Annotated in this window: 53 protein-coding genes; 27 read left to right on the top strand and 26 right to left on the bottom strand. The window is 70.7% G+C overall.

Annotated elements, in window-relative coordinates; translation table 11 throughout:
• The first annotated feature begins 50 nt into the window (after positions 1 to 50).
• Positions 51 to 1,064: a hypothetical protein gene (locus DJ81_RS12360; RefSeq protein ID WP_094589947.1), complete on the top strand. Its 1,014-nt coding sequence runs from the start codon at positions 51 to 53 to the stop codon at positions 1,062 to 1,064.
• Between the two features lie 37 nt (positions 1,065 to 1,101).
• Here DJ81_RS12360 and DJ81_RS12355 read toward each other — a convergent pair whose 3' ends face one another.
• Both DJ81_RS12355 and DJ81_RS12350 read right to left on the bottom strand, forming a co-directional pair.
• Entirely contained in the window at positions 1,102 to 2,229 is a 1,128-nt protein-coding gene (locus DJ81_RS12355) for a DUF373 family protein (protein WP_094521862.1), read from the bottom strand.
• A gap of 110 nt (positions 2,230 to 2,339) precedes the next feature.
• A complete protein-coding gene (locus tag DJ81_RS12350) occupies positions 2,340 to 3,080 on the bottom strand; it encodes a DUF6517 family protein (RefSeq protein ID WP_094589945.1) in 741 nt (246 codons plus the stop codon).
• Positions 3,081 to 3,249: 169 nt separating this feature from the next.
• Between DJ81_RS12350 and DJ81_RS12345 the strand changes: the two genes are divergently transcribed.
• Together DJ81_RS12345 and DJ81_RS12340 are read left to right on the top strand one after the other, a co-directional pair.
• Positions 3,250 to 4,248: a radical SAM protein gene (locus DJ81_RS12345; protein ID WP_094521864.1), complete on the top strand. Its 999-nt coding sequence runs from the start codon at positions 3,250 to 3,252 to the stop codon at positions 4,246 to 4,248.
• A gap of 111 nt (positions 4,249 to 4,359) precedes the next feature.
• Positions 4,360 to 4,656, top strand: a complete 297-nt coding sequence (locus DJ81_RS12340; protein ID WP_094521865.1) for a PRC-barrel domain-containing protein — start codon at positions 4,360 to 4,362, stop codon at positions 4,654 to 4,656.
• A 200-nt stretch (positions 4,657 to 4,856) separates the two neighbouring features.
• Here DJ81_RS12340 and DJ81_RS12335 read toward each other — a convergent pair whose 3' ends face one another.
• The 4 genes from DJ81_RS12335 to DJ81_RS12320 form a co-directional block, all read right to left on the bottom strand.
• On the bottom strand, positions 4,857 to 5,111 hold the full coding sequence (locus DJ81_RS12335) for a preprotein translocase subunit TatA (RefSeq protein WP_094589943.1): 255 nt from the start codon (positions 5,109 to 5,111) through the stop codon (positions 4,857 to 4,859).
• Between the two features lie 66 nt (positions 5,112 to 5,177).
• A complete protein-coding gene (locus DJ81_RS12330) occupies positions 5,178 to 6,521 on the bottom strand; it encodes an Nre family DNA repair protein (protein ID WP_094526996.1) in 1,344 nt (447 codons plus the stop codon).
• Positions 6,522 to 6,577: 56 nt separating this feature from the next.
• Complete coding sequence (locus DJ81_RS12325; protein ID WP_094589941.1) at positions 6,578 to 7,510, bottom strand: hypothetical protein; 933 nt, start codon at positions 7,508 to 7,510, stop codon at positions 6,578 to 6,580.
• 84 nt (positions 7,511 to 7,594) lie between these two features.
• Positions 7,595 to 8,587: a transcription initiation factor IIB family protein gene (locus tag DJ81_RS12320; protein WP_094521869.1), complete on the bottom strand. Its 993-nt coding sequence runs from the start codon at positions 8,585 to 8,587 to the stop codon at positions 7,595 to 7,597.
• 199 nt (positions 8,588 to 8,786) lie between these two features.
• Here DJ81_RS12320 and rnhA point away from each other — a divergent pair, with 199 nt between their 5' ends.
• Both rnhA and DJ81_RS12310 read left to right on the top strand, forming a co-directional pair.
• Positions 8,787 to 9,383: a ribonuclease HI gene (rnhA, locus tag DJ81_RS12315; protein ID WP_094526999.1), complete on the top strand. Its 597-nt coding sequence runs from the start codon at positions 8,787 to 8,789 to the stop codon at positions 9,381 to 9,383.
• On the top strand, positions 9,370 to 10,047 hold the full coding sequence (locus tag DJ81_RS12310; protein ID WP_094589939.1) for a hypothetical protein: 678 nt from the start codon (positions 9,370 to 9,372) through the stop codon (positions 10,045 to 10,047). Before rnhA ends, DJ81_RS12310 begins: the two co-directional genes overlap by 14 nt.
• Positions 10,048 to 10,189: 142 nt before the next feature.
• Here the strand turns inward: DJ81_RS12310 and DJ81_RS12305 are convergent, their stop codons facing one another.
• Positions 10,190 to 10,549 carry a PadR family transcriptional regulator gene (locus tag DJ81_RS12305; protein WP_094521872.1) on the bottom strand — a complete coding sequence of 120 codons (360 nt, stop codon included), beginning with the start codon at positions 10,547 to 10,549 and terminating at the stop codon, positions 10,190 to 10,192.
• Between the two features lie 398 nt (positions 10,550 to 10,947).
• On the opposite strand from DJ81_RS12305, the gene DJ81_RS12300 reads away from it, so the two are divergent.
• Both DJ81_RS12300 and DJ81_RS19810 read left to right on the top strand, forming a co-directional pair.
• Positions 10,948 to 11,484: an inorganic diphosphatase gene (locus DJ81_RS12300; RefSeq protein ID WP_094521873.1), complete on the top strand. Its 537-nt coding sequence runs from the start codon at positions 10,948 to 10,950 to the stop codon at positions 11,482 to 11,484.
• Positions 11,485 to 11,594: 110 nt separating this feature from the next.
• Entirely contained in the window at positions 11,595 to 11,720 is a 126-nt protein-coding gene (locus DJ81_RS19810; RefSeq protein WP_254921631.1) for a hypothetical protein, read from the top strand.
• Positions 11,721 to 11,730: 10 nt separating this feature from the next.
• Here the strand turns inward: DJ81_RS19810 and DJ81_RS12295 are convergent, their stop codons facing one another.
• The 3 genes from DJ81_RS12295 to DJ81_RS12285 all read right to left on the bottom strand — a co-directional run bounded on the left by DJ81_RS12295 (position 11,731) and on the right by DJ81_RS12285 (position 14,247).
• Positions 11,731 to 12,528, bottom strand: a complete 798-nt coding sequence (locus DJ81_RS12295) for a winged helix-turn-helix domain-containing protein (protein WP_094521874.1) — start codon at positions 12,526 to 12,528, stop codon at positions 11,731 to 11,733.
• A gap of 45 nt (positions 12,529 to 12,573) precedes the next feature.
• Entirely contained in the window at positions 12,574 to 12,822 is a 249-nt protein-coding gene (locus tag DJ81_RS12290) for a hypothetical protein (protein ID WP_094589937.1), read from the bottom strand.
• Positions 12,823 to 12,900: 78 nt separating this feature from the next.
• A complete protein-coding gene (locus DJ81_RS12285) occupies positions 12,901 to 14,247 on the bottom strand; it encodes an MFS transporter (protein ID WP_094589935.1) in 1,347 nt (448 codons plus the stop codon).
• Positions 14,248 to 14,425: 178 nt separating this feature from the next.
• Here DJ81_RS12285 and DJ81_RS19805 point away from each other — a divergent pair, with 178 nt between their 5' ends.
• On the top strand, positions 14,426 to 14,557 hold the full coding sequence (locus DJ81_RS19805) for a hypothetical protein (protein WP_254921630.1): 132 nt from the start codon (positions 14,426 to 14,428) through the stop codon (positions 14,555 to 14,557).
• On the opposite strand, the gene DJ81_RS12280 is transcribed toward DJ81_RS19805, so the two are convergent.
• Positions 14,558 to 16,726: a caspase family protein gene (locus DJ81_RS12280; RefSeq protein WP_094589933.1), complete on the bottom strand. Its 2,169-nt coding sequence runs from the start codon at positions 16,724 to 16,726 to the stop codon at positions 14,558 to 14,560.
• Between the two features lie 202 nt (positions 16,727 to 16,928).
• Between DJ81_RS12280 and DJ81_RS12275 the strand changes: the two genes are divergently transcribed.
• The 3 genes from DJ81_RS12275 (at position 16,929) to DJ81_RS12265 (ending at position 20,179) form a co-directional block, all read left to right on the top strand.
• Entirely contained in the window at positions 16,929 to 17,885 is a 957-nt protein-coding gene (locus DJ81_RS12275; RefSeq protein WP_094521878.1) for a succinylglutamate desuccinylase/aspartoacylase family protein, read from the top strand.
• Complete coding sequence (locus DJ81_RS12270; protein WP_094589931.1) at positions 17,885 to 19,183, top strand: pyridoxal-phosphate dependent enzyme; 1,299 nt, start codon at positions 17,885 to 17,887, stop codon at positions 19,181 to 19,183. The genes DJ81_RS12275 and DJ81_RS12270 overlap by 1 nt, the downstream gene beginning before the upstream one ends.
• 90 nt (positions 19,184 to 19,273) lie before the next feature.
• Positions 19,274 to 20,179, top strand: coding sequence for a ketopantoate reductase family protein (locus tag DJ81_RS12265; RefSeq protein ID WP_094557858.1), 906 nt, complete (start codon positions 19,274 to 19,276; stop codon positions 20,177 to 20,179).
• Positions 20,180 to 20,280: 101 nt separating this feature from the next.
• Here the strand turns inward: DJ81_RS12265 and DJ81_RS12260 are convergent, their stop codons facing one another.
• Entirely contained in the window at positions 20,281 to 20,502 is a 222-nt protein-coding gene (locus DJ81_RS12260) for a hypothetical protein (RefSeq protein WP_094521881.1), read from the bottom strand.
• A gap of 264 nt (positions 20,503 to 20,766) precedes the next feature.
• Here DJ81_RS12260 and DJ81_RS12255 point away from each other — a divergent pair, with 264 nt between their 5' ends.
• Genes DJ81_RS12255 through DJ81_RS12245 form a run of 3 tightly spaced genes read left to right on the top strand, consistent with a single transcriptional unit; the run spans position 20,767 to position 24,021 of the window.
• On the top strand, positions 20,767 to 21,615 hold the full coding sequence (locus DJ81_RS12255) for a CBS domain-containing protein (protein ID WP_094521882.1): 849 nt from the start codon (positions 20,767 to 20,769) through the stop codon (positions 21,613 to 21,615).
• A complete protein-coding gene (glyS, locus tag DJ81_RS12250) occupies positions 21,616 to 23,400 on the top strand; it encodes a glycine--tRNA ligase (protein ID WP_094589929.1) in 1,785 nt (594 codons plus the stop codon).
• Positions 23,401 to 23,403: 3 nt separating this feature from the next.
• Positions 23,404 to 24,021 (top strand): dolichol kinase, encoded by a 618-nt coding sequence (locus DJ81_RS12245; protein ID WP_094521884.1) that lies wholly within the window; start codon positions 23,404 to 23,406, stop codon positions 24,019 to 24,021.
• 559 nt (positions 24,022 to 24,580) lie between these two features.
• On the opposite strand, the gene DJ81_RS12240 is transcribed toward DJ81_RS12245, so the two are convergent.
• Both DJ81_RS12240 and DJ81_RS12235 read right to left on the bottom strand, forming a co-directional pair.
• Positions 24,581 to 24,730 (bottom strand): 50S ribosomal protein L40e, encoded by a 150-nt coding sequence (locus DJ81_RS12240; RefSeq protein ID WP_094521885.1) that lies wholly within the window; start codon positions 24,728 to 24,730, stop codon positions 24,581 to 24,583.
• A gap of 96 nt (positions 24,731 to 24,826) precedes the next feature.
• A complete protein-coding gene (locus DJ81_RS12235) occupies positions 24,827 to 25,096 on the bottom strand; it encodes a co-chaperone YbbN (protein WP_008002506.1) in 270 nt (89 codons plus the stop codon).
• Positions 25,097 to 25,243: 147 nt separating this feature from the next.
• Between DJ81_RS12235 and DJ81_RS12230 the strand changes: the two genes are divergently transcribed.
• From DJ81_RS12230 to hisE, 3 genes are all read left to right on the top strand, one after another.
• Positions 25,244 to 25,408 carry a preprotein translocase subunit Sec61beta gene (locus DJ81_RS12230; protein WP_094521886.1) on the top strand — a complete coding sequence of 55 codons (165 nt, stop codon included), beginning with the start codon at positions 25,244 to 25,246 and terminating at the stop codon, positions 25,406 to 25,408.
• 83 nt (positions 25,409 to 25,491) lie between these two features.
• Positions 25,492 to 26,085, top strand: coding sequence for a pyridoxal 5'-phosphate synthase glutaminase subunit PdxT (gene pdxT / locus DJ81_RS12225; protein ID WP_094527007.1), 594 nt, complete (start codon positions 25,492 to 25,494; stop codon positions 26,083 to 26,085).
• Positions 26,082 to 26,411, top strand: a complete 330-nt coding sequence (gene hisE / locus DJ81_RS12220) for a phosphoribosyl-ATP diphosphatase (RefSeq protein ID WP_094521888.1) — start codon at positions 26,082 to 26,084, stop codon at positions 26,409 to 26,411. Before pdxT ends, hisE begins: the two co-directional genes overlap by 4 nt.
• An 18-nt stretch (positions 26,412 to 26,429) precedes the next feature.
• Here hisE and DJ81_RS12215 read toward each other — a convergent pair whose 3' ends face one another.
• On the bottom strand, positions 26,430 to 26,822 hold the full coding sequence (locus DJ81_RS12215; protein ID WP_094527008.1) for a hypothetical protein: 393 nt from the start codon (positions 26,820 to 26,822) through the stop codon (positions 26,430 to 26,432).
• A 171-nt stretch (positions 26,823 to 26,993) separates the two neighbouring features.
• Between DJ81_RS12215 and DJ81_RS12210 the strand changes: the two genes are divergently transcribed.
• From DJ81_RS12210 to DJ81_RS12185, 6 genes are all read left to right on the top strand, one after another.
• On the top strand, positions 26,994 to 29,252 hold the full coding sequence (locus DJ81_RS12210; protein ID WP_094589927.1) for a hypothetical protein: 2,259 nt from the start codon (positions 26,994 to 26,996) through the stop codon (positions 29,250 to 29,252).
• Between the two features lie 119 nt (positions 29,253 to 29,371).
• Positions 29,372 to 32,092: a leucine--tRNA ligase gene (leuS, locus tag DJ81_RS12205; protein WP_094589925.1), complete on the top strand. Its 2,721-nt coding sequence runs from the start codon at positions 29,372 to 29,374 to the stop codon at positions 32,090 to 32,092.
• A gap of 151 nt (positions 32,093 to 32,243) precedes the next feature.
• Entirely contained in the window at positions 32,244 to 32,978 is a 735-nt protein-coding gene (locus DJ81_RS12200) for a TIGR00266 family protein (RefSeq protein ID WP_141212584.1), read from the top strand.
• A gap of 108 nt (positions 32,979 to 33,086) precedes the next feature.
• Positions 33,087 to 34,523 (top strand): kynureninase, encoded by a 1,437-nt coding sequence (gene kynU / locus DJ81_RS12195; protein WP_094589923.1) that lies wholly within the window; start codon positions 33,087 to 33,089, stop codon positions 34,521 to 34,523.
• Positions 34,524 to 34,732: 209 nt separating this feature from the next.
• Positions 34,733 to 37,372, top strand: coding sequence for a PAS domain-containing protein (locus tag DJ81_RS12190; RefSeq protein ID WP_094589921.1), 2,640 nt, complete (start codon positions 34,733 to 34,735; stop codon positions 37,370 to 37,372).
• A 108-nt stretch (positions 37,373 to 37,480) separates the two neighbouring features.
• Complete coding sequence (locus tag DJ81_RS12185) at positions 37,481 to 40,420, top strand: DEAD/DEAH box helicase (protein ID WP_170938313.1); 2,940 nt, start codon at positions 37,481 to 37,483, stop codon at positions 40,418 to 40,420.
• Positions 40,421 to 40,890: 470 nt separating this feature from the next.
• On the opposite strand, the gene DJ81_RS12180 is transcribed toward DJ81_RS12185, so the two are convergent.
• Positions 40,891 to 41,532, bottom strand: coding sequence for an MBL fold metallo-hydrolase (locus DJ81_RS12180; RefSeq protein WP_094527014.1), 642 nt, complete (start codon positions 41,530 to 41,532; stop codon positions 40,891 to 40,893).
• A 98-nt stretch (positions 41,533 to 41,630) separates the two neighbouring features.
• Between DJ81_RS12180 and DJ81_RS12175 the strand changes: the two genes are divergently transcribed.
• From DJ81_RS12175 to DJ81_RS12160, 4 genes are all read left to right on the top strand, one after another.
• Positions 41,631 to 41,813 (top strand): DUF5786 family protein, encoded by a 183-nt coding sequence (locus DJ81_RS12175; protein ID WP_094522147.1) that lies wholly within the window; start codon positions 41,631 to 41,633, stop codon positions 41,811 to 41,813.
• Between the two features lie 4 nt (positions 41,814 to 41,817).
• Positions 41,818 to 42,402: a DUF99 family protein gene (locus DJ81_RS12170; RefSeq protein ID WP_094589919.1), complete on the top strand. Its 585-nt coding sequence runs from the start codon at positions 41,818 to 41,820 to the stop codon at positions 42,400 to 42,402.
• Positions 42,403 to 42,513: 111 nt separating this feature from the next.
• Positions 42,514 to 44,013: a glycerate kinase gene (locus DJ81_RS12165; RefSeq protein ID WP_094589917.1), complete on the top strand. Its 1,500-nt coding sequence runs from the start codon at positions 42,514 to 42,516 to the stop codon at positions 44,011 to 44,013.
• Between the two features lie 90 nt (positions 44,014 to 44,103).
• Complete coding sequence (locus tag DJ81_RS12160) at positions 44,104 to 45,117, top strand: aldo/keto reductase (RefSeq protein ID WP_094522150.1); 1,014 nt, start codon at positions 44,104 to 44,106, stop codon at positions 45,115 to 45,117.
• Positions 45,118 to 45,126: 9 nt separating this feature from the next.
• Here the strand turns inward: DJ81_RS12160 and DJ81_RS12155 are convergent, their stop codons facing one another.
• From DJ81_RS12155 to DJ81_RS12115, 10 genes are all read right to left on the bottom strand, one after another.
• On the bottom strand, positions 45,127 to 46,845 hold the full coding sequence (locus DJ81_RS12155) for a hydantoinase B/oxoprolinase family protein (RefSeq protein ID WP_094589915.1): 1,719 nt from the start codon (positions 46,843 to 46,845) through the stop codon (positions 45,127 to 45,129).
• Entirely contained in the window at positions 46,842 to 48,983 is a 2,142-nt protein-coding gene (locus tag DJ81_RS12150) for a hydantoinase/oxoprolinase family protein (protein WP_094589913.1), read from the bottom strand. The genes DJ81_RS12155 and DJ81_RS12150 overlap by 4 nt, the downstream gene beginning before the upstream one ends.
• Positions 48,984 to 48,991: 8 nt before the next feature.
• Complete coding sequence (hisH, locus tag DJ81_RS12145; protein ID WP_094589911.1) at positions 48,992 to 49,705, bottom strand: imidazole glycerol phosphate synthase subunit HisH; 714 nt, start codon at positions 49,703 to 49,705, stop codon at positions 48,992 to 48,994.
• Positions 49,706 to 49,799: 94 nt separating this feature from the next.
• A complete protein-coding gene (locus DJ81_RS19265; protein ID WP_170938312.1) occupies positions 49,800 to 49,940 on the bottom strand; it encodes a hypothetical protein in 141 nt (46 codons plus the stop codon).
• A complete protein-coding gene (phnE, locus tag DJ81_RS12140) occupies positions 49,937 to 50,905 on the bottom strand; it encodes a phosphonate ABC transporter, permease protein PhnE (RefSeq protein ID WP_094589909.1) in 969 nt (322 codons plus the stop codon). Before phnE ends, DJ81_RS19265 begins: the two co-directional genes overlap by 4 nt.
• Positions 50,902 to 51,720: a phosphonate ABC transporter ATP-binding protein gene (locus DJ81_RS12135; protein ID WP_094522156.1), complete on the bottom strand. Its 819-nt coding sequence runs from the start codon at positions 51,718 to 51,720 to the stop codon at positions 50,902 to 50,904. The genes phnE and DJ81_RS12135 overlap by 4 nt, the downstream gene beginning before the upstream one ends.
• Before the next feature lie 27 nt (positions 51,721 to 51,747).
• Positions 51,748 to 52,827 (bottom strand): PhnD/SsuA/transferrin family substrate-binding protein, encoded by a 1,080-nt coding sequence (locus tag DJ81_RS12130; protein WP_094527019.1) that lies wholly within the window; start codon positions 52,825 to 52,827, stop codon positions 51,748 to 51,750.
• Between the two features lie 197 nt (positions 52,828 to 53,024).
• Positions 53,025 to 53,642 carry a uracil-DNA glycosylase family protein gene (locus tag DJ81_RS12125; protein WP_094527020.1) on the bottom strand — a complete coding sequence of 206 codons (618 nt, stop codon included), beginning with the start codon at positions 53,640 to 53,642 and terminating at the stop codon, positions 53,025 to 53,027.
• A gap of 92 nt (positions 53,643 to 53,734) precedes the next feature.
• Positions 53,735 to 54,493: a bacteriorhodopsin gene (locus DJ81_RS12120; RefSeq protein ID WP_094522159.1), complete on the bottom strand. Its 759-nt coding sequence runs from the start codon at positions 54,491 to 54,493 to the stop codon at positions 53,735 to 53,737.
• Positions 54,486 to 56,057, bottom strand: a complete 1,572-nt coding sequence (locus DJ81_RS12115; protein WP_094589907.1) for a methyl-accepting chemotaxis protein — start codon at positions 56,055 to 56,057, stop codon at positions 54,486 to 54,488. Before DJ81_RS12115 ends, DJ81_RS12120 begins: the two co-directional genes overlap by 8 nt.
• Positions 56,058 to 56,152 lie beyond the last annotated feature (95 nt).

Below are 56,152 nucleotides of genomic sequence, written 5' to 3'. Positions count from 1 at the left end.
CGGGCGAACGTCTGACATACTGTTTTCAGGGAGGACGACGTAGGCGGCGTATGACCAGTCTCTCGGAGGCGTACGGCGGACGGGGACGCTCCGAGGTCGACCCGCGTCGGCTCTACCTCGGCGTGGGCTCGTTCGTCGCCGGAACACTGCTCCTCGTCGTCGGGCTCCTCGTCGCCGCGGAGGTCACTCTCCCGAGCGGCTACAGCTCCGGCGAGGCGCGGCGGCTCGGCGGCGTGCTCGGCGGCGTGGGCGTCCCACTGGTGTTGCTCGGCGTGATGGCCGTCCTCCCCGCGGACCGCAACACGCGGGTCGCCGCCGTCGTCGGGGCGAGCGTGATGTGCCTCGGCGTCGCGCTGTTCGCGTACGCCTACCCCTACCACTGGGTCAGCGGACCGCGACCGGAGCTGACCGACCTCACGCTGCCGACGGCGGGGCTGTACTTCGTCGGCGCCGCGACGGCGCTGTGGAGCGTCTTCGTCGGCGTCGCCAACTTCAAGACGCGCAACGACCCCGGGGGCACCGTCACGATGGAGGTGACCCACAAGGGCGAGACGAAGATTATCGAGGTCGAGCGCGACCAGATCGACGGGATGGGCGGCGTCGGCCTCCTCGGCGGGACCCCCGACGGCGACGTGGAGACGCAGACGAACCGACCGGACCGGGCGGGACGGACGGACGCGACGACCGGGAACGGGGCGACGACGAGTTCGGGAACCGGTCTCGGCACGGGCTCGTCCGGAGGCGTCTCGGGCGAGCGACGGGGGGGCTCCGCCGGCGTGAGCGACGGCGGCGAGGCCGACACCGACATCCGGTCGCCCCTCGGCGACGCGGGACCCGCCGACGGGCCGAACGGACCCGCGGGGCCGGGCTCAGACGGGCGGGCCGGCGCCGACGTCTCGCCCGGCGTCGACGCCGCCGCGCGGGACGGCCCCGGCGACACCTACTGCGGGAACTGCACGCACTTCGACTACGTCCGGACCGATCAGGGGATGCAGCCGTACTGCGACCATCACGACGAACTGATGGACGACATGGACGCCTGCGAGGAGTGGACGCCCCGGTAACGGACCCGGCCGCTCCGCCGCCGTACCGCCCCGCAACCTACCCGCTCTTCCGCTCGCCGACGCCCGTCGCCGACGGGAGCTGCGACTCCGCGACGGCGAACGCGAGCGTGCTCAACACGGCCGTGAGCGTCCCGGCCGCGAGCGCCATCGCGAGGTCCGGGAGGCCGAGCGACGTGACCCCCCGCGCGTCCGGGAGGAAGAAGCCGGAGACGGCGTACAGCACGACCGCGATGGAGAGCACGTAGAAGGGGGCGTTGAGGTACCGCCACCGGAACCGGCCGCCGAGGTACTCGTCGGTGATCTGACCGAGGCTGGAGGTGACGCCGGCGACCGCGAGCCACTGGACGAACCCGTGGACGAACGCGGCCAGCGTCACGCCGGCGGTGATCGACCCGCCGCGGACAGCGCTGACCGTCTCGACCGTCTCGACGCCCTGCACGCCGCCGACGACGATCAGCGCGAGCGCGACGACGTACGTGACGAGGGTCACGCGCCCCGTGTAGAGGACGTTCCGCACCGTCGAGGCCGCCCCGTCGACGGTCTCCTCCAGCCCGAGCCCGCGGAACAGCGAGTAGAGTCCGACGAGCCCGGAGAGGATCCCCAAGACCGCCGCGCCGGCGACGTCGAAGAGGTTCGCGACGACGACCAGCGGATAGATGAGGAGGAGGACGCCGAGGGGGACGAGAATCGTGCCGCGGGTCTCCGGGTCCGCGAGCACCTGCTTGATCGTGTAGTAGAGCGATTCGAGGTCCTGCGCCTGCCGGACGACGACGCGTCGCATCCCGTCGATCGGCATCCGCGAGCGGATCACCGGGAGGACGGATTCGTCCTGCGCGCCGTCGGTGATGACCACCGCGGAGACCTCCTCGCCGGTCGACAGCTCGGCGAGGACGCGGTCGACCTCCTTCCCGACCGCGCGGTTCGCCTTCACGTCGGACCCGTCAACGCCGGTGACGGCGGCGACCTCGACCGCCTCGCCGCCGGCCGCGAGTTCGTCGTGGACGTTCACGCCCTGGAAGAGGACGTTCACGTCCGAGTCCTCCGGGTCGGCCGTCGCGAGTGCGACGGCGGCCTCCGTGACGTCGTCGGCGCCGATCACCGGGGTCGGGATCCCGGTCTTGCGGCCGAGGTCGTCGTCGAGGTCGACGCAGAGGACCAACAGCATTACGCGACGCTATGCGAGGGGCCGGCATATGTTTTCGGCTCGGAGCGGCGGCGCACGGGGGCGGGAGTTTCCGGCCCGTGTGCCGGTCGCGTCTCCTCGGTCGGGTCGGCTCAGTCCCCGCCCGACGCCGGCTCGTGTTCGATCCCGTTCATCATCTGGCGGACGTTCTCGCCGTCGCTGAATGCGGCCGGGTACGCGGCGAGCGGGAGGACGAAGTCGTCGCCGGCCGCGACCGGCTCGCCGATGTGAAGCTCCAGTTCCGTGCTCGTCCCCGTCCCCTCGATCTCTCCCTCGGCCGTGTACACGACGACCTCGGCGTCGGCGCCGAGGACCGTCGTCGTGTACTCCGAGCCGCGCTCCAAGTCGCCGACGTTCTCGTAGCGGTTCAGGATGAGCTCGGCTCGATCGCGGGTGCTCATCTCGGCGATCGGGTTGAGCGCCTGCCCGAGCACCTGCACCTGCGGCGTCGTCACCGCGGCGAAGACGGCGGCCTGGTAGCGCTGGCCGAACAGCTCGACTGCCTTGTCGTACTCGGCGACGGTGTTCGTCACGCGGACCTCTCGGGTTTGTCCGCCGACCTCGAACTCGCGCGAGACGGTCCGGTCGGTCACCTCGTTGAGCTCGTACCCGCTCTCCGACAGCGTCGCGTCCGCGACCGTCGCGGTCCCCGCGGTGAACTCGGCGGGCTCGCCGGTGGCGACGTCGAGCGCGGTGCAGCCGGCGAGGCCGGCGAGCGCGACTGCACCGCCGGCGGCGAGCGCGCGACGGCGAGTGTACGGCCCGGCGTCGGCCGACTCGGACCCGGCGTCGGCTGACTCGGCTCTCTCGTCTGCGGTCGGCTCTCGGGTCATGGCCTCCGGTCGCGTCGGGGGCGGTACATACTTTGTGTTCGCCCGGTCCGAGCGGTCGGGTCGCCGGCGCGTCACGCTCGCGGCGCCCGCGACACCGGCGTGATAACGCCTCTCCCGGGAACGCGGAGTTCGCACGCTTTTTCACGCCGCGGCCGGTAGGAGGGGACAGATGATCTCCAAGGGCTGTGAACAGTGCGCCAAGGGCGGTAAGATGGTGCTGTTCGTCTACGGCTACTGCGACCAGCGGGACTGTTTCTACTGCCCCCTCGGAGAGAACCGGAAGAACGTCACGGACGTGTACGCAAACGAGCGGAAGGTGGAGTCCGACGAGGACGTGATCGAAGAGGCCAAGCGCATGAGCGCGCTCGGCACCTCGATCACCGGCGGCGAACCGCAGGAGGCGATGGCGAAGACGACCCGCTACCTCGAACTGCTGAAAGACGAGTTCGGCGAAGACCACCACACGCACCTGTACACCGGGATCACGGGGGGCCGCGAGAACATGCGCCGCCTCTCGGAGGCGGGGCTCGACGAGATCCGCTTCCACCCGCCGGTGGAGCTGTGGGGCGACATGCACGGGACCGAATGGGAGGAGATCCTGTACATCGCCCGGGAGGAGGGGCTCACGCCCGCCTTCGAGATCCCCGGCATCCGCGCGGAGCCGGAGTTCCTGGAGTTCTTAGACGAGGGCGCCGCTGAGTTCTGTAACATCAACGAGTTCGAGATGTCCGACGGTAACTACCGCCGGATGCAGGAGGAGGGGTTCGAGCTACAGGAGGGCCACATGTCCGCCGTCGAGGGGTCGAAGGACGACGCGATCGTCTCCGAGATGGCGAGCCACGAGAAGGTGTACTTCTGTACGTCGGTGTTCAAAGACGCCGCCCAACACCGGAACCGGCTCAAGCGGATGGCGAAGAACATCCGCCGCGAGTTCGACGAGGTGACCGACGACGGCACCCTCGTCTACGGAAAGGCGTTCGCCGACCCCGAGCGGTTCGAGTCGCTCGGCGTCCCCGAAGACTTCTACACCGTCAAGTCGGACCACGTCGAGATCGCGTGGTGGCTCTTAGAGGAGATGATCGAGGACGGCGACCTCGACGAGGGGGAGATCGTCGAGCAGTACCCGACCGTCGACGGGACCGTCGTCGAGCGGACGCCGGTCGCCTGACGGCGTCTCAGTCCTCGCCTCCGCGTCGCATCGGTACGATATCGATCTTCCTTCTTCTGTGGGACGCGACCACATACCACACTTATGAGGGACCGGTGCGTACCCCCGCGCATGGCCTCCGAAGAACCCGTATTCGCCGACGTGAGCATCGGACAACCGGTGTACGACGAGGACGGCGAGGAACTCGGGACGGTCCGAGGAGTCGACGACGACGGCTTCTACGTCACGTCGCCGTCGGAGTCACGGCAACTGGGGCTCACCGACGCCCGCGACGTGTTCGGCACCGCCTACGTGATGTGGCGCTGTTGGGAGTGCGGCGAGATGGGCGAGATCGGGACGGAGCTTCCCGATAGCTGCCCGAACTGCGACGCGCCGCGCGAGGACCTGTACTACTGGGCGGAGGACTGATACGGAGTGTTAACGACGACGGGAGCGAGCGACGCGGGCAGAGAGTCTGGGGATTCTACCCAAACGTGAGCTGTCGCTGATCGGGATTTATCATCGAATCACGTCGCGGTGAATCCCTCCGTAGCAGCCGCTCGCGGGGCGAGAGCGAAGCTCTCGCTCACAGCCGGCGCTACGCACCGGCGACGCCACCGCATCGGGGTTTATAAGCCATCGTCGTCGCCGTCGCGGCTGTCCGGCTCGTCGTCCACCTCCTCGCGGAGGCGTTCGACCTCCGCCTCCAGGTCCGCGATGCGGTCGGCGTCCGCCTCCTCGCTATCAGAGCGCAGTTTGAGGAACACCACGCCTGCCGCGATGAGAACGATTGGAACGCCGAAGAGGAGGACGAGGATGATCAGGATGATCACGAGCTCGGGACCGGCTGGAACGCCGCCGAACGCGGGGACGGTGGGAACCATGAGGCCACACACTCGGTGACGCGACTAAAGCGATCGGGGCGGGGACCCGCGGTCGCCTCCGCGACCTCACCCGACGTCGGCGAAGTCACTGAGATTCGCCTGCAGCCCGGCCGCGAGCGTCGACTTCCGCCGCAGGCGACCGAGCGACACCGGGAGGTGCTCGGCGACGCCGCGGACCGCCTCGCCGAACGTCTCGGCGGTCCCGCGCTCCCCGTCGAACGCGTTCCTGACGGCCTCGCGCACCTGCCAGACGCCGACGGGGCCCCAGTAGTCGTCGGAGACGTGCCGCAAGACGAGCGCCTTCGCCTGTCGCCCGCGGTCGTCGAGGTGTTCGAGGACGCCCAGCCGGGCCGCGTAGTAGGCGCCGGCCGTCTCCTCGACGTACCCGGTCCGGCCCTCGCGGCCCTCGCTGGCGGCCGCGAGGGAGACGCCCGCCTCGGGGTCCGGGTTCCAGATCGAACCGGGCGACTTCATCTCGACGAGCTCGTACTCCCACCGCCCCGGCGCCAGAACGACCCAGAACGCGTTGCCGAGGTACTCGTTGCGGTGGACCTCGATCCGGTCGACGGTCGGGTTATCGCGGATCGAGCCGCGAAGGAACTGCCCGACCGTGTCGTCGACCGCCGTGATCGACCAGCGCGTCGGGACGAGCCGGCGGTTCTCTCCGCGCCCCAGCGCGCCCGCGGAGAGGATCGTGTTGATCTCGTACACGTCGAACCCGCGGCGGTAGAGGTACGTCATCGCGCCCTCGGCGCGCCAGTCGTCGTCCTCCAGGGTCTTCTGTATCGGGCGGGGGACGTGCGGGTTCTCGCCGAGCTCCGCGGTGCGGGCGGCCGCGCGGGGTCCGGTCGGCGTCTTGATGTCCTGCGTGCCGACGTCGAAGTCGAGGTCGGGCGCCCCGTCGAGCCCGATCTCCACGTCGACCGGGCGGTCGGCGATGGCGACCTCCCGCTGGACGCCGACCCAGCCGTTCCACGCGTCGTGGACGCTCGCGGCCGCGTCGGCGCCCGCGGTGACGGAGGCGGAGACGCCCCCCACGGCGTCGGCGCTCGCACCGACGTCCCTGACGTCGACGCCGCGCGCCGAGTTGAGCAGGCTGGTCCGGCGGTCGAACACGTCCGAGATGGAGACCCCTTCGTCGTACCACGACGCGGAGGTCTCGAACGCGGCCGCGCGCTCCTCGCGGCCGACCGGCGACAGCAGCCCGGTCGAGACGTTCGGGTAGTCCGAGCGACCGACGAAGATGGAGGGGGAGACGCTGCCGACCACGGCGTCGTCGGAGACGTGCTCCTCGAAGCGCCGCTCGAAGGAGTCCAGGCGGTCCAAGATGCCGTAGTCCTTCTCGGCGGCGAGGCGCCGCCGCTCGGCGCGCTCGTTCGCCTCGAACTCGATGAACTCGTCGAGACGCATTCGCCGGTGCTAGGGGCGAGTCGGACTTGACGATGTCGCCGTCGGCCGGGCGGCGGTCAGGTCGCGAGCGACGTGACGCCGGCCGGCAGCGTCGCGCCGGTGCTCCACGCGCCGTCCTCGCGCACGACCAGCGGCGCCGGCTCCTCGGCGGCGAACCCGTCGTCGTCGACGCGCAGCGTCCCGCCGACGAGGGCGTCCCCGGTGACAGCCCACGAGACCACGAACGCCGGGTCGGCGGCGGGCACGGGGTCGGCATCGGCGTCGAACTCCCCGTCGTCCGCGGGCGCCGAGAGTGTCACGCCCGAGGGCGCGTCCGGCCCCCAGCGGTTCGCCCCGGCGTAGAGCCGCCCGCCGTGGACGATCGCCTCGCGGAAGTAGTTCGCCCAGAAGTCGCGGAAGTCGGTGTCGAGCCGGTGCCACCGGTCGCCGTCGTCGGTCCGGTAGAGCCCGTTCCCGGTGGCGGCGACGACGCCGCCGTCGCCGAGCACGCGCAGGTCGTGGACGTCGTCGTGGACGCCGCGGCCGTACCGCCGCCAGAACTCCCCGCCGAAGGCGTAGACGCCGCCCGGTTCGAGCCCCGCGAGGACCCCGTCGTCCGGGTGCATGGCGAGCGTCCTGACGCTCGGCTCGCCGTCCGGCGCCCGGTCGCGCCACCGTTCCCCGTGCGGATGCGCGGCGAGGTCGCCGACGGGGTCGAACCGCCAGTCCCCGGTCTCCGGGTCCGGGCCCGCCCGCTGTACGCCGACCGGCCGGGTGCCGACGAGGACCGTCTCCGGACCGGCGAGGACGGAAAACGGGTCCTCGGAGAGCTCGAAGCGGTCCCACTCGGTCCCGTCGGTCGAGCGGAGCAGCCCCTCCTCGGTCGCGGCGATTCGGGCGTCGCCGCTGCGGACGACCTCGCGGACCCGCCCGCACGCGGCGACCCGAGTCGGGTCGTCCAGCGGATCGTCGAGCCGATACAGCCCTCGGTGCGTCCCGCAGACGAGCATGCGTTACGGTACGTGCGCGCGAGCCGAAAAACACCGCGCCGCTCTCCCGCGCCGGCGCCTAGTCGTGGATCCCCGTCGCTTCGTTCAGCTGTGGATCCCCATCGCCTCGATCTGCTCCTGGTACCGGTTGCGGATGGTGACCTCCGTCACCTGCGCGACGTCGGCGACCTCGCGTTGGGTCTTCTTCTCGTTACACAGCAGCGAGGCCGCGTAGATCGCGGCGGCGGCGTACCCGGTCGGGGACTTCCCGGAGAGGAGCCCCTTCTCGGCGGTCGTCTCGATGATCTCGTTGGCCTTCGACTGGACCTCCTCGCTCAGTTCGAGCTCGGAGGAGAAGCGGGGGACGTACTTCTTCGGGTCGACCGGACGCATCTCTAAGCCGAGCTCCTGGGAGATGTAGCGGTACGTCCGGCCGATCTCCTTGCGGTCGACTCGGGAGACGTCGGAGATCTCCTCCAGCGACCGGGGAATGCCCTCCTTACGACAGGCGGCGTAAAGGGCGGCGGTGGAGACGCCCTCGATCGACCGACCGCGGATGAGGTCCTCGTTGAGCGCGCGTCGGTAGATGACCGAGGCGACCTCCCTGACGGATCGGGGGACGCCGAGCGCGCTCGCCATCCGGTCGATCTCCGAGAGCGCGAACTGGAGGTTGCGCTCGCCCGCGTCTTTCGTCCGGATGCGCTCCTGCCACTTCCGAAGCCGATGCATCTGCGAGCGCTTCTTCGAGGAGATGGATCGTCCGTACGCGTCCTTGTCCTTCCAGTCGATCGTCGTCGTCAGCCCCTTGTCGTGCATCGTCTTCGTCGTCGGGGCGCCGACGCGCGACTTCGACTGCCGCTCCGAGTGATTGAACGCGCGCCACTCCGGGCCGGGATCGATCTGTTCCTCTTCGACTATCAGGCCGGTCTCCTCGTGAATCAGTTCGCCGTCCGCCGTCCGCGTCAGGTCCGCGGGGTCGAAGTCCTCCGGGTCTAACTCCTCCGGGTCCAGCTCTTCCGGGTCAATTTCGTTTTCGTCGACGTCCTCGTCCCGCACACGCTGCCGGTCGTGATCCCGTTGCCGGGTGGGCCGTGTCATCGCATTTATATACTATCTTAACGGATTAACTTAAAAGTTCGTGAGAGACGGGGATCGCCCGACCGCGCGGTGAGGCGCCGGCGAGGGACGGTCTTCACCACACCGGCGACGGACCCGACTTCACCGCACCGACGAGGGACGGTCTTCACCGCACCGGCGACGGACAGGCCTTTGACGCGCCGGCGACGACTGCGAACGAATGCCGACGATCGACTGCGATCCGGTGACCGCGCGGACCCGTCTGGAGGACGCCGGCGTCCGGATCGAGCCGGGAAACACCGCCCACGAGCGGTGGCGCGCCGAGCGCGAGGGCGCCGTCGCCGTCGCGTACGACGACAAGGTCGTGGTACAGGGGAGCGACCCGACGCGGCTGACGAACCTCATCCGCGAGGGGGGCGGCCGCGCGCACGTCTACTTCGACGGCGCCTCCCGCGGGAACCCCGGGCCCGGCGCGGTCGGCTGGTGTCTCGTCACGTCCGACGGCGTCGTCGCCGAGGGCGGCGAGCGGATCGGGACGGTCACAAACAACCAGGCCGAGTACGCCGCGCTGATCCGGGCGCTGGAGGCGGCCGACGAGTACGGCTTCGAGGCGATCGACGTCCGCGGCGACTCGGAGCTGATCGTCAAGCAGGTGCGCGGCGAGTGGGACGCCAACGACCCCGAACTGCGCGAGAAGCGGGTGCGCGCCAGAGAGCTGTTAGCGCGGTTCGACCGGTGGTCGATCGGCCACGTTCCGCGGGAGATAAACGCGCGCGCCGACGATCTAGCGAACGAGGCACTCGATGACGCGAACTAACGACGAACCCCCGGAGTGGGCGAAGGAACGAGCGCGAGAGGTGATGGCGGCCGAAGAGCCCGAGGGTGACGGGGACGCGGCCGAGGACGGCGCGAGCGACGACGATCGGGTCCCGGACGTGCCGGTCGAGGTCGTCGACGAGGCGGAGCGGCTCACGCGGCTCGCCCGGCGGACCGAGGACGACGCCGCCGCCGCGTTCTACCGCGAGCGCCGCGACGAACTCGTCGCGGGTCACGACTACGTCCCGCGGCTCCGCGAGGACGACGACACCCTCGTGTTGTACCCCGACGAGTGGATGGCCGACGGGACGGTGCAGCTCGACCGGATCGAGACCACCGACCGGGCCGTCGAGGTGTCGCTGTCCGGGCCGGGCGACGCCGACCGCTACGACGAGATCGCCGCCTACAACGAGGCGGTCGCCGACGCGGTCGCCGACGCGCACGGCGAGCCGCACGCCGACACCGCCCGCAGCTTCGCGGCGTTCATGAGCAATCACTACGTCCGCGCGGTCGACGACGCCGCGCCCGCGGTGCGCGAGGAGTTCCGGGAGGAGTACCTACCGCGGAACGGCTGGCCGACGGACGAGCAGCTCGCCGCCGTCGAGGAGTCGCTGACGGTGATCGAGTCGGTCGCCGCCGAGGTCGACGGGCCGGACTCGCCGTAGTCGAGCCCCGGATCGGCGGTCGCGGCGTCAGCGACGACGGCGCCGTCGCTCGGGAAGTCGGAAGCGCGCGGTTTTCACCGCGCGTGCGTGTGCCAGAATTGCGTCGGTCTCTCGCCGGTGCGTCCCGCGGGGCCTTCGGGCGTTACTCGCCGAGGAGCGCGCGAATCTCGTCGCCGCGCGCCTCGTCGGTAACGAACCGGTCGAGGACCCACTCCAGCTGTCCGAGGACCGCGTCGTGGCCGGCCTCGGTCAGCTCGTACTGGTTCGTCCGCTTGTCGAGCTCGCTCTTTTCGACGAGCCCGTCCTCGACCAAGTCGTCGAGGTTGGGGTAGAGCCGCCCGTGGTTGACCTCGGAGCCGTAGTACGCCTCCAGCTCGCGCTTGATGGCGAGCCCGTACATGGGTTCCTCCGACAGAATCGCGAGGATGTTCTGTTGGAACGCCGTTAGGTCCGATGCCGGTCGCGCTGCCTCCGTGTCAGTAACTGCTTGTGCCTCTGACATAGTTGACTGAAGGGAAGCCGAACTTATAACCTTTCTCAAGGTTCGTCGGTGTTTAAATACCTAGCTGCGGAAGAAACCCCTGATACCCCCGATATCGGAGCTATCGGATGCGACGCCGCCGATACGGACCGACCGCCGCATCCGAGTGATCGCCGGTCAACGAGACGCATCCGTGACGATCTATCAGACGAATCGGAAGGTTCGGGTGGAAATTGACAGTTGATCAACTGGTAAACCGGCCGGATGTCGGTCGAGGAACGGGGCTCCGAAACGGCCGGATCGACGAGACGATCGATCAAAAGCGGGGGTCACGTCGACGGGGCTCCGGCCTCGCCGAGGTCGCGACGGCGAGGGGAACCCGAAAGGACTTTGCGACCCTTGGACCGAATATCTGGCACATGGTCAACCTCTGGGAAGAACTCGAGACGGGTCCGGACGCGCCCGACGAGATCTACGCGGTCGTGGAGTGTCTCAAGGGCGAGCGGAACAAGTACGAGTACGACAAGGACATCCCCGGCGTCGTCCTCGACCGCGTGCTCCACTCGAACGTCCACTACCCGTACGACTACGGCTTCATCCCGCAGTCGTACTACGACGACGAGGACCCGTTCGACGTGATGGTGCTCGTCGAGGACCAGACGTTCCCCGGCTGCGTCGTCGAGGCCCGCCCCGTCGCGCTCATGAAGATGGACGACGACGGCGAGCAGGACGACAAGGTGATCGCGGTGCCCACCGAGGACCCCCGTTTCGACCACATCGAGGACCTCGCGGACATCCCCCAGCAGATCCGCGACGAGATAGACGAGTTCTTCTCGACGTACAAGAACCTCGAGGCCGGGAAAGAGGTCGAGACCCTCGGCTGGGAGGACAAGGCGGCCGCGAAAGCGGCGATCGAACACGCGCAGGACCTGTACGCCGACGAGTTCGGCGAGTAGCCCCGAAATAGGAGAATCGGATAACCACTGAACATACCCTCCCGCGGGCGGGATGCGTTATGCCCATGAGTAATTTTTAGTCGGTGCGTCGCGTACGCCCAGACAGAGCTATGAGCGCGAGCACCCCGTCCGTCGGCATCGACCACCCGACGGTCGTCCCCGCCAACTTCGATCCCGACCGCCGCGACGACGACCGCGAGTCCCCGGGGGACTCCGACGGCGACACCGAGGCGTAATCGCCTCAGATCAGGCGTTCTCGACGACGGCTGACAGCCGGCTGGCGTCGGCGACGAACGACTCGAACCGGTCGTCGACCCACTCGACCACCGCCGGGTCCGTGGACTCCAGCACGCATCGGGGGTTGTTCCGGCGGTCGTACGCCGTCACGCAGGCGACGTCGTCGCACCTGAACACGCCGTACTCGATCGGCTCCGGCGAGACGTAGACCGTCGCGTCGTCGTCGTCGAGCGCTCGGTCGGTCGCCGGCCCGAAGTCGGCGATCGACGCCTCGACGACGTCGCGGTCGATGACGAGCTCGACCTCCGCGCCGGCGTCGAGCGCGGTCGCGGCCGCCCGGTTGAACTGCTGGATAACGATCGGCGAGACCGCGCGGATCTCGGCGCCGCAGCCCTCGCGGAGGAGCTCGGTGATCCGGTCGACCGCGGCGAGCGGGTTCCCGTCCGTCGCGACGGTCAGTTCGCCGGCGTCGAGCGCTTCCGGAGGGAACTCGGCGCCCACGCGTTCGAGGTCGGCGGCGAACCCCCCGTACCGGTCGGCGAGCTCAACCTCGTCCAACAGGGCCTCGTACGCGTCGTGGACGCGCTCCCCCGTCGGCGTCACGCGGTAGGTCGCGTCGCGTTTGACGACCCAGTCGCGCTCGCGGAATCCCCCGAGGATCCGCTGGACCGTCGTCCGGGTCGCGTCGACCGCGTCCGTCAGCGCGGCCGGGCGACGCGGCTCCCGCCGGAGCGTCCGGAGGACCGCGACACGGACCGGCGACCCGGCGAGGTACTGTGCGCCGTCGTGTCCGTGGTCGGCCGTCATCGTATACGCGGTGGCTACGGGTACCGCACGCTTAATCGTACCGCGTCACGGCCGGTGCTGGAACGAGACCACCGTCCCGATGGTGTCCTCGCCGTCGATCGTCTCCGTGCTCACGGTGACGCCGACGACCGCGTCCGCGCCGAGCGCCTCCTCGATCACCGCGCGGAGCGCGTCGGGGTCGGCCCCCTCTTGGAGCACCGGGACTCGCACCTGCTGCCGGTTGACCGCGACGTCGCCGAGGTCGTAGTCGGTGTGCTCGAACGCCTCCCGTATCGCGGCGGCGGTGTCCGTCATACCCGCTCTCGGTCGCGGGAGGTGAAAAACGGCGGGGCGACCGGGGCGCGCCGTCTCGAACCACCGCTCCGCCGACGGTCAGGCGTACGCGTCGTACTCCTCGCCGAACAGCGCGAAGTAGGCCACGCCGACGAGCCCGATCGCGCTCGCGAGCCCGAACGCGACGACGGGATCCCCCGCGACGGAGAGCCCGGTTCCCGGCACCGAGAACCCGCCGTAGATCAGGCCGCCGAGCGCCGCGCTCGGGATGACGACCGCGTTGCGGAGGAGGTAGTACGACCCCGAGACGCGACCGCCGGTGTCGCGCTCTGCGGGGCCGACGATCAGCGCCTTGTGCGCGGGGAGCCCGGCGAACCGGAGGCCGGAGAACGCGAACAGCGCGACGACGAGCGGCGCGGTCAGGGGCGCGTCGGCGGGGACGTTGATGAGGAGCACCGGGAAGACCGCGTACACGAGGAAGCCGAGCGCGACGACCGGCTTGAGCCCCACCCGCTCCGCGGCGCGCGCCGCGGGCGGCATAGAGACGAGCGCGACCGACATCTCGATCGCCAGCAGCACGCCGAAGAAGGCCGCGGGCGACAGGGAGAGGGGGCCGACGTCGAGGCCGACCTCGAGGAACTGCGTGATCACGATGACGAAGAACACGTACACCATTCCGTTCGCGAACCGCACGAGCGTGTCGCCGACGAGCAGCGGGCGGAGTTCGGGCGGGAGGCTCCGGAGGTCCTCGACCACCTCGCTTACCCCCTCGAACTCCTTGCCGAGCGTGTCCTCGCTCGCGTCGTAGAGCGTGTGTTGGAGCGCGGTGGCGACAACGCCGAACAGGAGCGCCACCGCGAGCACGTACTGGAAGCTCACGGTGAAGTCGGCCGCGTACTGGATGATCCCCGCCGCGATCAGCGGGCCGATCAGGAACGCGGTCCGGCGGAACACCTCGGTGCTCGCGAACCCGCGCGCCAGCCGCTCCGGCGGCACCGACTGCTTGACGATCGCGAACGTCGCGCCGAGCCCGAACGACTTCCACGCCTGCGCTAAGAATAGCCCGACGAAGATCCAGATCCACGGCTCGAAGACGACGCCCGCGAACCGCACGGTCCCGAGGGTCGGCGCGACGAGCCACACGCCGAACCCGAGGCTCGATAACAGTCCGAACAGCGTGAGCGCGAGCCGCGACCCGATCCGGTCCGAGAGCCGCCCGCCCGGGTACGGGTACACCGCGCCGATGACGTTTCCGACGGTCCCGAACAGCCCGATGACGAACGCGCTCGCCCCCAACGCGGACATGTACTCGGGGACGTACCGGTTCGTCATCTGGAAGCCGAGGCTGAACGCGAACATCGCGAGCGACAGGACGAGCACGTCCCGCCGCAGCGAGAGGAACTGACGGAACGGGTCGAGGAGGTCGACGTCGTCCGCCTTTCCCATGCTGATAACTGCGCCGAAACGCCCTTTAATACACCGATGATACGGCCGAGCGAGGCGGTGCGGCGCCGATCGGCTCGATCGTTGCCGAGTTTGTTTATAACTCTTGAGTATTCAAATATCAGAAAATGGTTGGCGCACAATAATGTGTGATTTAATTACATGCGATATCTTGTGTAATATGCACGAAAGTGTTGCAGAATACGTGGCAGAGCACCCGAAGATGGCCGGCGTCCTGTTCACCGCGCTCCTCCTGCTGACGCAGGCGGCGCCCGCGGCGGCGGGCGCCCTCTCGTCGACCGCCGGGCCGTAATCAGTCGAATTCGTCACTCCAGACGAGTCCCGATTCGGTAAAGACCGGAAGCACCTCAAGATTGAGAAACGTCTTGAGTTCCGACTCACGTACATTTTGCAGATCGATATTACTCGGGACGTAGTAGTTAGCCGTATCCGATCCGGTGTTCGGAGTCGTCAGCGTTCCAACGCCGTAAGGGCCGTTCGGGTACGTTTTGATCGAGAAGTCCCACGGTGGCCCACCGTTGTGCACCTCGACGACTGCAGCCGTCCCGCTCTGGCTCTGACAGATCGTCGTCCCACCGTCGCCGACGACGATATACTGGTAGCCGGTGATCAGTTCGCGCTTCGCGACGTTCAGCGCGGTCCGGAGATTGAAGCCGCCGTTCATCAGCCGGGCGATGATGCGACCGAGCTGCGTCGCGGGGGAGTTCGCCACGTCGGAGAGAGTGACGATGCCGCCGCGGGAACCGCGGTGGACCAGCGCCTCGCCCTGCCGGTACGACTGGCAGGCGTTGAGCAGGAAGGCGCTGATGCCGACGTCGAGGTCCTCGTCGGTCAAGTCGAGGTACTCGTCGGTACACTGCATCCCGCGGTGGTCGACGTGGCCGACGTAGTGGAGGAAGTCGACGTCGGACTCGAGGACGTCGCGCATCTCCGCGCGGGTGAGGTCGTGGCGCACCTCGATGTCGAACTGGACCATGTCGCGGAGACCGTACAGGTCCGCGACCTCGCCCTCCTCGCGCATCTGCTCGTCGTTGCAGACGACGAGCACGGAGATCCGCGACTGCTCGACCTGACCGGCCTCCAGCCGGCGGTAGTACGCGTCGAGGGTGGCCTTGTTGGCGTCGAGCGGGACCCCCTCGCCGACCCACGCGTGCTCGACGGTGTCGACCGGTTCCGGCTGCACGAAGTCGGCGTCCGCGGGGACCGCGCTGCGGTCGGTCGAGGCGTCGGCGCCGCGGGAGACGCCGGCGTCGGCGCCACGGACGGGTTCGGTTCCGGCACCGCCACGGACGGGCTCGGTCCCGGCGCCGCCACGGACGAACTCGTCGGGACCGAGCGGCGTCGAGCGCGGAGCCGAGTCGGCGCTCGGAGCGCGGAAGAGACCGACCCCGCCGCCCTCGCCCGCGGTCACCGGGGTGACCGTCTCGGGAGACCGGACGACCGACAGCTCCCCGGCGACGAACGGGAGCATCTCGACGTTCTCGGGATCGGGGCGCACGTCGGTCGTCAGCGTCCACTGCGGGAGTTCGGGCTCGACCCGCCGGAACGGTACGTCGAGGTACTCGCCCAGCCGCTCCGCGAGCGGCAGGTCGTACAGGCGGCCCCAGTCGAGGTCCAGGTCCGTCGTCTCGCGCTCGTGGAGGTCGACCGGGTAGAACCCCTCGGTGCGGGCGAGGCAGTCGAAGTGGAACGACTGCCGGAGCGCCTCGGCGGCCCGGCGCTCGAAGTCCGGCTCCAGCGGGTGGCTCCAACCGTCGCCCTCGATCCGGGGCGCGTCCCCGGGGACGACGTCGGCCGCGAGGTAGTACGCCAGCGAGACGATCGGGTAGAGGTGCTCGTAGGTCGGCGGCACGACGATCCGGACCCCGGAGTCGGGCGGTTCGATCCGGTCCGGGACGCGGAGCTCGTCGCCCGCCTCGATCAGCGGCGGGTGCCCCCGGAGGGTGGGGAACGACCGCTCCGGGCTCGTCGTCTGGAGCGCGGAGCCCAGCAGCGACACGGCGTCCATCAGCGACTCGGGGTCGGTCGGCGTCTCGATCGTCCCGGCGGGCACCTGGTGGAGCGAGCGGAACCCGAGCGCGACTTCGGCGGGGGCATCGAGGTCGATCCGGGTGGTTCGGTCCGTCGTCGACACCGAGAAGCCGGACTCGAAGGCGAGGTAGAACTTGGTCGGCGCGGGGTCGATCCCGACATGGTACTGGTCCGACGGCATCGCGTAGGAGTCGCCCCGAGTGAGGAGGGTCCCGTCGCCGGCGCGCGTCTCGACGATGGTGACCCGGGGGATCTCGACCGACGCGGTCTCGACGGTGACGCTGGCGTCGACCGGGAAGTAGTGCGCCTGCTCGGGGGTCGCGACCGGGTCGACCGCCCGGTCGGTGTACACCTCGAACTGGGTGTTCTCGATGTGGTCCGTGACCGTGAGTCCGGCGTCGGCAGACAGCGGGTCGATGTCGATGCTCATGTGTGTGGGACCGCACCCGACCGCCGGCCGGGGTGCCGGATCGCCGGGGGCGGGTCCGGCGCGACGGAGCGCGTGCCGGTCCCGGGCGCCCGGCGAACGCGGCGCTCGGTACCGGTTTGTTGACCGAGACGGCGATAAAGCTTGTGTCGGTGAATCGCCGTGGACCGAACGGATAAAGGGGCGCCCGACCCACATTCGCGTAATGATCACGCTTGGAACGGCCCGCGCCCCGCCGGGCGAGACGGACACGGGCCGTCTCGAAGTGGGGGAGACGCGGGACGGGAGCCCCGTGCGGCTGCCGGTCGCCGTCATCAACGGCGCGACGGACGGAGAGACGCTGTACGTGCAGGCGGTCAGCGACGGCGACGAGCTCAACGGGCTCGGGGTCGTCAACCGCGTCGTCCCGCGGATCGACCCGACGGAGCTGTCCGGCGCGGTCCTCGTCGTCGGCATCGTCAACTACTTCGGCTTTCAGGTCGCGGAGCATCGGAACCCGATCGACGACCGGAAAATGAACCGGGGGTACCCCGGCGACGAGGACGGGACGACGAGCGAGCGGATCGCCCACGCGACGTTCCAGGCGGCGAAGCGCGCGGACCTCATCTTAGACCTCCACCAGGGATCGACCAGCCGGATGATAAACGAGACGCGGGTGCGGTGCGGAATTCGCCATCACCTCCACGGCGACTGCCTGGAGCTCGCGAAGGTGTTCGGCTGCGGGCACGTCCTCGACATCAAGGGCCCGGACGGTCAGCTCGCGCGGGCCGGGCCGGAGCACGGGATCCCGACGATCGACCCCGAGCTCGGCGGCGCCGTCGGCTGGGACGAGGAGTCGATCCGATACGGCGTCGATGGGGTGTTCAACGTGCTCCGGCACTACGGCTTCCTCGACGGCGGCGCCGACGTCGAACGGCAGGTCCGGGCGCGCGGGTTCGACCAGTACGGGTCCCCCGCGGGCGGGCTCGTCAGATTCGAGCGCGACCTCGGCGAGCGCGTCGAGGCCGGCGACGCCCTCTTCGAAGTGACGGACACCTTCGGCGAGCTGAAAGGGCGCGTGACCGCCGACGCCGACGGGATCTTCTGGCGGACCAGGCGGCTCCCGCAGGTCGCCGCCGGCGAGTACGTCTGCTCGGTCGGCACCAACGTCGACCGCTACTGATGCGGACCGACGACGACCAGACGGGACCGGACGCGGGGGAAGCGAGCCCGGGAGGAGACGACGCCCCCGAGCGACTCGCCTGCCCCGAGTGCGGTCGGACCGTCGCCGACCGGTGGCGTTGCGAGTGCGGCGCCCCCCTGAACTTCGCCGACCCGCCGATCCCGGATCGCCCGGCCCCGGACGCCGAAGCGGGCGAGTCCCTCCCAGCCGGTGACGGGCTCTGGGCGTTCGCGGCGTTCCTCGCCGTCGGCGACGACCCCGCCGACCGGGTGACGCTCGGCGAGGGGATGACCCCGCTCGTCGACGCCGACGGGCCGCGAGGCGAATCGGACGGTTCGCGGGGCGACACCGGGCCCGACGGAGCGGAGTGGAACGCCGAGTTCAAGCTGGAGTACGTCTTCCCCACCGGATCGTTCAAGGACCGGGGCGCGACGACGACGCTCACGCGCGCCCGGGAGCTCGGCGTCGACCGCGTCGTCGAGGACTCGTCCGGCAACGCCGGCGCGGCGATCGCGACGTACGCGGCCCGGGCCGGTATCGACGCCGCGGTGTACGTGCCGGCCGACGTCAAGGAGTCGAAGCTCCGCGCGATCCGCCGCGCCGGGGCGGATCCGGTCCGGGTCGAGGGCGGTCGGAGCGACGTGACCGACGCCTGCGTCGCCGCGCTCGGTGGAGGCGGCAAGGGCGACGCGGGCAGTGAGGACGGCGAGGGCGACGCGGGCGAAGGTGGCGGAGGTCCCGGCGCCGCCGCGTGGTACGCCAGCCACGCCTGGAACCCGGCCTTCTTCGAGGGGACGGCCACGGTCGCCTACGAGATCGCCGCCCAGCGCGGCTGGGAGGCCCCGGACGCGGTCGTCACGCCGCTCGGCCACGGCACGCTGTTCCTCGGCGCGTACCGGGGGTTCCGGCGGCTCGAACGCGCCGGCTGGATCGACTCGGTCCCGCGACTGTTCGGCGCGCAGGCGGCCGGCGTCGCCCCGATCGTCCGGGAGCTGCACGGGCCGGAGGCCGCCCACCCCGACGGACGCGTCAACGCGGCGGCCGACGGGATCCAGATCGCGGAGCCGGTTCGGAAAGGGGAGATCCTCGACGCCGTCGCCGAGACCGGCGGCGACGCGCTCGCGGTGACGGAGTCGGCGGCGGAGCGCGAGCTCGACCGGCTCCACCGGGCGGGCTTCTACACCGAGCCGACCTGCGCCGTCGCGCCGGCCGCGCTCCGGGCGCTCCGCGAGCGCGGGACCCTCGCGGCCGACGACGACGTCGTCGTCCCCCTGACCGGGAGCGGGCTGAAAGGGTGACGGGCGGCGAGTTCTGACGAGCGGCGAGTTCCCGGGTCGGCGGCCCGCGCCACCGCCACGCCTTTTCAGTCGCGCCCCGTGGGACCCCACATGGAGGTCCTCGTCTACGGCGCCGGCGCGCTCGGCAGCCTGATCGGCGGGCTGTTGGCCCGGAGCCACGACGTCACCCTCGTCGGACGCGACCCGCACATGCGGCGGATCCGGGAGGACGGGCTCCGGATCGACGGGGAGATCGACGAGCGCGTCCGTCCGCGGGCGCTCACCGACGGGACGCACCGCGCCGCCGATCTCGCCGTGGTCACGACGAAGGCGTACGACACCGACGCGGCGGCGCGGGCGCTCGCGACCGGCGAGTACGACGCGGTCTGCTCGCTGCAGAACGGGCTCACGGAGGATCGGCTCGTCGCCGCGCTCGACCCGACCGTGCTCGCCGGCACCGCGAGCTACGGCGCCCTGCTCGCCGAGCCCGGACGGGTGACGTGTACGGGGATCGGCGAGGTCGTCGTCGGCTCGCTCGCCGGCGGTCGGGACCCCCTCGCGGAGCGCGTCGGCGCCGCGTTCGACGAGGCCGGGATCGAGACGACGGTCGCCGCGGACATGCCCCGACGCCGGTACGAGAAGCTCGCGGTCAACGCGGGGATAAACGGCCCCTCCGCGCTCGCGCGCCTCACCAACGGCGCGACGCTCGACGGGCCGGGCGGCGAGGTGGCGCGCGAGGCGGCCCGCGAGGTGGCCCGCGTCGCGCGCGCCGACGGCGTTGATCTCGGCGAGGACGAGGCGGTCACCGCCGTCGAGCGCGTCGCCGACGAAACCGCGGCCAACCGCTCGTCGATGCACGAGGACGTCGCCGCGGGGCGTCGGACCGAGGTCGACGCGATCTACGGCGCCGTCGCCGACCGCGCCGACCGCTTCGGGGCCGCGGCGCCGACGTGTCGGACGATCGCGTCGCTGATCCGCGCGTGGGAACTGGGCGAAGGGCTCCGGGAATCCGCGTGAAAAATATCCGAGAATCCGCGTGACTGCGGCCGGGAGTCGCTGGTGAACGGGGCGGCGCGGGACGGCCGGAAGGCCGTCGATACCGTCGATCGACTACCGAGTCAGCACCACTCCTCGAGGACGGTCGCGTCGGTCTCGTCGACCGAGACCCACGCGTTCTCCCGCGAGACGTCCGCGATCACCAGCTCCGATCGCGACGCGGACGAGTCGATCGACGCCATGATGTCCGGCGAATCGTCGGCGTCGAGCGTCGGGTCCGCGGGCAGCGCGGTCCGACGGTGATCGGGGTCCGGGTCGTCCCAAGGAGTGGAACTCCGTGACATGATTGTCAATTGTTCACAGTACGTATAAGCGTTCCGAACCGAAGCCGACCGCAGTCGGCGAATTCCCGGTTCGATCGAGCGGATCGACGGCGAATCCGGGATAGAACCGTCGATCGGACGGCCCGGGGCGCCGGTCGGGCGTCGATCCGACGGATCGGTCGGATAGTTGTCGGATACGTGACGCCGTTCGAGCGCCGACCCGCGGCCGCGCCGTCTCCGACCACCTTCGCAGTATACAAGAGGTGCCACGCTGAAAGACGGTGCATGAACGTGTCAGACGCCATGACGCCGCGGTCGGATCTCGTCGTCGTCGAGATTCCCGGGAGCCGGAACGACGTGCTGGAGTACATCCAGGAGTACGGCTTCTCCTCAGTCCCCGTCGTGAAGGATGTCGACGGCGACGAGGTGTACCGCGGCCTCGTCACTCGCGACGACCTCATCGAGCAGCCGGACGAAGACCAGCTCGCGCTGCTGATGCGGGAGGTCCCGACGATCGGCGCGGACGAGGACCTCGTCGACGCCGCGGCCACGATGGTCGCCGAGCGCTCCCGCCGCCTCCCCGTCGTCGACGGCGACGAGCTCGTCGGCATCCTCACCGTCACCGACGTGGTGCGGGCGATCGCCCGCGGCGAGATCAACGGGGGCACCGAGGTCGGCGAACTCGCGACCGAGGCGGTCAACGCGACCCACACCGAGACCCCGCTGCCGGTCGCCGAGCGGGAGATCGGGCTCGCGAACGTCCCCTACGCGGTCGTGCTCGACGACGACGCCGCGATCGCCGGCATGCTCACTGAGGTCGACATTCTCGAGGTCGCCCGCGTCGTCGAGGGCGAGGCGAGCACGGGCGACTCGATCGCCGAACAGGACTCCGAGTGGTCCTGGGAGGGTATCAAGGCCACCGGCGCGCGCTACCTCCCGACCCGCAACGTGGAGCTCCCGGCGGAGGCGGCGCGCCACTTCATGACGGAGGACCTCGTCACGGTCAGCGGCACCCGGACGGCGAAGGAGGTCGCACAGGAACTCATCAGCAACGACATCGAGCAGGTTCCCCTGGTCAACGGGACCGATCTCAACGGTATCGTGCGCGACGTCGACCTGCTGGAGGGCCTCTAGATGGCCGCGGACGACCTCGTCGAACTGGCGAAGCGACGGGGCTTCTTTTTCGGCTCGAACGGCGCGTACGGGGGGACGGCCGGCTTCTACACGTTCGGTCCGCAGGGCGCGGCGCTGAAGCGGAACCTCGAGGACGCGTGGCGCGACCGGTTCACCATCCGCGAGGGGAACCGCGAGATCGAGGCGCCGACGGTAATGCCGGAGGCCGTCTTCGAGGCGTCCGGCCATCTCGAGGGGTTCGACGACATGCTCGTCGAGTGCGGCGAGTGCGGCGAGTCCCACCGCGCCGACCACCTCGTGGAGGCCGTCACGGAGATCGAGGACGCCGAGGCGCTCCCCGGCGACGAGGTCGAGGACCTCATCGCGGACAACGAGATCGCCTGCCCCTCCTGTGGCACCCCGCTCGCCGGCGAACCCGTCGAGGACTTCAACCTCATGTTCGCGACCGACATCGGCCCGGGCGACGGCCACCCCGGCTACCTCCGGCCGGAGACGGCCCAGGGGATCTTCGTCGAGTTCCCGCGACTGAAGGAGTACGCCCGCGGGAACCTCCCGTTCGGGATCACCCAGATCGGACCCGCCTACCGCAACGAGATCTCGCCGCGCGGCGGGCTCCTCCGCCTGCGCGAGTTCACGCAGGCCGAGCTGGAGCAGTTCATCGACCCGGAGGAGGACGAACCCCCGCTGGACCGCGTCCGCGACGTCGACGTCCGGCTGTACCCGGCGACCGAACAGGAGGCCGAGGACGGCGAGTACGTCGAGACGACGGTGGGCGAGGCGGTCGACGAGGGCGTCATCGGCTCCCCGTGGGTCGGCTACTACCTCGGCGTCGCGAAGGCGTGGTACGAGCGCGTCGGCGTCGACACCGACCGGTTCCGGTTCCGCCAGCACCTCGCGGGCGAGCGCGCCCACTACGCGGCCGACTGCTGGGACGCCGAGAGCGAGGTCGACGGCGACTGGATCGAGATCGCCGGCTTCTCGTACCGCTCCGACTACGACCTCTCGAAGCACGGCGAGTACGGCGACGACTCGTTCACCGTGTTCAAGCGCTACGACGAGCCGAAGACGGTCGAGCGCGCGACGGTCGACCCCGACATGTCGGTCCTCGGTCCCGAGTTCGGCGGCGACGCCGGCGCGGTCGCCGCGGCGCTGGAGACGCTCGCCGAGCGCGACCCCGACGCCTTCCACGGCGAGACGGTCGCGGTCGACGTGAACGGTGAAAGGCATGAAGTCGACGTCGACGTCGCGAACTTCGCCGTCGAGGAGACCACCGAGAGCGGCGAGCACATCACCCCGCACGTCGTCGAGCCGTCCTTCGGCGTGGGCCGCACCGTCCAAACGCTCCTCGCGCACTCGTATCGCGAGGACGAGGTCGACGACGAGGCGCGGACGTACCTCTCGCTGGAGCCCGAGATCGCGCCCCAAGACGCGGCGGTATTCCCGCTGGTGACGAACGACGACCGGCTCGTCGACCTCGCGGACCGGGTCGCGGGCGACCTGCGCGCGGCCGGCCTCGCGGTGGCGTACGACGACTCCGGCTCGATCGGGCGGCGCTACCGCCGCCAGGACGAGGTCGGAACGCCGTTCTGCGTCACGATCGACCGCGACGGGATCGAGGGGGGCGGCCCCGACACCGTCACCGTCCGCGAGCGCGACTCGGCCGCGCAGGTCCGGGTCCCCGCCGACGACCTGGCCGGCGAGTTGGCCGCGCTCCGCGCGGGCGAGTCGTTCGACGCGCTGCGGGACCGGTACCAGAGCGTCGAGACGGACGTCGAGACCAACTGACCCGTGCCCCTTCCGGCGGCGGAGTGGCGGGCCGACGTGGAGTTCGAGCGGCGGCTGGTCCACTCCGGGGGGACCCTCTACCCGGTGCCGTACCTGCTCGGCTGGTTCACGTGGACGGAGACGCGCTACTTCCTCCTCGCCGCGCTCGCCGTCGTCCTCACGCTGGAGTTCCTCCGGCTCGTCGTCGGGCTCGACCACTGGCTCTACCGGAAGCTCACCCGGGAGTACGAGACCGACGCGCTCGCCGGCTACGCGCTGTACCAGGTGAGCATGACCGGCGCGGTCCTCCTCTTGGAGCCGACCCTGGCGATCCCCGCGATGTGGATGCTGTCGGTCGGCGACCCCGTCAGCGGCGCGCTGGGGGACAACGAGGCCACCGAGGCGAAGCGGCCCGCCGCGTGGGTCGCGATGTTCCTCGTCTGCTTCGGGCTCGCCGTTCCGTTCACCATCCCCGCCTTCGGCCCCGACGTCGGCGTCGTCGTCGCGGGCGCGGGCGCCGCCCCCGCCGCGGTCGCGGACGGCCTCCCACCGATAATCCGTGGCGTCGCCGTCGACGACAACCTCACCATCCCGCCCGCCGCCGCCGGCGGGATGCTCCTCGCGCTCGCGGTGGTGGGGTAGGCACAGCGCGGATCACGGCGCGGATCACGGCTCGGCAACGAGCGAAGAGCGAGGAGCGAGGAACGCAGAGGGCGTTTATATACAAACGCGGCGGTGGCGCGTGCCGATGAGCGCCCGGAGGGCGCGAATCGCACGCGCGAGGGAGTCGGACCGGCGCGGTCGCGCCGGTCCGACGAGGCTGGGGAGGCGTGAGGTGCGGTCGTGGTGCGGGGCGGGACTCAAAGGGGCAGCCGCGAGGCGGGCGCAGGCGACGGAAGCACCGCAGGGAACGAACGAAGTGAGTGACCGAGGAGCGCAACGAGCGTGCGCCCGCCTCGCGGCTGGGGCTTTGGAGGTGTTCAACGCGTCAACAACGACTTATAAGCGAGCGGCTGGGGCTTTGGAGGTGTTCAACGCGTCAACAACGACTTATAAGCGAGCGGCTGGGGCTTTGGAGGTGTTCATCGCGACGTCAACGAGAGCAACGATCGATACCCGATCAACGGAGAGATGACCAGACAGATTGCACCCGCGGCTACCGAACAAACGGGTCGCAGAGAACGAATGAGGGGACGACCGCTTACGTGGCGCGGCGTTCCGTCGCCTTCGGGCGGAGGTTCTTGTAGCCGCACTTGCGGCAGCGCTTCGCGTCGGGGGCGTTGCGGGCGTTACAGCGCATGCAGATCTGCCGGTCGAGGTTGCGGCGTTCCGCGGCGTCGAAGCTGGCCATACGGCTACTGTCGCGGCGACGCTATAAAAGGTTGCGAGACGCGGCGGCGGGTCGGCGGTACCCCGGACCGCCGAAACCGAACGGGCGGTCCGAACCTCAGGCGCCGGCCTCGGACAGCGCGGCCTCGATGTCCTCGCGCTGGGTGACGCCGACGAAGCGGTCCACGACGCCGTCGTCGTTCTCGATGATCAGCGTCGGGAGCGAGCGGACCTGGTACTGGTTGGCGACGTCCTGCTCCTCGTCGACGTTCACCTTCTGGAGCTCGAAGGCGTCGCCGAGGTCCTCCTGGATCTCCTCCAGGATCGGGTCCTGCGTCTTACACGGGCCGCACCAGTCAGCGTGAAAATCCAGCAGTCGAACAGTCATTATCCGACCGGTTCTACCGGCGGACCGCGCATAAGGGTTTCCCACTCGGCGATACGCGGGGGCTGTCGGATTCGGCTCGCCGGCCGCGGCCGAGGCTCGTCGGCCGCGAGCGAAACGTTTAGAACGCCGCGCGGGTCACTCACGAGTATGAGCAGTGGCTCCAACTCCGGCGGGCTGATGTCCAGTGCGGGACTGGTCCGCTACTTCGACAACGAGGACCGGAACGCGATCTCGATGAGTCCCAAGACCGTCCTCGCGTTCTGCGTCCTCTTCGGCGTCTTCGTGCAGATCCTCTCGCTGACGGTCGCCTAACGGTCCGACGTCTCCGTTCGAACACTTCCCGCCGGCTGACCGGTAGCGCGCCCTTTTTGCCCGTCCCCGACCGAGTGAGTGACATGAAAGCAGGCGTCATCGCCGTGCAGGGCGACGTGGCCGAGCACGCCGCCGCCGTCCGGAACGCCGCGGCCGCTCACGACGAGTCCGCCGAGGTCGTCGAGGTCCGCGACGCCGGTATCGTGCCGAACTGCGACGTGCTCCTCATGCCGGGCGGGGAGTCGACGACCATCTCGCGGCTGATCCACAGAGAGGGGATCGCCGCGGAGATCCGCGAGCACGTCGCGAGCGGGAAGCCCGTGCTCGCCACCTGCGCCGGCCTCATCGTCTGCTCGCGGGACGCGAAGGACGACCGCGTCGACGCGCTCGAACTCGTCGACGTCTCCGTCGACCGCAACGCGTTCGGTCGACAGAAGGACTCCTTCGAGGCGAAGATGCCGGTAACCGGTCTCGACGAGCCGTTCCACGCCGTCTTCATCCGCGCGCCGCTCATCGACGAGGTCGGCTCGGACGTCGAGGTGCTCGCGACCGTCGACGGCCGCCCGGTGGCCGTTCGCGACGGCCCCGTCGTCGCCACCGCGTTCCACCCGGAGCTCACCGACGACCCGCGGATCCACGACCTCGCCTTCTTCCCCGATCGCGAGGTGGTCGCGTGAGCGACCCCGAGACCGACGCGCGAGAGGACCCCGACGCCCCGCCCGAGGCCGTCCTCGACGAGCTGTTCGCCACCATCGCGTCCCGGAAGGCGGAGCTCCCCGAGGGCTCGTACACGGCCTCGCTTTTTACCCACGAGAAGGGCGAGAACGCCGTCTTAGAGAAGATCGGCGAGGAGTCGACCGAGGCCATCCTCGCGGCGAAGGACGACGATCTCGACGAGCTCACCGCCGAGAGCGCCGACCTCGTCTATCACCTGCTGGTGCTGCTCGCGATGAAGGATCTCGACCTCGACGACCTCCGCGGCGAGCTCCGCGAGCGGTTCTGACCGCCCACTGCTCGCCGCCTACCGCTCCCGTTCCAGCTCGCGGTCGATGTCGTCGAGCTCCTCCGTCTCGAGCTCGCTGGCGATCCGGCGCTCGAACTCCGCCTCGCTGATCTGTCCCTCGACGTACTGCTGGCGGAGGCGGTCCTGTCGATTACTCCCGGCGTCGGTCGAGGACGACGACGACACCGAGCCGATCGAGTCGAACGACCCGGCGTCGTCGTCGCTCAGCAGCCACGAGCCCGCCTTGTACGCGGCGTAGCCGAGCCCCGCCAGCACGGCGAGCCGGATCGCCCAGGTGAGCACCCAGAAGGTGACTCCGAGCACAACGGAGATGATCGTCCCGACGACGGAGAGGGCGATCAGCACCCCGATCGCGATCGCCCCGTAGTAGAGGGCCTTCTTGCCGTCCATACCGAGGAGTCACGGGTCCGGGCGCAAATACCTTCTCCCGGGCGCATCCGAGCGGCATGTCTCTTGGCGTCAGAAGACTTATTCGGCGCTACGGTCGTAAATCAGTGAAATGAATCAGGAGCCGCGAGCGGCGACGATCGATACGGCCTCGGTCTGCGGGGAGGACCGCCCGTGACCGGAGAGCCGGATCCGGACGCCGACCGGCGGACCGTCGGTCGGCGGACCGTCCTCGGCGCGCTCGCGGGCGCCGGGAGCGCCGCGGTCGCCGGCTGCTCCGGCTCCGAGGCGGACGACGCCGCGACCGCCGGGGTGGAGTCGGACCGGCTCGACGAGCTCGCGGCCCGGTTCGCGCCGACGCTGTACTTCGATTCGGCGGAGCCGTGGTTCCCCACGGACCCGCGCCCGTACGCGACCGAGGAGGACGGCGAGACGGTGGTCGACGGCTTCGCGGCGTTCGACGGCTACCACGAGCGGTACGACGAGGCCGGCGAGCCGCCGAACCCCACCGTGTTCTACAACGGGGTCCGGTACGATGACTCCCCGCTCGCGGTCGTTCAGTTCTGGTTCTACTCCGCGTTCGACCAGTTCACCGCGAACTTCCACTGGCACGACTGGGAGGTGCTCCACGTCTTCGTCGACCTCGACACCGGCGACCCCCAGCTGTACGTCGCCAGCTCGCACTCCCGGAGCGTCCCGAACAACGAGTTCCTCGACCCCGACCCCGACGTGGTCCCGCGGATCCTTCCCGAGCTCGGCTCGCACTCCAGCACGCTCTCGGTCAACGAGATCCCCGACCGGTTCCAGCGGGTCGGCGAGGACGGGCTGCTCGCGGACATCACGAACACGACGATCGACACCGTCGAGGACCTCCTCGGGATCCCGATCGCGTACGGGCTCCCCCGCGACGAGGGGGCCCGGCTCCCCTTCGTCGTCCCCGAGTACGAGGGCGAGCCGATCTACGAGCACCCAGACCTCCCGTCCGTCACCGAGGAGTCGCTGGTCGACGGGGCGCTGAGCGTCCGATCGCTCGACGCCCTGCGGTCGCCCCCGACCGACCTCCCGCTCCGGGAGACGGGGATCGCGTTCCGCCACGCCGACCGCGAGGACGCGCTCGCGGACGAGACCGTCGACGAGGTCGTCGGCTACGAACTCGTCGAGAGCGCCGAACTGGAGGGGATATCGGCGTTCACCGGGCCGCAGCTCAGCTTCGAGTTCGCCGTCCCCGAGGCGGTCGAGGACGCCGTCGCGAGCCATATCACGACCACCGGCGTGCCGTGGGAGCAGCCGCGCTACGAGAACCCCGCGCTCGACGTCACGGCCGGGAACCACCGCGCCGAGCTCGCCGACCGATACGACGCCATCGCCGGCGACGCGGAAGTCGGCGGCGACGCCGCGGGCGCGCTCGACGCGGTCGTCGCCCGCGTGACGCGGGCGACCGAGACCGACGAGGCCCCCGACGGCGAGGGGCTGACGACGGCCGACGCGGGCGTCGAGTCGTTCGTCCTGATCGAGAGCGACCCCGAGGCGGTCCCGACGTTCGCGGGCGGGATCGCGGTCGCGAACGGCGTCCCCGAGGGCGACCACCGGCTGACGGTGAACGGCGCGGGGCGGGCGCCGCACAGCGAGGAGCTGACGGTCTCGGCTGACGAGCCAGTGACGGCCGCCGGCGTCGACGGCGAGATCCCGCTCGTCGCCCGCGAGGACGCGCGGAAGGTGGAGCTCTCGGACGAGGAGAGCGACGTCGACCTGACGCGGACGGCGATCGAGGACGACTTCGCCGGTCGGATCTACGACTCCGCGATCGACGGGAGCGACGCGGCCTACGTCCACGCCGGCGGCGCGTACACGACCGAGGTCCGCGACGCCGACGAAGAGGTCGGCGCGTACCGGGTCAACCCGGACCCGCCGGGCTCGGAAGGCGATGACGGCGGGGATTCGGGCGACGGCGACGACGGCGAGGGGCGATCGCCGATCCGGATCGACCGCCCGGAGACCGGGGCGGCCCCGCTCGCCGGCTACGTCGCCGACGTGGCCGAGGAGACCCGCGCCGCGGTCGCGGCCGCGGCGGCGGAGGGCGGCGACGGAGACGGCGATGACGACGACGGGAGCGACGACACAGGTGGCGGGAGCGGGACGAGCGGCGGCGGAGGCGGTTCGGGCGGCGGCCCGTCGAACGCGGTGAACGGGCTCGAACGCGCGCTCGCGGCCGCGGTCGACGCCGCGGAGCGGGCCGAGGAGCGCGCCCGCGAGGGCGACGGCGAGGGGACGGAGCGTCAGCTGGCGAACGTGCTCGACCGGATCGCGCGGATCGAGGAGCGACTCGCGGCGGCGCGCGAGGGGCTCCCGCCCGGGCTCGCGAACGCGACCGGGAAGCGGGTCGAGCAGGCGACGAAGCGGGTCGAGCAGGCGCGGAACGCCGGGAAGCTGTAGGGCGAGCGGTCGGTTTCCTTCCCGGAACCGGCCGATTCGCGCCCACGAGGCGGTGTGTCACACCGCACCAGTGGATGGAAAGCTATACGACGCCGACCCGACCACGAGTATATAAGCAGATGTCTCAGGAGGGTTACGACCACACCGCGGTCGAGAATCGGTGGCAGGAGGCGTGGGAGGACGCCTCCGTGTATCACACGCCGGACGAGGCCGACGACCCCACCTACGTGCTGGGGATGTACCCGTACCCGTCGGGGAAGCTCCACATGGGCCACGTCCGCAACTACACCATCACGGACGCGTACGCCAGGTACCGCCGGATGCGCGGCGACGACGTGCTCCACCCGATGGGATGGGACGCGTTCGGGCTCCCCGCCGAGAACGCCGCCAAGGAGCGCGACACCAACCCCCGCGACTGGACGTTCGACTGCATCGACACGATGAAGGGCCAGATGAAGTCGATGGGGTTCGGCTACGACTGGGAGCGGGAGATCACCACCTGCACGCCGGAGTACTACAAGTGGAACCAGTGGCTGTTCAACCGCTTCGCCGACGCCGACCTCGTGGAGCGGCGCGACGCCGAGGTGAACTGGTGTCCCTCCTGCGAGACGGTCCTCGCCGACGAGCAGGTCGAGGGCGACGCCGAGCTGTGCTGGCGCTGCGACACGCCCGTCGAGACCCGCGACCTCGACCAGTGGTTCCTGAAGATAACCGAGTACGCCGACGAGCTGCTGGAGGCCATCGACGACCTGGAGGGGTGGCCCAACTCGGTGCGCCAGATGCAGCGGAACTGGATCGGCCGGCAGTACGGGACGACGCTGGACTTCGAGGTGAGCGAGGCGCGGAGCGCCTCGAACGGACGCGGCGAGGGAACCGAGCCGCGGGAGTACGGCCCCGTCGAGGCGTTCACCACCCGCGTCGACACCGTCCACGGCGCGACGTTCTTCGCGCTGGCGCCGGACCACCCGATCAGCGAGGAGCTTGCCGCCGAGGACGACGCCGTCCACGAGTTCGTCCACCACGAGGCCGACCCCGAGGGCGACGAGCCGAACGGCGTCGAGACCGACCTCACGGCCACGAACCCGGCCACGGGTGAGGAGATCCCCGTCTTCGTCGCCGACTTCGTCCTCTCGGACGTGGGGACGGGCGCGCTGATGGCGGTGCCCGCGCACGACGAGCGCGACCACGCCTTTGCGACGAAGATGGGCGTCGAGATCCGGCCGGTCGTCGTGCCGGAGCCAGACGACTGGGACGGCGAGACGGTTCCGGACGCGCCGGACGTGAGCGAGGCGGCGTTCACCGACGACGGCGTCCTCATCGACTCCGGCGAGTACAGCGGCCTCGACAGCGAGACGGCCCGCGAGCGGCTCACCGCGGACATCGAGAGCGCCGCGGAGAGCACCCAGTACCAGCTGCGCGACTGGGGGATCTCCCGCCAGCGCTACTGGGGCACCCCGATCCCGGTCGTCCACTGCGACGACTGCGGCCCGGTGACGGTCCCGGACGAGGACCTGCCCGTCGAGCTGCCGGAGTTCATCAACACGACCGGGAACCCGCTGGACGCCGCCGAGGAGTGGAAGGCGACGACCTGTCCGGAGTGCGGCGAGCCCGCGACCCGCGAGACAGACACGATGGACACGTTCGTCGACTCCTCGTGGTACTTCCTGCGCTACGTCTCGCCCGACCTCGACGACGCGCCCTTCGACTTAGAGCGCGCGAACGACTGGATGCCGGTCGACCAGTACGTCGGCGGCATCGAGCACGCCGTGATGCACCTACTGTACTCCCGCTTCTTCACCAAGGTGCTGGCCGACGAGGAGGGGCTGGAGCACCGCGAGCCGTTCACGAACCTGCTGGCGCAGGGGATGGTCCAGCTGGAGGGCGAGAAGATGTCCAAGTCGAAGGGGAACGTCGTCTCCCCGCAGCGCATCGTCGACGAGTACGGCGCCGACACGGCCCGGCTGTTCATGATGCAGGCGGCCCAGCCCGAGCGCGACTTCGACTGGTCCGAGGAGGGCGTCCGGTCGACCCACCGCTTCCTGGCGCGGCTGACGGACCTTGTCGAGGGGCACGCCGCGGGCGCGGCGGAGACCGCACCCCCTGACGCCGACCGCGACACGGTCGACGACTACGTCGCCGACGAGGTCGACGCCGCCGTCGCCATCGCGGGCGACGAGTACGACGACCTCACGTTCAACGTCGCGCTCCGCGAGGCGCAGGACCTCGTGGGGACGCTGCGGAGCTACCGCGGGCACGCGGACCCGGACCCGGACACCTACGAGCGCGGGCTCGACGTCGCCGTCCGCCTGCTCGCGCCGGTCGTCCCGCACCTCGCCGAGGAGCTGTGGGCGACGCTGGGTCGCGACGGCTTCGTCGTCGAGGCCGACTGGCCGACCGCGACGGTCGACCGCGAGACGGTCGAGAAGCGGCGCCGACTGGTGACCAACACCCGCGAGGACGTGCGCGACATCGTCGAGGTCGCCGGCATCGAGGACCCCGAGCGGATCGACGTCGTCGTCGCGCCCGACTGGAAGTACGACGCGCTGGAGGTCGCGATCGACAGCGACGCGGACAACCTCATCTCGGAGCTAATGGCGGAGAGCCACATCCGGGAGCGGGGCGACGACGCCGCCTCCTACGGCCAGGACCTGCAGGCGAACCGCGAGGCGCTGCAGGAGACCCTGTCGGGCGACGAGGAGTACGAGGCGCTGCGCGCGGCCTCGTGGCTGATCGAGCGCGAGTTCGACGCCCCGGTCCGCGTCGAGCGCGCCGCGGACGCCGACGACGCGGTGGTCCGGAAGGCCGAGCCCGGCCGGCCCGCGATCGACATCGTCGAGTAGGGGTCCGGCTCTCGTCCGGCAGACGGCGTCCGAACTGTCGCCGGGCGCAGACGCCCGACCGGTCGATGCCGGCCGGCGCTCTCGACGCGGAACATCACTGGTTAGTGACACCAATCCAATGTAAAAATACGTAAATTATCTATGATAGTGTGTGAATATCACGCACGAGATGCAGTACACCATCGAGAAGGGTCCGAGCTACGCGGTGTTGCGAACGACCATGGACCGAGACGACCGACTCATGGCCGAGACCGGGGCGATGATAAGCCGGAGCGAGAGCGTCGACGCGGACGCCGAGGTGGGCGGCGGTGAAGGGGTCGGCGGGATCATCAAGTCGGCGATCAGTTCGAGTCAGGACGTGGTGGAGAACGCCTTCGAGGCGACGGCGGACGGGGCCGAGATCACGCTGGCGCCCGACCATCCGGGTGACGTCTTCGCTGTCGACGTCGGCCGAGACGGGCCGATCAAGGTCAATTCGGGGGCGATCCTCGCGTGGGAGCCGACCGTCGAGCGGTCCACGGCGTTCAACGACGCGCAGGGCTTCTTCTCCTCGGGAAGCCTCCGCGTCCTCGAACTGTCGGGAACCGGGCAGTGCTTCCTCTCGGCGTACGGCTCTATCGTCGAGACGGACGTGAAGCCCGACGATCCGACGGTGGTCGACACCGATCATCTGATCGCGTGGACGGACGGCCTCACGGTCTCCAGAGAGACGGACGGCACGATCAAGTCGGCGGTGCTCGGCGGCGAGGGGCTCGTCTCGAAGTTCTCCGGCGAGGGCCGCGTGTGGATCCAGACGCGCAACCCGGCGGTGTTCCGGACGACCACCGGTGGAGAAAGCGGCGAGGACGAGGGGGACGCGGGCATGGGCGTCGAAGACTTCCTCTGATCGCGTCGATACTGTCTCCCCACCGCCGAGACGCCCCGTGCCAGGGTTTCGACCGGAAATCCGCGCCCGCCCCGGAAACGATTAGTCGGCGGCGCCACCCGATCGGGTATGGACGATCCCTACGCCCCGGCCCGCGACGCCCTCGCCGGCGACGGGCTGGCCGGCGGCGCGGCCGACGGCGACGCGCCCGACGGCGACGCGCCCGACTTCGACGGTTCCGACCCGGCCGTCCTCGCCGCTCGCCTCGACGAGGCCGACCCGCTCTCCTCGTTCGCCGACCGGTACCACGTGCCCGGCGACCGCCTGTATATGGACGGCAACTCGCTCGGCCCCGCGAGCGACGCCGCCCTCGCGAGCGTCGACCGCGTCGTCGACGAGTGGCGCGAGCTGCTCATCGGCGGGTGGACCGACGCCGACCCGCCGTGGTTCTCGGTCGGCGAGCGGCTGGGCGACGCGCTCGCGCCCCTCGTCGGCGCCGCACCCGACGAGGTCGTCGTCGGCAACTCGATCACCGTCAACATTCACACCCTGATCGGCACCTTCCTCGACGAGCTGCTGGCGGGGAACGGCCCGGAGCGGGAGGAGATGGCACGGGCAGACGGCGAGTGGGGCCGGAGCGTCGAGCCCGCCGTCCTCGTCAACGAGCTCGACTTCCCCTCCGACCACTACGCGATCCGCGCCCAACTGCGCCAGCGCGGGATCGACCCCGACGAGAAGCTCCGCGTCGTCGAGAGCCGCGACGGGCGGACGATCGACCCCCGAGACATCGAGGCCGCGCTGGAAGCGCACGACGACGTGGGGATCGTCTGGATGCCGACCGCGCTGTACCGCTCCGGCCAGCTGTTCGACGTCGAGCGGATCGCCGCGGCCGCCCACGAGGCGGGCGCGTACGCCGGCTTCGACGCGGCCCACTCCGCGGGCGCGGTCCCGCACGCGTTCGGCGACGCCGGCGTCGACTTCGCGGTGTGGTGCACGTACAAGTACCTCAACGCCGGCCCCGGCGCGATCGGCGCGCTGTTCGTCGCCGAGCGCCACCACGGGCTCACGCCCGCGCTGGCGGGGTGGTGGGGCCACGAGAAGGCGACGCAGTTCGAGATGCGGATGACGTACACCCCCGCCGACTCCGCCGGCGCGTGGCAGATCGGGACGCCCCCGCTGCTGGCGGCCGCGCCCCTCGAGGGCTCGGTCGAGCTCCTGCGGGAGGCGGGGATCGACCGCCTGCGCGCCAAGTCGCTCGCGCTCACGGACTTCCTGATCGCGCTCGTCGACGATCGGCTCCCCGACGTCTCGGTCGGAACCCCGCGCGAGCACGGGGCCCGCGGCGGCCACGTGGCCCTCGAACACCCCGAGGCGGAGCGGCTGAGTAAGGCGCTCACCGACCGCGGCGTAGTCGTCGACTTCCGGCCGCCGAACGTGGTACGCGTGTGTCCGGCCGCTCCGTACACCTCGTTCGCGGACGTGCTGGACGTGGTCGACGAGATCGAGGCGGTCCTCGAGTCGGGCGCCCACGAGGCGTACGCGACGGGTGCGGGCGGCGTGACGTAGCGGTCGCGACTGGTGAGGACGACGCGACGTAGCGGCCGCGGCTGGTGAGGACGACGCGACGTAGCGGTCGCGACGGCCGAGGCGACGAGCACGAATCCGGCGATCGAGCGTCGATTTCGTCGCCCTCGCGGCCCGTTAGAGTTCGAGTTCGGGCGTCGATATCCGCACTCTTATCAGCGTATTAATCCTATATACCGCTAAGAGAACCGATGGACGAGAATGCACGTTCGAACACCAACGCTAGCTCGTTCGGCGTGGCCGACGAGGGCGTCGACGCAGTTTACGAAGCGATTTTTCGCGAGATGGACGACGCCGTTTTCGTCGTTGAGGTCGGGCGGACCGGCGACGGCTACGAGTTCACGTTTCGACAGAACAACACCGCGCACAAGGAACAAACGGGGTTCTCCGAGGACGCGATGCGCGGTGAGACGCCGCGGGAACTCCTCGGCGACGAGCAGGGCGCGGTCGTCGCCGCGAACTACCGCCGCTGCGTCGAACGGGGCGACACGGTCGAGTACGAGGAGCGGCTCACGTTCCCGGGCGGGACGAGCCACTGGCAGACGAAGCTGACGCCGATCACCGAGGGCGGAACGATAACGCGGATCGTCGGCGTCGCTCGGGAGATCACCGCGCAAAAGCGACAGGAGCGAGAGCATCAGCGCACGTACCGCCGGTTCCAGACCGTGTTGGAGACGATGTCGGCGGCGGTGTTTCTCAAAGACGCCGACGGTCGGTATCTCCTGGTGAATCAGGCGTGCCGCGACCTGTTTGACGTCGACGAGGATCCCGTCGGGATGACCGACGAGGACCTCTTCCCGCAGGAGATCGCCGAACAGGCGCGGGCGGACGACTTACGAGTCCTCGACGGCGGCGAGCAGATCGAACTCGAGGAGACGATCCCGACTCCCGCGGGGGAAAGCGTCCGCCTCACTCGGAAGTCACCCGTGTACGACGACGAGGGAGAGATCGTGGCCGTCTGCGGCGTCTCGACGAACATCACCGAGCAGAAAGAGGGAGAGCGAGCGCTTCAGCAGCTCAAAGACCGCCTCGAACTCGCGGTCGAGGGCGCCCAACTCGGCATCTGGGACTGGGACATGACCACCGACGAAGTCGAGTTCAACGATCAGTGGGCGCGGATGCTCGGGCATTCCGCCGACGAGATCGAACCGCGCCTCGAGGAGTGGGAGCGCCGCGTCCACCCCGACGATCTCGGGCCGGTCGAGGACGCCCTGTCAGACCACATGGCGGGCGAGACGGAGTACTACGACACGGAACATCGGATGCGGACCGCGTCCGGCGAGTGGAAGTGGATCCGCGACGTCGGGAAGATCGTCGAGCGCGACGGGGACGGGGAGCCGGTGCGAGCGGTCGGCATCCACCTCGACATCGACGAGCGAAAGCGGCGAGAGACGGAGTTGGAACGCACGCGGGCGCTCATCGAGCGGACGCAAGAAAGCGCGTCGATCGGGTGGTGGGAGGTCGATCTGATCGACGAGTCGCTCACGTGGAGCGACGAGGTGTACCGAATCCACGGGGTGCCCGTAGAAGAGTCGATCGAGCTTGAGGAAGCCATCGAGTACTACCATCCGGCCGACCGAGAGACCATCGAGACCGCGTTCGACCGGCTGACCGAGGAGGGCGAGCCGTACGATCTCGAACTGCGGATCGTCACGGCGTCCGGGCAGACTCGGTGGGTCAGGGGGATCGGCGATCCGCAGTTCGACGACGTGGGGAACGTCGTCGGCGCGTTAGGGCTGTTCCAAGACATCACGGAGCGGAAGGAGTACGAGATCGCCCTCGAGTCGACCCGCGAGGAGCTCCGGGAGATCATCGACCTCGTGCCGGACCTGGTGTTCGTGAAGAACCGCGACGGCGAGTACCTCTTGGCCAACGAGGCGACCGCGGAGGCGTACGGGAAGACGCCCGAGGAGGTCGAGGGTCGCTCGGAGGGCGAGATAATCCCCGACGTCGACGACTCGGCCGAGTTCCGACAGGACGACTTGGAGGTGATCGAGTCGGGCGAGCCGAAGGAGATCGGCGAGGAGACGTTGACGACGGCGGCCGGCGAAACGCGCATCCTGCAGACGGTGAAGATCCCCTATAAGATGCCGGAAACGGGAGAGGACGCCGTCTTGGGATACGCCCGCGACGTGACCGAGCTCAAGGAGTACGAGCAGACGCTCGAGCAGCAACGGGATAACCTCACCCTGCTCAATCAGGTCGTCCGCCACGACATCCGGAACCAGCTGATGGTCGTGGAGTCGTACACCGACCTGCTCAAGGACTCGCTTCCCGACGATCGGAGTCGAACGTACGCGCGGACGGTCATCGAGGCGGCGAAGCAGGCGGCCGAGATCACGGAAACGGCCAAAGACGTCACGGACGTGCTGCTACAGGTCGGCGCCGACCGGACCCCGATGAGCCTCCGCGACGAACTCACCGAGCAGATCGAGAAGGTCCGCTCGGATCAGGACCGGGCGACGCTCTCGGTCGACGGCTCGATCCCCGACGTGACGGTGTTGGCCGACGACCTGTTGGAGGCGGTGTTCCGGAACCTCCTGACGAACGCGGTCGTCCACAACGACAAGGACGTGGCGGAGATCACGGTGTCGACGCGCGTGTCGGACGACGCCGTGCGCGTGTCGATCGCCGACAACGGTCCCGGTATCGAGGATAAACACAAAGAACAGATCTTCCAGGAAGGCGAGAAGGGCCTCGAGAGCGGCGGTACGGGCATCGGGCTCTACCTCGTCGAGACGCTCGTCGACAAGTACGGCGGCGACGTGTGGGTGGAAGACAACGAGCCGACGGGCAGCGTGTTCGTCGTCGAACTCTCGATCGCGGACTGAACCGACCCGGAGCCTATCGCGACCGCCGGGGCGCCCCCGAGCGCTCGCACGGATCTCGCACAGCGACGGGCTTAATCGCCCGAGCGCCCAACGTCCGACGATCAGCTAATGGCGGAACAGTCGGGCATGGACGCGTTCGCGCACCTCGGGGGCGAGGTCCGAGAGGCGCTCTCCGAGCAGGGGTTCTCGACGCCGACGGAGCCGCAACGCGAGGCGATCCCGCCGCTCGCCGCCGGGCGGAACGCGCTCGTCCTCGCCCCGACGGGGACCGGGAAGACGGAGACCGCGATGCTCCCCGTCTTCGACGCGATCGTCGACGCCCGAAACGCGCCGGGCGACCAGCCCCGCGAGGGGATCTCCGCGCTGTACATCACCCCGCTCCGCGCGCTCAACCGCGACATGATGGACCGGCTGGAGTGGTGGGGCGACCGGCTCGGCGTGGAGGTCGCGGTGCGTCACGGCGACACCACGCGGTACGAGCGGTCGAAGCAGGCCGACGACCCGCCGGACGTGTTGATCACGACGCCGGAGAGCCTGCAGGCGATCCTGACGGGCTCGAAGATGCGGGTCGGCCTCGAGGACGTCGCGCACGTCGTGATCGACGAGGTCCACGAGCTCGCCTCCGCGAAGCGCGGCGCGCAGCTGACTATCGGGCTCGAACGCCTCCGGCGCGCCGCGGGGCCGTTCCAGCGGGTGGGGCTCTCCGCGACCGTGGGGACTCCGGAGGAGGTCGGGAAGTTCCTCGTCGGCAGCGGTAAGCGCGACCCGAACCGCGAGGGCGACCGCGAGTTCGAGATCGTCGAGGTGGCGGCCGGGTCGCGGACCGACGTGCGCGTGCTCGACCCGGAGATCACGGACCGCGACGCGACCCTCGCCGGCGAGCTGGCGGTCGACGAGACGACCGCGAGCCACGTGCGGACGATCCGCGGGATCGTCGCGGACCGCGAGTCGACCCTGATCTTCGTCAACACGCGACAGACCGCGGAGGCGCTCGGCTCGCGGTTCAAGACGCTCGCGGAGCGGGAGCGAGAGGCGGCCGAACGCGGCGGGGAAGGCGGCGGGGACGCCGACCCCACCGAGATCGAGGTCCACCACGGCTCGCTCTCGAAGGACGTCCGGATCGACGTCGAGGACCGGTTCAAGTCGGGCGAGATCGACGGACTCGTCTGCACCTCCTCGATGGAGCTCGGGATCGACGTGGGGCGCGTCGACCACGTGGTCCAGTACGGGAGCCCGCGGGAGGTCGCCCGCCTGCTCCAGCGCGTCGGGCGCGCCGGGCACCGCCGCGACCTCGTGTCGGAGGGGACCGTCGTGACGCAGGGCGGCGACGACACGCTCGAGGCGCTCGCGATCGCCCGGCGCGCCGACGCCGAGCTCGTGGAGCCGGCCGCGATCCACCACGGGAGCCTCGACACGGTCGCGAACCAGATCGTCGGGGTCGTGATGGACGAGGGCGACGTCCACGCCCGCGTGGCGTACGACACCGTCACGAGCGCCTACCCGTTCCGGGACCTCTCGGAGCCGCAGTTCCAAGAGATCGTCCGCGAGCTCGACGGCAACCGCCTGCTGTGGCTCGACGAGGAGTCCGACACGCTAGAGAAGTCGGGCGGCACGTGGCAGTACTTCTACGCGAACCTCTCGATGATCCCCGACGAGTCCACCTACGAGGTGTACGACATGTCCTCGCGGCGGGGGATCGGCACCTTAGACGAGCGGTTCGTCGTCAACTTCGCCGGCCCGGGCGAGACGTTCATTCAGCGCGGCGAGATGTGGCGCATCACCGAGGTCGACGAGGAGGAGGAGCGCGTGAACGTCACGCCCATCGCCGACCCGGCGGGCGAGGTGCCCTCGTGGATCGGCGAAGAGATTCCGGTCCCGAAGCCCGTCGCCGAGGAGGTCGGGCGAATCCGGGGCGACGCCGCCGCGGCGCTCGCGGCGGGGTCGACCCCCGGGGCGGTCGCGGGCGACCTCGCGGAGCGCTACCCCGCCGACGAGGAGACGGTCGCGACCGCGCTGAAACCGGTCGTCGACCAGGTCAAGGCCGGCCACCCGATCCCCACCGACCGCCGGATCGTGATCGAAGGGAGCGCTCGTACCGTCGCGGTCAACGCCGCCTTCGGCCACGAGGTCAACGAGACGCTCGCGCGCCTGCTCGCCGCGCTCGTCGGTCAGCGCGCCGGCTCGTCGATCGGAATGGACGTCGACCCCTACCGGATCGAGTTCGAGGTCCCTCACGGGGTCGATCCCGGGACCTTCCGCGAGGTGCTGGAGACGACCGACCCCGACCGGTTGGAGGCGTACCTCGAACTCGCCCTGAAGAAATCGGACGCGCTCAAGTTCACGCTCGCGCAAGTCGCCGCGAAGTTCGGCGCCGTCAAGCGCTACCGCGAGGGGAAGGGGCGGTTCGGCGGCGACCGCCTGCTCGCGGCGTTAGAGGGGACGCCCGTCTACGACGAGGCGCTCCGCGAGGTGTTCCACGCCGACCTCGCGGTCGCGGAGACGGCGGACCTGTTGGCGGCGATCCAGGGCGGGTCTCTCGACGTGGACATCGCCCGCGAGCGCACCCCCCTCGGCACGGCCGGGCGCTCCGCGGGGACCGAGTTCCTCGTCCCGGAGAACGCCGACGCCGACGTGATCGAGACGATACGCGAGCGGATTCGGAACGACCGGGTCATCCTCTTCTGTCTCCACTGCGCCGACTGGCGGCGCACGACGAAGGTGCGGCGCGTCCCCGACCAGCCGGAGTGCCCCGACTGCGGGTCGACCCGCGTCGCCGCGCTGAACCCGTGGGACGACGAGACGGTCGCAGCGGTCCGGGCGAGCGAGAAGGACGAGGAACAGGAGCGGCGGACGAAACGGGCGCATCGGGCGGCGAGCCTCGTCCAGACGCACGGGAAGCGCGCCGTGATCGCGCTGGCGGCGCGGGGGGTCGGGCCGCACAACGCCGCGCGGATCATCAACAAGCTGCGCGAGGACGAAGACGAGTTCTACCGCGACGTGCTCCGACAGGAGCGCGAGTACGCGCGAACGCAGTCGTTCTGGGACTAGATCGGTACGGGGATTCGGTCGGCTATTTATAAGCGGCTGATGCCGAGCCGACAGCGAACACCGCCAAAGCCCCGGCCGCTCGCTGATAAATTACTGACGACAGATCGACAGTGAACACCGCCAAAGCCCAGTCGCTCGCTGATAAATTACTGACGACAGATCGACAGTGAACACCTCCAAAGCCCCAGCCGCGAGGACTCGCGCGGCTTGCTGCGCTCCTCGTCACTCGCTTCGCTCGTTCCTGCGGTGCTTACTGCGCCGTGCTTCGTCCTCGCGACTGCCCCTTTTGAGTCCCACCCCATACCGCACCGCAACCGCGGCCTCACGCCTCCCCAGCCTCGCCGCTCGCGCTTATCAGCGCTCGCGGCGTCCCTCGCGCGTGCGACTCGCGCCCGCTGGGCGCTCGCCGGCACGCGCCACCGCACATCCATTTATAAATAGTCGCCGCCGTCGATCCCGCGATTGGTCCCCTACTCGCCCGGGTACTTCGGCTCTCTGCGCTCGGCGCGCTCGGTCGCGCGCTCGATGACCTCGCGGACCGTGTCTGGGCCGTCGCTCGCGCGGTAGACGTCGCCGTGGCCGGGGTACATCGCTTCGACGGTGTCCGGGAGGACGTTGAGAATCGTGTGGAGGCTCTCGATCAGGTCCTCGCGCGACTGGCCGGCCATGTCCGTGCGGCCGAACGAGCCGTCGTCGAACGCGCCGTCGTTGTACACGACCACGTCGCCCGAGTAGAGCCGCTCCTCGCCCACGAACGCGACGTGGTCGTCGGCGTGGCCCGGGCTCTCGACGACCTCGCAGGGCTCGTCGCCGATCAGGATCTCGTCGCCGTCGACGATCCCCACGTCCCGTCGCGGGTGCGAGGCGTTCGCGTAGAGGGTCGCGTCGAACCGGTCGAGCACCGCGTCGAGCTCGCCGACGTGGTCGTGGTGCTGATGGGTCAAGACGACCCGGTCTAACCCGTCGACGCCGGCGTCGGCGAGCGCGTCGGCGATGACGTCGTCGACGCCCGGCATCGTCCCGGCGTCGACCAGCGTCGGCGCTTCGCCGGGCACGAGGTACGCGTTGCAGGTGAACTCCTCCGCGTCGGCGGTGACGGTGATCGGCTCCATATCCACACGAGGGCGTTCGCGGCGTAAAAACGTGTGCGGGCCCGACCCCGATCCCGGCAGGGGATTTATCACTGGTGGGGTGTTAGTATTACACACATATGGGCTTCGGAAGCTACGACGAATCCGAACAGGAGAACCAAGACCTGGACGCGGATTTCGACGACGAGGACGGAGTCCGAGCGGCCGAGGAGGTACACGAGGGCTCCGTCGACTACGAGCCCGGCGCCTCCAACGACGAACTTCTCGACCGGCTCCAGGAGATCAAGTCCGAAGAGAACTAGCGGAGTGACAGCGCCGAGCCGGACGCTCGGAATCGCCTTCTCCGACGGCGACCGAACCAGCCGCCTAGCCGGCGCCGTGGTCAGATCCGACGGGACCCTCGACGGACTCGGCTTCGAGCGCTGCGCCGTCGGCGGCACCGACGCCACCGACGCCGCGATCGCCCTCTTCGACGCGCTCGGCCGCGAGGACGTCCGCCACGTCGCCTGCGCCGGCGTCGCCCCGGCGTGGTTCAACCTCCTCGACCTCCGCCGGCTTCACGAGGTCCTCGACCGCCCCGTCTACGCCGTGAGCTACGAGCCGAGCCCCGGGCTCGAACCCGCGCTCCGCGAGGCGTTCGACGGCGACGCCCTCGAGCGCCGACTCGGCGTCTACCGCTCGCTCCCGCCGCGGGTGCGGGTCGAGCGCGGCGGAGAACCCGACGGGAAGCCCGCGGGTGACCCCCTCTTCGTCCGCGCGATCGGCCTCGACGACGGCCGCGCGGCCGCCGCCGTCCGCGACCTGGTGCGAGACGGCTTCCGGCGGCCCGAGCCGCTCCGGATCGCCGCCATCGCGGCGAGCGCGCACCGCGAGGCGACCGCGGGAGAGTAGCGCGCACCGCGAGGCGACCGCGGGAGAGTAGCGCGCACCGCGAGGCGACCGTCGCGGACGCGCGAGCGGGACCCCCGTGGATATATGTCGTCCCCGGCCGACCGCCTCCGCATGAGCGACGACTCTCCGCCGGACGGCGACGCCTCGGACGGCGGCGCGCCCGGCGTGACGTTCCGCGACCGCGACCGACTCGTCCGGACGCCGGCCCACGGCGTCGCCCTCGACTGCCTCGCCGCCGGCATCGCGGCCGCGCGCCCGGACCGACTGATCCCGAGCGCCGTCTCGGTGCGCGACGGGACGCTCCGGATCGAGGGCTCGACGACGGCCGCGGGCGCCGACGGCGCCGGCGAGTACGACCTCGCCGACTACGACCGCGTGGTCCTGATCGGGGCCGGAAAGGCGTCCGCGGAGGTCGCCGCCGCGCTCGCCGGCGTGCTCGAGGGCGACGACCGCGAGTTCGCCGAGGGCGTCGTCGTCACCGAGGACCCGGCGGAGCGACCGTCGACGACGGGCGTGGAGATCCTGCCGGGCGACCACCCGGTCCCGAGCGACGCCGGCGTGGAGAGCGCGCGGCGCGTGCTCGACGTCGTCGAGCGCGCCGGCCCGGACGACCTCGTACTCGCCGCGATCACCGGGGGCGGGAGCGCGCTGCTCGCGGCGCCCGCGGACCCGATATCCCCGGACGACCTCCGCGAGCTGACCGAGGGGCTGCTCGCCTGCGGCGCGTCGATCGACGAGATCAACGCTGTCCGCAAACACTGCTCGGCGGTGAAGGGCGGCCGGCTCGCGCGGTCGGCGGCGCCCGCGACCGTCGTCACCCTCGCGATAAGCGACGTGATCGGCGATCCGCTCGACGCGATCGCCAGCGGCCCGACGGTCCCCGACCCCTCCACCTACGCGGACGCGCTGGCGGTGCTGGACCGCTACGACCTGGACGTTCCGGGGTCCGTCCGCGAGCGGCTCGAGGCGGGCGCGGCGGGCGATCTCGCGGAGACGCCGACCGCGGGCGACCCGGCGTTCGACCGCGCCCGGGCGTTCGTCGTCGGCAACGGCCGGACCGCGCTCGACGACGCCGCGGACGCCGCCGCCGAGCGGGGGTACGAGCCGCTGGTGCTCGCCGCGGGGGTCCGAGGGGAGGCGCGGGGCGCCGGGACCACTCACGCCGCGATCGCGGAGGAGTGCGCGGTGCGGGGATCGCCCGCGGAGCCGCCGACCGTGTTGCTCTCGGGCGGGGAGACGACCGTGACGCTCGGCGACGCCGACGGGACGGGCGGGCCGAACGCGGAGTTCGCGGCGAGCGCCGGCCTCGCGCTGGCCGAGGGACCGCTCGGCGGCGACGGGAGGGAGGACGGCGACGGTGACGACGGGCCCCGGATCGTCGTCGCGAGCGCCGACACCGACGGGATCGACGGCCCGACCGACGCCGCGGGCGGGATCGCGGACGCGACGACGCTGGACCCGGACGCCGCCCGCGACGCCCTCGACCGCCACGACGCATATCCCCTGCTCGACGAGGCCGGCTCGCTGCTCCGTACCGGCCCGACCGGCACGAACGTCAACGACCTGCGCGCCATCGTGATCGAGGCGGCCGACTCGGAAGGCGAGTCGTAGACGGACCGCGGCGTCGTCGCGTGAGAGGCGTTCACGCGTCGCATCCGGTTGCTGTAGGTTTTTGCGGCGACCGGGACAAGGTTCGGAGAGATGACGCCCGAACTCGACGAGATCGACCTCGGCACCGTCCCGCTCGGTCGGACCGGGCTGCGAACGAGCGAACTGCAGTTCGGCACGTGGCGCTTCGGCCGCGTGACCGAGGCGGGCAACGTGGAGATCGACGAGGCGCGCGCCCACGAGCTGCTCGACGCCTACGAGGCCGCCGGCGGCCGGTACATCGACACCGCCGACGTGTACGGCGGCGGGGACTGCGAGCGCTGGATCGGCGACTGGCTCGCCGAGCGCGACCGCGAGCGCTACACGGTCGCCTCGAAGGTGTACTGGCAGATCCGCGACGGCGACCCGAACAGCCGCGGCACGAACCGCAAGAACGTCCGCCACCGCGTCGACGCCCTCCTCGACCGGCTCGACACCGACTACGTCGACGTCCTCTACATCCACCGCTGGGACGACGAGACGCCGGCCCGCGAGCTGATGAAGACGCTGAACGGGCTCGTCGAGTCCGGCAAGGTCCACTACCTCGGCGCCTCCACGCTCCGCCCGAACGCCTGGAAGGTCGCCCGCGCCAACGCGATCGCCCGCAGCGAGGGGTGGGAGCCGTTCACCGTGCTCCAGCCGCGGTACAACCTCGTCGACCGCGAGGTCGAGGGGGACTACCTGGAGTTCGCCCGCCAGCGCGACCTCGCCGTCTCCCCGTGGAGCCCGCTCGGACAGGGGTTCCTGACCGGGAAGTACGACCGCGACGAGGACCTCCCGGAGGAGTCGAAGGCGGCCGAGTCGAGCCGCTTCCAGGAGGCGTACCTCACCGAGGAGAACTTCGACGTCCACGACGAGCTCGACGCGGTCGCCGACGAGGTCGACGCCTCGCCCGCCCAGACCGCGCTCGCGTGGCTCGCCCACCGCGACGGCGTCACCGCGCCGATCGTCGGCGCCCGCACCGTCGACCAGCTCGCCGAAAACCTCGCGGCCGCGTCCATCGACCTCTCGGACGAGCAGGTCGACCGACTCACCGCCGCGAAGCCCGGCCCCTACGACGAGCTGTAGGGCGCGCCGTCAGTCGGAGTCGTCGGACCGCTCGACCTCCCCCGTCACCTTCCCGTCCGCGCGGTCGCGCTCCCGCGCCGTCGGGTCGCGCTCGCTCGGGTCGCCGTACCCGCCTCCACCCGGCGTCAGGACCGTGACCGTCGTCCCCGGTTCCACGTCGACGGTCGCCTTCGCCGGCACCGCGTCGCCGTCGATCAGGTTCTCGCCGGTGGCGCCCGGCTCGCCGCCCTCGATCCCCGCGGGGGCGCGGCGCCGACGCTCCGTCAGCAGCGAGACCGTCGCGGCGGTCTCGACGCGAACCCGTCGTTCGAGTCCGAGCCCGCCGCGGCGGCGCCCGTCGCCGCCGCTGTCCGGGCGGAAGGCGTACCGCTCCACGCGGAGCGGGTACGCCGCCTCCAGCGCCTCCACCGGCGTGTTGAGCGTGTTCGTCATCCCGACCTGCACGCCGTCCATCCCGTCGGCGTCCGGGCGCGCGCCGAAGCCGCCGCCGATCGTCTCGTAGTAGGTGAACGACTCGGCGGCGTCGCGGTCGCGGTCGCCGCGGTCGCCGGTCGCGCCGCCGCGCGCCCCGATCGTGAGGTTGTTCATCGTTCCCTGGCTCCCCGCGGTCACCCGCTCCGGGGCCGCCTCGCCGAGCGCGGCGAGCACCACGTCCGTGACGCGCTGGCTCGTCTCGACGTTCCCGCCGACGACCGCCGCCGGCGGGTTCGGGTTCAGGACCGATCCGTCGGGCGCCGACACCGACACCGGCTCGTAGCACCCGTGGTTCGGCGGGATCTCCGGGTCGGTGACGCAGCGCACGACGAAGTACACCGCGCTCTTCGCGACCGCCAGCGGCGCGTTGCAGTTCCCGTCGACCTGCGGGGCGCTGCCGGCGAAGTCGATCGCGAGCCGGCCGCCGTCGACCGTCACCGCCGCCCGGATCGGGACGTCGGCGTCGGTGACGCCGTCGCCCTCCATCGCGTCCTCGGCCCGGTAGGTCCCGTCCGGGAGGTCGGCGATCGCCGCGGTCATCCGCTCGCGGGAGTAGTCGATCACGGCGTCGAAGGCGCGCTCGAGGCGGGCGCGGCCGTGCTCGTCGGCGAGCTCACCGAGCCGGTCGCCGGCGCGTCCGTTGGCCGCGAGCTGCGCTTCGAGGTCGGCGCGGCGCTCCGCCGGGGTGCGGACGTTAGCGAGGATCAGGTCGAGCACGTCGTCGACGCGCTCGCCGCCGTCGACGAGCCGGAGCGGGGGAATGCGGAGCCCCTCCTGCTGGATCTCGCGGGCGCCGGCCGGCATGCTCCCGGGGGCCATGCCGCCGACGTCGGCGTGGTGCGCGCGGGAGACCGCGAACCCGACCACGTCGCCGTCGAGCGCCAGCGACGAGACGAGCGTCACGTCCGGGAGGTGCGTCCCGCCCGTGAACGGGTCGTTGAGGACGAACACGTCGCCGGGGCTCGGGTCGCGCTCGCGCACGGCCGCGACGGCTTCGGGCATCGCGCCGAGGTGGACCGGGATGTGCTCCGCCTGCGCGACCATCCGGCCGTCGGCGTCGAAGAGGGCGGTCGAGCAGTCCTGTCGCTCCGTGATGTTCGGCGAGTAGGCACCGCGGATCAGCACCTGCCCCATCTCCTCGGCGACGCCCTCCAGCTGATTGCGCATCACTTCCAGGGTGACCGGGTCGAGGGCGGCGTCGGGGTCGGTCTCGGTGTCGCGGCCGTCGGTGGAGTCGGCGTCGTCCCCGCTCATCGCCGCTCACCCCCGGCCGCGTCCCGCTCGAGCACCACCGTCCCGTCCCGGCGGACGCGCCCGCCCCACGCCGGCGGGACCACGGTCGTGCTCTCGGTCCCCGCGAGCACCGCCGGCCCGTCGAGCGTCGCCCCGGCCCCCAGCGCGTCGCGGTCGTACACGGTCGCCGCGACGGTCCCCTCGTCGGGGAAGACGACCTCGCGGGAGCCGCGCTCCGCGTCGGCCGCGCCCGTCCTCGCGACGGTCGGCGCCGCCACCTCGACGGTGGCCGTGACTCGGAGCGTGACGGCCTCGACGCCGGCGTCGAGCCGGTAGCCGTAGGCGCGCTCGTGGGCCGCGGCGAAGCGCTCGGCGAGGGCGTCGGGGTCGACGGCGGACCCGGCGTCGCCGGCGGTTCCGGCTTCGCCCTCGCTCCCCCCGTCGACGGTCAGCTCGAAGCTCTGCCCGGCGTACCGGCAGTCGGCCGCGCGGTCGACGCGGGCCGCCGCGGGGTCGGAGACGTCGTCGAGGACGCGGTCGGTCAGGGCCGCGAAGGCGTCGCCGAGGTCGACGGCGGTCGCGTCGGCCAGCGGCAGCCGGACCGTGCGGGCCGCGTCGTGGGTCTCGTCGGCCGCGAGCAGCCCGTACGCCGACAGCACGCCGGCCGGACCGGGGACCAGCACGCGGTCCATCTCGAGCCGGTCGGCGAGCGCGGCGGCGTGCATCGGCCCCGCCCCGCCGAAGGCGACGAGGTCGAAGTCGCGGGGGTCGCGGCCGCGCTCGACCGTCACCGACCGGATCGCTCGCGCCATCGTCGCGTTGGCGACGCGGTAGACGCCGCGGGCGGCGGCGGCGGGGGCATCGAGGGCGTCCGCGGTCTCGCCGTCGCCCCCGGACCCGCCGTCGCCGCCGATGTCGGCCGCCTCGGCGAGCCGGGAGAGCGCCTCGCGGGCGGCGTCGACGTCGAGCGAGAGGTCGCCGCCCAGCGCCGCGTCCGGCCCGATGTAGCCCAAGAGCACGTCGGCGTCGGTGACCGTCGGCTCCGTTCCGCCCTTGCCGTAGCAGGCCGGCCCGGGCTCGGCGCCCGCGGACTCCGGCCCGACGCGGAGCGCGCCGCCGGCGTCGGTCCACGCGATCGATCCGCCGCCCGCGCCGACCGTCTCGACGTCGACCGTCGGCGTGCGGAGCGGCACGTCCGCGACCGTCGTCTCCGCGGTTCGCTCGACGCGACCGTCGCGCACGAGGCTCACGTCGCTCGACGTGCCGCCCATGTCGAAGGTGACGGCGGCGGGGGCGGCTCCGGTGGCGCCGTCCGCTCCGCCGAGCGTCTCGCCGCCCGCGACCGCGGCCGCGCCGACGACGCCGGCCGCCGGTCCGGAGAGGACCGTGGTGACCGCGCTCTCGCGGACCGTCGCCGCGTCGGCGACCCCGCCGTTCGAGCGCATGACGCGCGGCGCCGGGAGCCCGAGCTCCCGCGCCCCCGCGACGACCTGGCCGAGGTAGTCGTCGAGCTCCGGCGTCAGGTAGGCGTCGGCGACGGTCGTCGCCGTGCGCTCGTACTCCCGGAACTCGGGGAGCACGTCGTGAGAGGCGGAGACGGGGACCGAGAGCTCCCCGCGGAGGACGCTCGCGACCGCGGCCTCGTTCTCCGGGTGCGCGTACGCGTGCAGCAGCGAGACGGCGACGCTCTCGGCGTCGCTCGCGGAGATCTCCGCGGCGAGGTCGCGGACCGACTCGGGGTCGACGGCTCGCTCGGTCCCCTCCGTCGTCGCGCGCTCGTCGACCTCGAACCGCCGTCGGCGAGGGACGAGCGGGGGCGTCTTCTCGGCGCGCAGGTCGTAGAGGGAGGGGCGGGTCTGGCGGCCGATCTCCAAGACGTCGCGGAAGCCCGCGGTCGTCACGAGCGCGGTCCGCGCGCCGTCGCGCTCCAAGAGGGCGTTGACCGAGGCCGTCGTCGCGTGCGCGAAGGCGTCGACGTCCGCCGGGTCGATCTCGGCCGCGTCGCAGGCCTCGCGGATCCCGTCGAGGACGCCGGCGTGCTGGGGCGTCGTCGTCGGCACCTTCGCGGTCGTGAGGGCGTCGCCGACGAGGAGCGCCACGTCGGTGAACGTGCCGCCGACGTCGACGCCGATCCGGACCGAGTCGCTGTCGTCGACCATCGCCGACGCTACCGCTCCGCGCAGTACTCGACGAAGTTCCGGAGGATCCGGAGCCCCGTCTCCCCGCTCTTCTCGGGGTGGAACTGCGTGCCGAACACGTTGCCCGCCTCGTTGGCGACGACGGCGGGGAAGTCGACCCCGTAGTCGGCGGTAGCGACGACCGCGTCCGGGTCGTCGGGCTCGGCGTAGTACGAGTGGACGAAGTAGGCGTACTCGCCGTCGACGGACCCACCCGTGGGTCCGTCTGCCTGCGGAGTCTCCGACCCCGATCCGTCGACCCCGTCGACGAGCGGGTGGTCGCGCTCGACATCGAGCTCGTTCCACCCCATGTGCGGGACCTTGCGGTCGACGTCGAACCGGACGTTGGTACCGGGGACCAGATCGAGGCCCGTCACTTCGCCCTCGCCCTCGTGGTCGGCCTCCTCGCTGGTCGTCAGGAGCATCTGCATCCCGAGACAGATGCCGAACAGGGGACGGCCCGCCTCGGCGTGGTCCGTCAGCGCCTCGCGCAGCGGGCCGGCGTTCTCCATCCCCTCGCGGAACGCGCCGACGCCCGGGAGGACGACGCCGTCGGCGGCCGCGAACGTCTCGGGGTCGTCGGTGATCTCGACGGACGCGCCCGCGCGCTCCAGCCCGCGGGTCGCCGACCGGAGGTTCCCGAGGCCGTAGTCGACCAGAACGACGTCCGCCAGCGTCTCCGCGGGCGGCTCGAAGGTGCTCATACCCTCACTGGGAGGGGCATCGAAAAGTCGGTTTCCCTTGTGACAGTCGCGCGCGGCGGCGCGGCGGGGCGGGGCGGCCCGGCGTCGGGCGGGATCAGACGACGCGGGCGCGCATGGCGGCGGTGTCGTCGACGACGCGGACGCGCGCGGCGGCGATGCCGCGACGACGCGGACGCGCGTGGCGCAGGGAGCGTCGAACGCGGTCGATCCGCGGTCGGTCCGGCGGCGCCCTCACTTCAGCGCCGCCTCGGCCATCCGCTGCGGGAAGCCCAACAGCAGCGCCACGATGCCCTGCGCCTCGTCGCCCTCGCGGAGCGCGGAGCGGATCCGCTGAGAGAAGATCTCCACGGAGATGATCAGCACGAGGATGACGAGGATCGTCGCCATCATGTTGGTGAACGCGAACAGCCCCTGCTGGACGGAGAGCACGTTCCCGAGCCCGCCGCCGCCGATGATCCCGAGCGAGACGGCGATCCGGACGTTGATCTCGAAGATGTACAGCGTCCACGCGATGAACGGCGTCGTCACCTGCGAGAGCATCCCGAAGGTGATCGTCTGCGGCTTGTTCGCGCCGGTCGTCTCCATCGCCTCGATCGGTCCGTCCTCGATCTCCTCCAGTTCGTCGGTGAAGAGCCGCCCGAGGTTGCCGATAGTGTCGGTCGCGATCGCGAGCGTCGCGGTGACGGGACCGATCCCGCCGAGCGGGATGTAGATGAGCCCCCACACGAGCGCCGGGATGGCGCGGATCGAGGACATGAGCCCGCGGAAGATGAAGTTGAACGGGAACGGCGTCACGCGGCCGGAGCCTAAGATTCCGAACAGCAGCGCGAACGGGAATCCCATGACGGTGCCGGCGAAGCCCATCGCGAGCGTGATACCGGCCTCGCCGAGGAGCGGCGTGTCGCCTCCGATGCCGCCCCAGATGAGGTTCCGCTCATTGATGAACGTCCAGTACTCGAGGAAGCCGCCCGGGTCGACGAAGGGGAACGACGGCGCGAGGAACGGGAAGAAGTCGCGGAGCGCGTTGAGGAAGTTCGGGAAGTAGGTGGGGATGTTGGCCGCGAAGAAGCCGACGGAGGTGAGCGCGTAGTAGAACACCGCGCCGAGCACGACGAACGCGAGGCCCATCACGAGCGCCTTGACGCGCCGAGCGAGGACGATCGCCTCGTAGCGCTCCCGGACGGACTCGTCGTAGCTCACTGTCCCATCCCCCCGCCGGAGACCGGCTTCGACGACGCGTCGTCGATCGACCCGTCGTCGCCGTCCCGATCGCTGTCGGGCGCGAACATGCCTTCCGTGTCGATGTCGCCGTAGATCTCGTCGATAACGTCCATGTCGAACTCGTCGCGGTAGCCGTCGAACACCTTCCGCCCGTCGCGGAGCCCGATGAACCGCTCGCCGAACTTCCGGGCGAGGTTCACCTGATGCAGGCTGATGACGGCCGTCAGGTCACGCTTGCGCGCGGCGGTCCGGAGGTACCCCATGACCTGCTGGGAGGAGCCCGGGTCGAGGCTCGCGACCGGCTCGTCGGCCAGCAGTATCGTCGGGTCCTGTACCAGCGCTCGGGCGATGCCGACGCGCTGCTGTTGCCCGCCGGACATGCGCTTCGCGCTCTGTTGGGCCTCGTCGAGCAGCCCCACGGTGTCGAGCGCCTCCAACGCTTGGAGCTTGTCCGCCTCGCCCTGCCGCTGGAGCAGGGAGTCGAGGAAGGTGTTCCGGTTGAGCGACCCGGTGAGCGCGTTGGAGTACGCGGTCATCTGGTCGATGATGTTGTGTTGCTGGAAGATCATCGCGATGTCGTTGCGGGGGCTGTTGACGGGCTCGTCGCCGACGCGGATCTCCCCGTCAGTCGGGGTTTCGAGCGCGTTCATACACCGGAGCAGCGTCGACTTCCCGGACCCGGAGACGCCGAGCACGATGACGAACTCGCCCTGGGGGACCTCGAACGAGACGTCGTCGAGCGCCACGGTGTCGCCGAACCGCTTCGTGACCCCGTCGACTGTAATACGACTCATTAGGTGTAAAGAGAGGTTGAGAGGTGGTTACGAAAGGTCTTCGAACTCGAGACCGAGCTGGTCGAGCACGTCGCGGATCGGCTCGTAGTCCTCGATGCTACCCTCCTGGACGCCGGTGAACCAGAGCGGCTCGCCGTCGTAGTCGTCGCCGTGACTGAGGTCGTCCTCGGTTACGTTCAGGATGGCCTCCTCGATGTCGGCCTTGACCGGGGCGTCCCAGCTGGACCGCGTCGCCAGCGGCGCGCGCGGGATCGGGTCGGACACCGCGAGCAGCTGGAGCTCCGTCCCGGACGACTCGATCTCGTCGCCGGCGCCCTCGTACTCCGCCGAGATGTCGACGAAGTCCTGGGACATCTCCTCGAACTGCTCCTGCGGGACGTACGGGGCCGAGGAGAAGGCGCCGGTCGTCGCCGCCATCACGTCGTCGCGCTGGACCATCTGCTCTCGCGCCGTGGTGTGGTCGGAGTACTCCGCGTCGAAGTCGTTCGCGTCGCCGTCGGGGGCGTTCCCGATGTCGAGGCCCGCGTTCTGCAGCATGGTGAGGGGGACGAGCGTCCCCGAGACGGAGAGGATGTCGCCCATGTAGATCAGCTCGCCTTCGAGGTCGGAGAGCGACTCGATGCCGCTGTCGGGCGTCGTCGTGGTCGTCGAGAAGTACCGCGCCGCGCCGTACGCGACCCGGACCCCGACGACGTCGAGGATGTCCTCGCCCGCGATGACCGCGGACGGCGAGATGTCCGCGATCTCGCCCTGCTCGTTCCGCATCGCCTGGAGCGTCGCGGTGTAGCTGGCCGCGCGGTCGGACTCGATCTCGACCTCGACCTCGGACTCGAGGTACTCGAACATCGGCTGGTACTGCTGTTCGATCTCCACGTCGGCCTCGGCCGGGTTCAGGATGAACTGCGCGGAGGGCACGTCGTCCGTCTCGCCGGAGGTCCCGCCGTCGCTCCCGTCGGAGCCGTCGGACCCGTCGCTTCCGTCGGAGCCGTCGCTCCCGTCGGAACCGTCGCCGCCGCCGCCGGAACAGCCGGCGAGCGCGACGACACCGCCCGCGCCCGCTGTCTTGATAAACGTACGCCGGTTCGCCGACCGCCTGTTGTCGGACATACAAGCGTGTGTCTGACTGGCGCGACTAATCGTTTTCTATGTTTGCTGTGTAGATCCTGCCGATTCGTTCGATTCTCCCGCCGACTCCGTCCGATTCTCCCGCCGACTCCGTCCGATTCTCCCGCCGACTCCGTCCGATCGGAGCATCTGGGAACTCGGCCGATCCGGCTGTCGCCGGAATCGCTCCCGCGGCCGAGTCAGTACTCGCCGAGCCGCGACTGACCGCTCCCGCCGTCCGCGCCGCCCGCGCCGCTCAGCTCGCCCGCCCTGGCGATCGTCTCGAAGAAGCCGTCGCGCTGGCTCCGGTCGTACAGCGTCGCCGCCGGGTGGACGGAGAGCAGGACGCGCCGCGACGCGCCCGCGATCCGCGCGTCGACGACGTCGCCCGACTCCGACGTGATCGCCACCGACCGGTCGAGCAGGTGCTCGCTCGGCACCTTCCCCAGCGTCACGATCAGCGCGGGGTCGAGCCGGTCGATCTCGCTCTCGAGGTGGCCCCGGCAGTTCGCCAGCTCCTCGGTCGTCGGATCCCGGTTGTCGGGGGGGCGACACCGGACGCAGTTGGTGATCCGGACGTCCGCCCGCGCGAGGCCGGCGTCCCGCAGCGCCTCGTCGAGCACGTCCCCCGACCGCCCGACGAACGGCTCCCCTTGCTCGTCCTCGTTCGCGCCCGGCCCCTCGCCGACGAACAGGAGGTCGGCGTCGGTCGGCCCGACGCCGTCAACGATCTGACTCCGCGACTCGACGAGCGCCGGACAGCGCTCGCAGGACGGCACCCGGAGCTCGGCGTCGAGCCCGTCCGCGTTCTCGGTCATGCGATCCGATCCGGGCGGCGGCGACATAAGTCCGTCCGCCCGGCCCGCGCTGGACGGAACGTCAGTCCGCCCGATCCGCGCCGGACGGGACGTCAGTCCGCGCCAGACGTCGCCGCGTTCGGTCCCGAGTCGGTCGGTGCCGCCCCGGCGTCGCCGCCCGGCGCCGAGCCGCCGCTCGTCTCCGGTTCTTCGCCCGCCGCCAGCGTCTCCACGTTCGCGAACGCGAAGCCCGCGAAGCCGACGCGCAGGAGCAGGTCGAGGTACTCCAGCGTCACCGTGCCGGTGAACGCGTCGAGCAGCCCGGCGATCTGGAACATCGCCCACGCGATGAGGACCCCGAAGGCGAACAGGACGAGGTTCCGGGTCTTCTTGTAGAACAGCTCGCGGGCCGGCGGCTGGCGGGACGCCGCGCCCGCGATCGGCCCGAAGTAGAGCCAGACCAGCGCGACGTAGCCGACGAGGATGGTTCCGGTGCCCGCCAGCGCGAGGGGCCCCTCGAACACCTCGGCGACGTCGTAGCCGACCCGCATCGCGACGATGAGGGCGACCACGGCGCCGACGTACCGCCGGCTCGTCCCCGCCACGAACGCCGCGAACCCGAACAGGAACGGGTACGCCACGTAGTCGGTGAGCACCTGTCCGCCCTCCAGCGTGCCGTTCGCGACCGAGAACGTCCCGATCCCGGCCCCCCACAGCCCGACGCCGACGGCCGCGGTCGCGACGACCGCGACGAACGGGTAACAGTACCGGCGCAGCGCCGCCGGTTTGCGGCGCGCGAGCGCGAGCAGGACGACGGCGGAGACGGCGTAGATCCCCGCGGACACGAACCGAACCGTGGACGGCTCAATCATCGGCCGTCACCTCCGAGTCGGCGGCGGCGCCCGGCTCGGCCGCCGGTCCGGCGCCCGCGTCCCGTCGCGTCTCGAACTGGTCGAGTCGCTCGGAGAGCGACGCGGTCCGCTCCGAGAGCGCCGTCGCCGTCTCGGCGAGGTCGCCGACGGTCTCGGCGGTGTCGTCCGCGGTCCCCGCCAGCGACCGCGCGCGGTCCGCGGCGTCGGTGGCCGAGGCGTGGACCGACTCGACGCGCGCCGCGACGGACTCGATCCCCTCCGCGCCCTCGTCGGTCGCCCGCGCGATGTCGCCCATCGCCACGTCCACGTCCTCGACGGTCCCGGTGAGCTCCTCGATCGCGTCGCCGGCCGCGCGGACCGCCGCGGTCGTCTCGTCGAGCTCCCCCATCGTCCGGTCCATCTCGCCGGCGACCGCGGAGACGTCCTCGGTCACCTCCCCGATGGTCGCCTCGATCTCGGTCGTCGACTCGCGGGTCTCCTCGGCGAGCCCCTTCACCTCGTCGGCGACGACCGCGAACCCGTCGCCGTCCTCGCCCGCCCGCGACGCCTCGATCGAGGCGTTCAGCGCGAGGATGTTCGTCTGCTCGGCGATGTCGGAGATCACGTCGGTCGTCTCCGCGACCCCGTCCATCCGGTCGTCGAGCCCGGCCACGAGGTCGTCCAGCTCCGCCAGCAGGTCGCCGATCGCGACGATCGCCTCGACCGCCTCGGTCGCGCGCTCCTCGCCCCGCGTCCCGAGCTCGGCGGCGGCGGTCGCGTCGCCCGCCACCTCGTCGGTCGTCGACGCGATCTCCTCGACGGTCGCGGAGAAGTCGTCGGTGTCCCTGGCCGTCTCGCGAAGCCGATCGGTCTGCTCGTCCAGCTCGTCGGCAAGCGCCCGCATCTCGGCGGCCACCTCCTCGTTCATCCCGGCGACCTCGTCGGCGCGCGTCGCCATCTCCTCGCTGGTCGACTCCACGTCGCTCGCGAACGACTGGATGTCGTCGACGGTCTCCGAGAGCCCGCCCGTCATCTCGTTGTAGGCGGCGGTGATGCGCTCGATCGCGTCGACCTCGCTCTCCTCGGGGAGCCGCCGCGAGAGGTCGCCGTCGGCCGCCCGTTCCATGGCGCCGCCGATCGTCTCGGCGCGCGCCAAGATCTCGTCCGACATCTCCTCCGCCTCCCGGCGGGCCGCCTCCGCCTCCGCCTCGGCGCGTTCGGACTCGGCGACCGCGTCCCGGAGCGACCGCCGGGTGTCGTCGAAAGCGGCGAACAGGCGCCCGATCTCGTCGCCCCGGTCGGAGGTGGCGCGGGCGTCGAAGTCGCCGCGGCCGACCGCCTCGGCCGTCTCCGTCAGCCGCCGGAGCTCGACCGCGACGTTGCCGATCAGTACGATTCCGAGCAGTCCGAGGTTCAGCGTGACGACGACCCCGACCGAGACAAGCGACGCGGTCGCGGCCGCCGCCGTGCCGGTCGTCGCGACGTGGGCCGCGAAGAGCGCGACGAAGCCCAGCGTCGCCGCCAGGGTCAAGAGCACGGCCGCCCCGACCCGTCGGCCGTACCGCGTGGTGATCGAGTTCAACATCCGTTGTTCGCCCGGAGAAAACTGTCCTACTTAGGAGTAAAGGACAAATTACACGATCCGATAATTCGACCGGCCGGCGAGGCGGGCGAGGTATG

Source organism: Halorubrum sp. Hd13 (genome assembly GCF_002252755.1).
Lineage (GTDB): Archaea > Halobacteriota > Halobacteria > Halobacteriales > Haloferacaceae > Halorubrum.
This window is presented reverse-complemented; position numbering and strand designations above follow the sequence as displayed.

Coding starts and splice junctions, on each gene's coding strand:
- leuS (WP_094589925.1), top strand. CDS start 29,372: ATGTCTCAGGAGGGTTACGACCACACCGCGGTCGAGAATCGGTGGCAG.
- DJ81_RS12295 (WP_094521874.1), bottom strand. CDS start 12,528: ATGACGGCCGACCACGGACACGACGGCGCACAGTACCTCGCCGGGTCG.
- DJ81_RS12280 (WP_094589933.1), bottom strand. CDS start 16,726: ATGAGCATCGACATCGACCCGCTGTCTGCCGACGCCGGACTCACGGTC.
- DJ81_RS12125 (WP_094527020.1), bottom strand. CDS start 53,642: ATGACCGAGAACGCGGACGGGCTCGACGCCGAGCTCCGGGTGCCGTCC.
- hisH (WP_094589911.1), bottom strand. CDS start 49,705: ATGAGCACCTTCGAGCCGCCCGCGGAGACGCTGGCGGACGTCGTTCTG.
- DJ81_RS12335 (WP_094589943.1), bottom strand. CDS start 5,111: ATGGTTCCCACCGTCCCCGCGTTCGGCGGCGTTCCAGCCGGTCCCGAG.
- DJ81_RS12270 (WP_094589931.1), top strand. CDS start 17,885: ATGCGGACCGACGACGACCAGACGGGACCGGACGCGGGGGAAGCGAGC.
- DJ81_RS12180 (WP_094527014.1), bottom strand. CDS start 41,532: ATGGAGCCGATCACCGTCACCGCCGACGCGGAGGAGTTCACCTGCAAC.
- DJ81_RS12330 (WP_094526996.1), bottom strand. CDS start 6,521: ATGCGTCTCGACGAGTTCATCGAGTTCGAGGCGAACGAGCGCGCCGAG.
- glyS (WP_094589929.1), top strand. CDS start 21,616: ATGGCCGCGGACGACCTCGTCGAACTGGCGAAGCGACGGGGCTTCTTT.
- DJ81_RS12325 (WP_094589941.1), bottom strand. CDS start 7,510: ATGCTCGTCTGCGGGACGCACCGAGGGCTGTATCGGCTCGACGATCCG.
- DJ81_RS12360 (WP_094589947.1), top strand. CDS start 51: ATGACCAGTCTCTCGGAGGCGTACGGCGGACGGGGACGCTCCGAGGTC.
- DJ81_RS12290 (WP_094589937.1), bottom strand. CDS start 12,822: ATGACGGACACCGCCGCCGCGATACGGGAGGCGTTCGAGCACACCGAC.
- DJ81_RS12285 (WP_094589935.1), bottom strand. CDS start 14,247: ATGGGAAAGGCGGACGACGTCGACCTCCTCGACCCGTTCCGTCAGTTC.
- DJ81_RS12185 (WP_170938313.1), top strand. CDS start 37,481: ATGGCGGAACAGTCGGGCATGGACGCGTTCGCGCACCTCGGGGGCGAG.
- DJ81_RS12240 (WP_094521885.1), bottom strand. CDS start 24,730: ATGGCCAGCTTCGACGCCGCGGAACGCCGCAACCTCGACCGGCAGATC.
- DJ81_RS12150 (WP_094589913.1), bottom strand. CDS start 48,983: ATGGTCGACGACAGCGACTCGGTCCGGATCGGCGTCGACGTCGGCGGC.
- kynU (WP_094589923.1), top strand. CDS start 33,087: ATGGACGATCCCTACGCCCCGGCCCGCGACGCCCTCGCCGGCGACGGG.
- DJ81_RS12355 (WP_094521862.1), bottom strand. CDS start 2,229: ATGCTGTTGGTCCTCTGCGTCGACCTCGACGACGACCTCGGCCGCAAG.
- DJ81_RS12300 (WP_094521873.1), top strand. CDS start 10,948: ATGGTCAACCTCTGGGAAGAACTCGAGACGGGTCCGGACGCGCCCGAC.
- DJ81_RS12230 (WP_094521886.1), top strand. CDS start 25,244: ATGAGCAGTGGCTCCAACTCCGGCGGGCTGATGTCCAGTGCGGGACTG.
- pdxT (WP_094527007.1), top strand. CDS start 25,492: ATGAAAGCAGGCGTCATCGCCGTGCAGGGCGACGTGGCCGAGCACGCC.
- DJ81_RS12260 (WP_094521881.1), bottom strand. CDS start 20,502: ATGTCACGGAGTTCCACTCCTTGGGACGACCCGGACCCCGATCACCGT.
- DJ81_RS12190 (WP_094589921.1), top strand. CDS start 34,733: ATGGACGAGAATGCACGTTCGAACACCAACGCTAGCTCGTTCGGCGTG.
- DJ81_RS12120 (WP_094522159.1), bottom strand. CDS start 54,493: ATGATTGAGCCGTCCACGGTTCGGTTCGTGTCCGCGGGGATCTACGCC.
- DJ81_RS12310 (WP_094589939.1), top strand. CDS start 9,370: ATGACGCGAACTAACGACGAACCCCCGGAGTGGGCGAAGGAACGAGCG.
- DJ81_RS12265 (WP_094557858.1), top strand. CDS start 19,274: ATGGAGGTCCTCGTCTACGGCGCCGGCGCGCTCGGCAGCCTGATCGGC.
- DJ81_RS12215 (WP_094527008.1), bottom strand. CDS start 26,822: ATGGACGGCAAGAAGGCCCTCTACTACGGGGCGATCGCGATCGGGGTG.
- DJ81_RS12255 (WP_094521882.1), top strand. CDS start 20,767: ATGAACGTGTCAGACGCCATGACGCCGCGGTCGGATCTCGTCGTCGTC.
- DJ81_RS12235 (WP_008002506.1), bottom strand. CDS start 25,096: ATGACTGTTCGACTGCTGGATTTTCACGCTGACTGGTGCGGCCCGTGT.
- DJ81_RS12320 (WP_094521869.1), bottom strand. CDS start 8,587: ATGACACGGCCCACCCGGCAACGGGATCACGACCGGCAGCGTGTGCGG.
- DJ81_RS12345 (WP_094521864.1), top strand. CDS start 3,250: ATGATCTCCAAGGGCTGTGAACAGTGCGCCAAGGGCGGTAAGATGGTG.
- DJ81_RS12115 (WP_094589907.1), bottom strand. CDS start 56,057: ATGTTGAACTCGATCACCACGCGGTACGGCCGACGGGTCGGGGCGGCC.
- DJ81_RS12305 (WP_094521872.1), bottom strand. CDS start 10,549: ATGTCAGAGGCACAAGCAGTTACTGACACGGAGGCAGCGCGACCGGCA.
- DJ81_RS12350 (WP_094589945.1), bottom strand. CDS start 3,080: ATGACCCGAGAGCCGACCGCAGACGAGAGAGCCGAGTCAGCCGACGCC.
- DJ81_RS12160 (WP_094522150.1), top strand. CDS start 44,104: ATGACGCCCGAACTCGACGAGATCGACCTCGGCACCGTCCCGCTCGGT.
- DJ81_RS19805 (WP_254921630.1), top strand. CDS start 14,426: ATGCACGAAAGTGTTGCAGAATACGTGGCAGAGCACCCGAAGATGGCC.
- DJ81_RS12165 (WP_094589917.1), top strand. CDS start 42,514: ATGAGCGACGACTCTCCGCCGGACGGCGACGCCTCGGACGGCGGCGCG.
- DJ81_RS12175 (WP_094522147.1), top strand. CDS start 41,631: ATGGGCTTCGGAAGCTACGACGAATCCGAACAGGAGAACCAAGACCTG.
- DJ81_RS12275 (WP_094521878.1), top strand. CDS start 16,929: ATGATCACGCTTGGAACGGCCCGCGCCCCGCCGGGCGAGACGGACACG.
- rnhA (WP_094526999.1), top strand. CDS start 8,787: ATGCCGACGATCGACTGCGATCCGGTGACCGCGCGGACCCGTCTGGAG.
- DJ81_RS12130 (WP_094527019.1), bottom strand. CDS start 52,827: ATGTCCGACAACAGGCGGTCGGCGAACCGGCGTACGTTTATCAAGACA.
- DJ81_RS12155 (WP_094589915.1), bottom strand. CDS start 46,845: ATGAGCGGGGACGACGCCGACTCCACCGACGGCCGCGACACCGAGACC.
- DJ81_RS19810 (WP_254921631.1), top strand. CDS start 11,595: ATGAGCGCGAGCACCCCGTCCGTCGGCATCGACCACCCGACGGTCGTC.
- DJ81_RS12135 (WP_094522156.1), bottom strand. CDS start 51,720: ATGAGTCGTATTACAGTCGACGGGGTCACGAAGCGGTTCGGCGACACC.
- DJ81_RS12340 (WP_094521865.1), top strand. CDS start 4,360: ATGGCCTCCGAAGAACCCGTATTCGCCGACGTGAGCATCGGACAACCG.